General features: G+C 56.3%; 56 protein-coding genes (2 of these 56 cut by a window edge). 39 read left to right on the forward strand and 17 right to left on the reverse strand.

The genetic code is table 11. From position 1 onward, the window contains the following. From CSC3H3_RS04700 to CSC3H3_RS04710, 4 genes are all read left to right on the forward strand, one after another. Positions 1-235, forward strand: partial view of an HNH endonuclease gene (locus CSC3H3_RS04700; protein ID WP_157831828.1) — the 3' portion only. 158 nt of this gene lie to the left of the window's left edge; 235 of the gene's 393 nt are visible here — the last part of the coding sequence; its start codon lies beyond the left edge, outside the window; its stop codon occupies positions 233-235. A 172-nt stretch (positions 236-407) separates the two neighbouring features. Next, the gene (locus tag CSC3H3_RS04705; RefSeq protein WP_101264014.1) at positions 408-2,003 is read left to right on the forward strand and encodes a lysine--tRNA ligase; all 1,596 of its coding nucleotides are present in this window, start codon (positions 408-410) and stop codon (positions 2,001-2,003) included. A 34-nt stretch (positions 2,004-2,037) separates the two neighbouring features. Continuing rightward, positions 2,038-2,202 carry a hypothetical protein gene (locus tag CSC3H3_RS24340; protein WP_157831829.1) on the forward strand — a complete coding sequence of 55 codons (165 nt, stop codon included), beginning with the start codon at positions 2,038-2,040 and terminating at the stop codon, positions 2,200-2,202. Continuing rightward, positions 2,183-2,788: a DUF4136 domain-containing protein gene (locus tag CSC3H3_RS04710; protein WP_157831830.1), complete on the forward strand. Its 606-nt coding sequence runs from the start codon at positions 2,183-2,185 to the stop codon at positions 2,786-2,788. The genes CSC3H3_RS24340 and CSC3H3_RS04710 overlap by 20 nt, the downstream gene beginning before the upstream one ends. Before the next feature lie 100 nt (positions 2,789-2,888). Here the strand turns inward: CSC3H3_RS04710 and CSC3H3_RS04715 are convergent, their stop codons facing one another. Next, on the reverse strand, positions 2,889-3,749 hold the full coding sequence (locus CSC3H3_RS04715) for a branched-chain amino acid aminotransferase (RefSeq protein WP_101284047.1): 861 nt from the start codon (positions 3,747-3,749) through the stop codon (positions 2,889-2,891). 665 nt (positions 3,750-4,414) lie between these two features. On the opposite strand from CSC3H3_RS04715, the gene CSC3H3_RS04725 reads away from it, so the two are divergent. The 5 genes from CSC3H3_RS04725 to CSC3H3_RS04745 all read left to right on the forward strand — a co-directional run bounded on the left by CSC3H3_RS04725 (position 4,415) and on the right by CSC3H3_RS04745 (position 11,172). Next, positions 4,415-5,428 (forward strand): LacI family DNA-binding transcriptional regulator, encoded by a 1,014-nt coding sequence (locus tag CSC3H3_RS04725; RefSeq protein WP_172963392.1) that lies wholly within the window; start codon positions 4,415-4,417, stop codon positions 5,426-5,428. Positions 5,429-5,852: 424 nt separating this feature from the next. Continuing rightward, positions 5,853-6,884, forward strand: a complete 1,032-nt coding sequence (locus CSC3H3_RS04730; protein WP_172963393.1) for an ABC transporter substrate-binding protein — start codon at positions 5,853-5,855, stop codon at positions 6,882-6,884. A 117-nt stretch (positions 6,885-7,001) separates the two neighbouring features. Further along, a complete protein-coding gene (locus CSC3H3_RS04735; protein ID WP_245881272.1) occupies positions 7,002-9,239 on the forward strand; it encodes an ABC transporter permease in 2,238 nt (745 codons plus the stop codon). Then, entirely contained in the window at positions 9,236-10,318 is a 1,083-nt protein-coding gene (locus CSC3H3_RS04740; RefSeq protein ID WP_101284055.1) for an ABC transporter ATP-binding protein, read from the forward strand. Before CSC3H3_RS04735 ends, CSC3H3_RS04740 begins: the two co-directional genes overlap by 4 nt. A 26-nt stretch (positions 10,319-10,344) precedes the next feature. Next, positions 10,345-11,172, forward strand: coding sequence for an inositol monophosphatase family protein (locus tag CSC3H3_RS04745; protein ID WP_101284057.1), 828 nt, complete (start codon positions 10,345-10,347; stop codon positions 11,170-11,172). A 271-nt stretch (positions 11,173-11,443) separates the two neighbouring features. On the opposite strand, the gene CSC3H3_RS04750 is transcribed toward CSC3H3_RS04745, so the two are convergent. Beyond that, positions 11,444-12,064: a S24 family peptidase gene (locus CSC3H3_RS04750; RefSeq protein WP_101284059.1), complete on the reverse strand. Its 621-nt coding sequence runs from the start codon at positions 12,062-12,064 to the stop codon at positions 11,444-11,446. Positions 12,065-12,462: 398 nt separating this feature from the next. Between CSC3H3_RS04750 and CSC3H3_RS04755 the strand changes: the two genes are divergently transcribed. Then, on the forward strand, positions 12,463-12,915 hold the full coding sequence (locus CSC3H3_RS04755; RefSeq protein WP_215907557.1) for a hypothetical protein: 453 nt from the start codon (positions 12,463-12,465) through the stop codon (positions 12,913-12,915). Next, on the forward strand, positions 12,903-13,562 hold the full coding sequence (locus CSC3H3_RS04760; protein ID WP_157831831.1) for a hypothetical protein: 660 nt from the start codon (positions 12,903-12,905) through the stop codon (positions 13,560-13,562). Before CSC3H3_RS04755 ends, CSC3H3_RS04760 begins: the two co-directional genes overlap by 13 nt. Positions 13,563-13,589: 27 nt before the next feature. On the opposite strand, the gene CSC3H3_RS04765 is transcribed toward CSC3H3_RS04760, so the two are convergent. Further along, positions 13,590-13,781, reverse strand: a complete 192-nt coding sequence (locus CSC3H3_RS04765; protein WP_101284063.1) for a hypothetical protein — start codon at positions 13,779-13,781, stop codon at positions 13,590-13,592. 204 nt (positions 13,782-13,985) lie between these two features. On the opposite strand from CSC3H3_RS04765, the gene CSC3H3_RS04770 reads away from it, so the two are divergent. The 3 genes from CSC3H3_RS04770 (at position 13,986) to CSC3H3_RS04780 (ending at position 17,091) form a co-directional block, all read left to right on the forward strand. Continuing rightward, positions 13,986-15,650, forward strand: coding sequence for a portal protein (locus tag CSC3H3_RS04770; protein ID WP_101284065.1), 1,665 nt, complete (start codon positions 13,986-13,988; stop codon positions 15,648-15,650). 72 nt (positions 15,651-15,722) lie between these two features. After that, on the forward strand, positions 15,723-16,115 hold the full coding sequence (locus tag CSC3H3_RS04775; protein ID WP_101284067.1) for a Bbp19 family protein: 393 nt from the start codon (positions 15,723-15,725) through the stop codon (positions 16,113-16,115). A gap of 49 nt (positions 16,116-16,164) precedes the next feature. Further along, entirely contained in the window at positions 16,165-17,091 is a 927-nt protein-coding gene (locus tag CSC3H3_RS04780; protein ID WP_101284069.1) for a capsid assembly protein, read from the forward strand. A 79-nt stretch (positions 17,092-17,170) separates the two neighbouring features. Here the strand turns inward: CSC3H3_RS04780 and CSC3H3_RS04785 are convergent, their stop codons facing one another. Continuing rightward, entirely contained in the window at positions 17,171-17,938 is a 768-nt protein-coding gene (locus CSC3H3_RS04785) for a hypothetical protein (protein WP_157831832.1), read from the reverse strand. A 216-nt stretch (positions 17,939-18,154) separates the two neighbouring features. Here CSC3H3_RS04785 and CSC3H3_RS04790 point away from each other — a divergent pair, with 216 nt between their 5' ends. The 14 genes from CSC3H3_RS04790 (at position 18,155) to CSC3H3_RS04855 (ending at position 29,929) form a co-directional block, all read left to right on the forward strand. Next, positions 18,155-18,970 carry a phage capsid protein gene (locus CSC3H3_RS04790; RefSeq protein ID WP_101264026.1) on the forward strand — a complete coding sequence of 272 codons (816 nt, stop codon included), beginning with the start codon at positions 18,155-18,157 and terminating at the stop codon, positions 18,968-18,970. 163 nt (positions 18,971-19,133) lie between these two features. Continuing rightward, positions 19,134-19,409 carry a hypothetical protein gene (locus CSC3H3_RS04795; RefSeq protein WP_101264027.1) on the forward strand — a complete coding sequence of 92 codons (276 nt, stop codon included), beginning with the start codon at positions 19,134-19,136 and terminating at the stop codon, positions 19,407-19,409. A gap of 104 nt (positions 19,410-19,513) precedes the next feature. Next, positions 19,514-20,095 (forward strand): phage connector family protein, encoded by a 582-nt coding sequence (locus CSC3H3_RS04800; RefSeq protein ID WP_101284073.1) that lies wholly within the window; start codon positions 19,514-19,516, stop codon positions 20,093-20,095. Next, positions 20,095-22,008, forward strand: coding sequence for a phage tail protein (locus tag CSC3H3_RS04805; RefSeq protein WP_101284075.1), 1,914 nt, complete (start codon positions 20,095-20,097; stop codon positions 22,006-22,008). The genes CSC3H3_RS04800 and CSC3H3_RS04805 overlap by 1 nt, the downstream gene beginning before the upstream one ends. Further along, positions 22,008-22,457, forward strand: coding sequence for a hypothetical protein (locus CSC3H3_RS04810; protein WP_101284077.1), 450 nt, complete (start codon positions 22,008-22,010; stop codon positions 22,455-22,457). Before CSC3H3_RS04805 ends, CSC3H3_RS04810 begins: the two co-directional genes overlap by 1 nt. Before the next feature lies 1 nt (position 22,458). Continuing rightward, entirely contained in the window at positions 22,459-23,910 is a 1,452-nt protein-coding gene (locus tag CSC3H3_RS04815; RefSeq protein WP_101284079.1) for a hypothetical protein, read from the forward strand. Positions 23,911-24,030: 120 nt separating this feature from the next. Then, a complete protein-coding gene (locus CSC3H3_RS04820) occupies positions 24,031-25,140 on the forward strand; it encodes a phage head spike fiber domain-containing protein (protein WP_101284081.1) in 1,110 nt (369 codons plus the stop codon). Beyond that, positions 25,137-25,589 (forward strand): hypothetical protein, encoded by a 453-nt coding sequence (locus CSC3H3_RS04825; RefSeq protein ID WP_101284083.1) that lies wholly within the window; start codon positions 25,137-25,139, stop codon positions 25,587-25,589. The genes CSC3H3_RS04820 and CSC3H3_RS04825 overlap by 4 nt, the downstream gene beginning before the upstream one ends. Positions 25,590-25,620: 31 nt before the next feature. Next, positions 25,621-27,108 (forward strand): phage terminase large subunit, encoded by a 1,488-nt coding sequence (terL, locus tag CSC3H3_RS04830; RefSeq protein WP_101284085.1) that lies wholly within the window; start codon positions 25,621-25,623, stop codon positions 27,106-27,108. Between the two features lie 202 nt (positions 27,109-27,310). Next, entirely contained in the window at positions 27,311-27,622 is a 312-nt protein-coding gene (locus tag CSC3H3_RS04835; RefSeq protein WP_245881273.1) for a hypothetical protein, read from the forward strand. 182 nt (positions 27,623-27,804) lie between these two features. Next, positions 27,805-28,113, forward strand: coding sequence for a hypothetical protein (locus tag CSC3H3_RS04840; RefSeq protein WP_245881274.1), 309 nt, complete (start codon positions 27,805-27,807; stop codon positions 28,111-28,113). 39 nt (positions 28,114-28,152) lie between these two features. Then, on the forward strand, positions 28,153-28,650 hold the full coding sequence (locus CSC3H3_RS04845; protein WP_245881275.1) for a cell wall hydrolase: 498 nt from the start codon (positions 28,153-28,155) through the stop codon (positions 28,648-28,650). A gap of 109 nt (positions 28,651-28,759) precedes the next feature. Further along, positions 28,760-29,251, forward strand: coding sequence for a 3TM-type holin (locus tag CSC3H3_RS04850; RefSeq protein ID WP_101284088.1), 492 nt, complete (start codon positions 28,760-28,762; stop codon positions 29,249-29,251). A gap of 42 nt (positions 29,252-29,293) precedes the next feature. Next, positions 29,294-29,929 carry an exopolysaccharide biosynthesis protein gene (locus tag CSC3H3_RS04855; protein WP_101284090.1) on the forward strand — a complete coding sequence of 212 codons (636 nt, stop codon included), beginning with the start codon at positions 29,294-29,296 and terminating at the stop codon, positions 29,927-29,929. A gap of 65 nt (positions 29,930-29,994) precedes the next feature. Here CSC3H3_RS04855 and CSC3H3_RS04860 read toward each other — a convergent pair whose 3' ends face one another. After that, entirely contained in the window at positions 29,995-30,699 is a 705-nt protein-coding gene (locus CSC3H3_RS04860) for a glutathione binding-like protein (protein ID WP_101264039.1), read from the reverse strand. Positions 30,700-30,879: 180 nt separating this feature from the next. Here CSC3H3_RS04860 and CSC3H3_RS04865 point away from each other — a divergent pair, with 180 nt between their 5' ends. The 4 genes from CSC3H3_RS04865 to CSC3H3_RS04880 all read left to right on the forward strand — a co-directional run bounded on the left by CSC3H3_RS04865 (position 30,880) and on the right by CSC3H3_RS04880 (position 32,837). Beyond that, on the forward strand, positions 30,880-31,578 hold the full coding sequence (locus tag CSC3H3_RS04865; protein ID WP_101284092.1) for a glutathione S-transferase family protein: 699 nt from the start codon (positions 30,880-30,882) through the stop codon (positions 31,576-31,578). A 152-nt stretch (positions 31,579-31,730) separates the two neighbouring features. Next, complete coding sequence (locus CSC3H3_RS04870; protein ID WP_101284093.1) at positions 31,731-32,033, forward strand: type II toxin-antitoxin system HigB family toxin; 303 nt, start codon at positions 31,731-31,733, stop codon at positions 32,031-32,033. Between the two features lie 27 nt (positions 32,034-32,060). After that, a complete protein-coding gene (locus tag CSC3H3_RS04875) occupies positions 32,061-32,432 on the forward strand; it encodes a helix-turn-helix domain-containing protein (RefSeq protein ID WP_101284095.1) in 372 nt (123 codons plus the stop codon). Between the two features lie 54 nt (positions 32,433-32,486). Continuing rightward, on the forward strand, positions 32,487-32,837 hold the full coding sequence (locus tag CSC3H3_RS04880) for a DUF952 domain-containing protein (protein WP_101284097.1): 351 nt from the start codon (positions 32,487-32,489) through the stop codon (positions 32,835-32,837). A 3-nt stretch (positions 32,838-32,840) separates the two neighbouring features. Here the strand turns inward: CSC3H3_RS04880 and CSC3H3_RS04885 are convergent, their stop codons facing one another. Together CSC3H3_RS04885 and CSC3H3_RS04890 are read right to left on the reverse strand one after the other, a co-directional pair. Then, the gene (locus CSC3H3_RS04885; protein ID WP_101284098.1) at positions 32,841-33,098 is read right to left on the reverse strand and encodes a DUF1413 domain-containing protein; all 258 of its coding nucleotides are present in this window, start codon (positions 33,096-33,098) and stop codon (positions 32,841-32,843) included. Positions 33,099-33,268: 170 nt separating this feature from the next. Next, positions 33,269-34,384, reverse strand: coding sequence for an NADH:flavin oxidoreductase (locus CSC3H3_RS04890; protein WP_215907558.1), 1,116 nt, complete (start codon positions 34,382-34,384; stop codon positions 33,269-33,271). Between the two features lie 101 nt (positions 34,385-34,485). Between CSC3H3_RS04890 and CSC3H3_RS04895 the strand changes: the two genes are divergently transcribed. From CSC3H3_RS04895 to CSC3H3_RS04905, 3 genes are all read left to right on the forward strand, one after another. Next, positions 34,486-34,890, forward strand: a complete 405-nt coding sequence (locus tag CSC3H3_RS04895) for a winged helix-turn-helix transcriptional regulator (RefSeq protein ID WP_245881276.1) — start codon at positions 34,486-34,488, stop codon at positions 34,888-34,890. 133 nt (positions 34,891-35,023) lie between these two features. Next, positions 35,024-36,340 carry a quinone-dependent dihydroorotate dehydrogenase gene (locus tag CSC3H3_RS04900; RefSeq protein ID WP_245881277.1) on the forward strand — a complete coding sequence of 439 codons (1,317 nt, stop codon included), beginning with the start codon at positions 35,024-35,026 and terminating at the stop codon, positions 36,338-36,340. 73 nt (positions 36,341-36,413) lie between these two features. Next, the gene (locus CSC3H3_RS04905; RefSeq protein ID WP_101284100.1) at positions 36,414-37,295 is read left to right on the forward strand and encodes a TIGR01459 family HAD-type hydrolase; all 882 of its coding nucleotides are present in this window, start codon (positions 36,414-36,416) and stop codon (positions 37,293-37,295) included. 78 nt (positions 37,296-37,373) lie between these two features. On the opposite strand, the gene CSC3H3_RS04910 is transcribed toward CSC3H3_RS04905, so the two are convergent. The 10 genes from CSC3H3_RS04910 to CSC3H3_RS04960 form a co-directional block, all read right to left on the reverse strand. Further along, positions 37,374-38,231 carry a D-amino-acid transaminase gene (locus CSC3H3_RS04910; RefSeq protein WP_101284102.1) on the reverse strand — a complete coding sequence of 286 codons (858 nt, stop codon included), beginning with the start codon at positions 38,229-38,231 and terminating at the stop codon, positions 37,374-37,376. Positions 38,232-38,594: 363 nt separating this feature from the next. Further along, the gene (locus tag CSC3H3_RS04915; RefSeq protein WP_101284104.1) at positions 38,595-39,362 is read right to left on the reverse strand and encodes a substrate-binding periplasmic protein; all 768 of its coding nucleotides are present in this window, start codon (positions 39,360-39,362) and stop codon (positions 38,595-38,597) included. Between the two features lie 156 nt (positions 39,363-39,518). Then, positions 39,519-40,631: an ABC transporter ATP-binding protein gene (locus CSC3H3_RS04920; RefSeq protein ID WP_101284106.1), complete on the reverse strand. Its 1,113-nt coding sequence runs from the start codon at positions 40,629-40,631 to the stop codon at positions 39,519-39,521. A gap of 11 nt (positions 40,632-40,642) precedes the next feature. Then, entirely contained in the window at positions 40,643-41,494 is an 852-nt protein-coding gene (locus tag CSC3H3_RS04925) for a carbohydrate ABC transporter permease (protein ID WP_101284108.1), read from the reverse strand. An 18-nt stretch (positions 41,495-41,512) separates the two neighbouring features. After that, positions 41,513-42,445 (reverse strand): carbohydrate ABC transporter permease, encoded by a 933-nt coding sequence (locus tag CSC3H3_RS04930; RefSeq protein ID WP_101264225.1) that lies wholly within the window; start codon positions 42,443-42,445, stop codon positions 41,513-41,515. Positions 42,446-42,450: 5 nt separating this feature from the next. Further along, positions 42,451-43,719, reverse strand: coding sequence for an ABC transporter substrate-binding protein (locus CSC3H3_RS04935; RefSeq protein ID WP_101284110.1), 1,269 nt, complete (start codon positions 43,717-43,719; stop codon positions 42,451-42,453). Positions 43,720-43,747: 28 nt separating this feature from the next. Next, on the reverse strand, positions 43,748-44,923 hold the full coding sequence (locus CSC3H3_RS04940) for a PLP-dependent transferase (protein ID WP_101264051.1): 1,176 nt from the start codon (positions 44,921-44,923) through the stop codon (positions 43,748-43,750). Continuing rightward, on the reverse strand, positions 44,910-45,629 hold the full coding sequence (locus CSC3H3_RS04945; protein WP_215907559.1) for a FadR/GntR family transcriptional regulator: 720 nt from the start codon (positions 45,627-45,629) through the stop codon (positions 44,910-44,912). The genes CSC3H3_RS04940 and CSC3H3_RS04945 overlap by 14 nt, the downstream gene beginning before the upstream one ends. A gap of 428 nt (positions 45,630-46,057) precedes the next feature. After that, complete coding sequence (locus tag CSC3H3_RS04950; protein WP_101284112.1) at positions 46,058-47,248, reverse strand: hypothetical protein; 1,191 nt, start codon at positions 47,246-47,248, stop codon at positions 46,058-46,060. 567 nt (positions 47,249-47,815) lie between these two features. Then, positions 47,816-48,460 (reverse strand): TetR/AcrR family transcriptional regulator, encoded by a 645-nt coding sequence (locus CSC3H3_RS04960; RefSeq protein ID WP_101264054.1) that lies wholly within the window; start codon positions 48,458-48,460, stop codon positions 47,816-47,818. 135 nt (positions 48,461-48,595) lie between these two features. On the opposite strand from CSC3H3_RS04960, the gene CSC3H3_RS04965 reads away from it, so the two are divergent. The 4 genes from CSC3H3_RS04965 to CSC3H3_RS04980 all read left to right on the forward strand — a co-directional run. After that, positions 48,596-49,783, forward strand: a complete 1,188-nt coding sequence (locus CSC3H3_RS04965) for an efflux RND transporter periplasmic adaptor subunit (protein WP_101284115.1) — start codon at positions 48,596-48,598, stop codon at positions 49,781-49,783. 12 nt (positions 49,784-49,795) lie between these two features. Continuing rightward, positions 49,796-52,942: an efflux RND transporter permease subunit gene (locus CSC3H3_RS04970; protein ID WP_101284117.1), complete on the forward strand. Its 3,147-nt coding sequence runs from the start codon at positions 49,796-49,798 to the stop codon at positions 52,940-52,942. 470 nt (positions 52,943-53,412) lie between these two features. After that, complete coding sequence (locus CSC3H3_RS04975; protein WP_101284118.1) at positions 53,413-55,143, forward strand: thiamine pyrophosphate-dependent enzyme; 1,731 nt, start codon at positions 53,413-53,415, stop codon at positions 55,141-55,143. Positions 55,144-55,394: 251 nt separating this feature from the next. Further along, positions 55,395-56,624, forward strand: the 5' portion of a protein-coding gene (locus CSC3H3_RS04980) for an FMN-binding glutamate synthase family protein (RefSeq protein WP_215907560.1). The gene runs 447 nt beyond the window's last position; only the first 1,230 of its 1,677 coding nucleotides appear in the window; the start codon lies at positions 55,395-55,397; its stop codon lies off the right edge, out of view.

Below are 56,624 nucleotides of genomic sequence, written 5' to 3' on the forward strand. Positions count from 1 at the left end.
GACGCATCATCGAATGTTTGATTGCGGATTATATCCCGTTGGTGGCATCAAAATGCTGCAGGAGCACTGGCAGCAATGGCACGCGAAGGGAGCGGTCGCAGATCATTCGATCTATATGAAAGATGCCGGGATCAAGGCCGCGCGGACGCGTAAGCGCAAGATAGCGGCAAAAAAAGCTGTGGCGACAAGAATGGCAGCGACAAAGACGACGCTCGAAAAGGATGACGAAATCTAGCGTTTTTGTGGGTTTGCAGCGCAATTTGAGCCATGTTTGGGCGAGCATGGGGCTATGTGCGCTCTATGCTTGATCTTGGGCGCAAGCGGGGCTAGCTTCTGGCGGCGCCGAATCATTATAATTCGCGCCAAAATCCGCTTTTTATGTAAAACACTTGTTCAAGGTTTCAAAAATGACAGCCGATCTTCGTGATGCCGCGTTAAACAGCAATGTCTGGGCTTTTGCCGAAGCCCAAAAGCTGGTGCAGCGTTACAAAGACAAAAAACCGGAAAAAGGCTATGTCCTGTTTGAAACCGGTTATGGCCCGTCGGGTTTGCCGCATATCGGCACCTTTGGCGAAGTTGCGCGCACGACCTATGTCCGCCGCGCCTTTGAAACCATGTCCGATATTCCGACCAAGCTGTTTTGCTTTTCCGATGATATGGACGGCCTGCGCAAGGTGCCTGATAATATTCCCAACCGGGAAATGGTGGCACAGCATCTGGGCAAGGCCCTGACCAGCGTGCCGGACCCGTTTGGCAAGTTTGAAAGCTTTGCCCATCATAACAATGCCCGTCTGCGCGAGTTTCTTGACAGCTTTGGCTTTGAATATGAATTCAAGTCATCGACCGAATGCTACCGTTCGGGCATGTTTGATGCGGCTTTGCTGCGGGTTCTGGAAGTTTACGACAATATCCAGAAAATCATGCTGCCGACCCTGGGCGAAGAACGCCGTGCGACCTATAGCCCGTTCATGCCGGTTGAGCAGGATACCCAGAAAGTTCTGATGGCCAAGATTGTGGAAATCAAGGCTTCCGAAGGCATCATTGTTTATGAACACCCCGAAACCGGCAAGCTGGTGGAAACCCCGGTAACGGGCGGGCATTGCAAATTGCAGTGGAAGCCGGACTGGGCGATGCGCTGGTATGCGCTCGGTGTTGATTATGAAATGGCCGGCAAGGACCTTATTCCGTCGGTTGATCTTGGCAACAAGATTGTCAAGGCAATGGGCGGCACCCCGCCGGAAGGCTTTAACTACGAACTGTTTTTGGATGAAAACGGGCAGAAGATTTCCAAATCCAAGGGCAATGGCCTGTCGGTTGAGGAATGGCTGACCTATGCGCCGGAAGACAGCCTGTCGCTGTTCATGTTCCAGAAGCCGAAGGCGGCAAAGCGTTTGTATTTTGATGTCATTCCGAAAACGGTGGATGAATATCTGACCTTTGCCGACAAGCTGAAAACCGAAACCGACCCGGTGAAGCTGTTGCAGAACCCGGCCTGGCATATTCATGCCGGTAGCGCGCCGGACCGTAACATTCCGATTTCGTTTGGCATTTTGCTGAACCTGGTTTCGGTCTGCAATACCGATGACAAGGGCGTTCTGTGGGGCTTTATTTCGCGTTATGCCGAAGGTGCAACGCCGGAAAATGCGCCTTATCTTGATAAGCTGGTTGGCTATGCCATCAATTATTATCGCGACTTTGTCAAACCGACGAAGAAATACCGCGAAGCCAGCGAAGCAGAACGGGCCGCCCTTGTGGAACTGCGTGAGGTGCTGGTCGGGCTTGATAAATCGACCAATGGCAGCGACATCCAGAATGCCGTTTATGAAATTGGCAAAAACCACGAATGCTTTGCCGATCTGCGGGCATGGTTCAAGGCGCTTTATGAAATTCTGCTGGGTCAGGAACAGGGCCCGCGCATGGGATCCTTCATTGCGCTTTATGGCATTGACGAAAGTGTCGCTTTGATCGACCGCGCCCTTGCTGGTGAAGATCTGGGGGCCTGATTACGGCTTTTGCCCGCGATCACAGGCAAATCTGATGAAAGGCCCGCCGGAACATGGCGGGTCTTTTTTTGTTTCAAATATAGCGGCAAATCTGGCGGGCAAAAAAATGCCGCAGTTTCATGGTGATGTCAGGATGCGCTGGCAAAGTTGGCGCAGAACAACAGAACGGAAGTATCAAGATGGCAGTGAAACGCCCTAAATGGTTGGTGGTTTTGGCTGGTTTGCTGGTGGCAGGCTGTGCCAGCGGGCCGCTTGTGCATACGGACCAGAACCCGGCGACGGATTTTGGGGCCTATCATAGCTATGCGTTTGTTGAAGCGGCAGGCAAAGACCGCGAAGCACAATACACCACCCTGACCGGGCAGCGCATGGAAGACCGCATTGCCGCCCAGATGCAGGGCCATGGCTACAGCCTTGATATTCATCACCCGGACCTTCTGGTGGATTACCACATTGCCATGCGTGACCAGCAGGTGGTGCGCCCCGGCCCGTCCTATGGTGGATATTACGGGTCGCACGGGCGCGGTGGCATTGGTGTTGGCGTGCCGTTATTTGGCGATAGCGGGCAGGTGGAAACCTATGTCCGGGGCGAGGTGGTGATTGACCTGATTGATCGCCGCACCAACAAAACCGTGTGGGAAGGCAAAACCGGCCACTGGCTGGGATCGGACGGAGAATATTACCCGGATTCCGCCATTGCCGAGGCGATTGCGGCAATTTTTGCCAAATACCCCTATGTCGCCGGGCAGTCTGCGCCGGTGATGCCGGTAAATGATGCGCAATAGAATGCCGAAAGGCAGGCAAAACAGCAAAGGCGGGCCATTCATCGATGGGACCCGCCTTTTTCTTTGCGCCGCAACGCTTCAATGATGTGAAGCGGCTTGATCAGCCAGCTTCGCTAAAGGCCCAATAAAGTTCCTGGGTGCGTTTGGTGATTGGGCCGGGCTGGAGGTTGCGGTCGTCGAGTTTGACGCAGGGGGCGACCTTGTAGAAATTGCCGGTGCCAAAAATTTCGTCGGCATTTTCTAGTTCGCTGTATTTCACGGCTTTTTCGACAACAGTGACGCCATCATCCTTGAGCAACTGGATCACGCGCTGGCGGGTCAGGCCATTAAGGAAGGTGCCATTGATTGCCGGGGTGTAAACCGTGCCGTCCTTGGCAAAAAACAGGTTGGCATAGGAAAACTCGGCAACGTGGCCCATCGGGTCCAGCATGACGCCGGTGTCAAAGCCGCTATCAAGGGCTTCGGTGACTGCGCGGCCAACATTGGGGTACAGGCAGGATGCCTTGGCCTCGGTCGGGGCGCTTTCGGGCGATGGGCGGCGGAAGCTGGATTTGCGGGCGGTAAAGCCGGTTTTGATCGCTTCGGGCAGGGCGCTTTCATTGATGCAGAGAACAAACTGCGCGCTGTCCGGATTAGGGGCGAGAAAGCCGGTTTCGCCATAAATGATCGGTTTGATGTAAAGGGCAACATCGGGATCAAACTTGGTCAGGCCTTCGGCAACAAGGGCCAGGATTTCATCGACCGTGATGGTCGGCGCCAGGCCCATGAGGCGGGCGGACTGAATGACGCGGGCACAATGGGGTTTGAGGTCCGGCGTTTTGCCATTGATGCGACGCGCACCGTCAAACACGGTGGAAGACATCCACATGCCATGCGTTGCCGGGCCGATAATGGCAGGGTTGCCTTCATGCCAGGTACCCTGATGCCAGGTCCAGGTTTTGGAAGGGGTGGCGTGACCCATCGTGATACTCCTGATTTCTTTTATTGGCGCAGGCAGGGCTGCGCGCCGGTGGGGCTTCATATGAGAAAGTCAGAATAGATTTTTTAATCACCTGTGGTCAAAGAAAACTGTTGGGGAGCAGGGGTATGCCGGTGCAACCCGCAAAGATTGTGCGCGCACACGTGTGCGCTTGTGCGGGGCGCGATAAAGTCATACAAATAGGCGTCGGCAGGATTGGCGGGCTTGGCAGCGTTGGCGTTGGTCTTGGTCTTGGTGCTGCTGCTGGTGTTGGATAATTCCCGGTGTCGTTTTGCTGTTATATCGCGTTGGTTTGGCTTGACGGCGGGCGGGGGTGGAATATGGCTTGCTGAGGCTGAGGCTGAGGCTGAGGCTGAGGCTGAGGCTGAGGCTGAGGCTGAGGCTGAGGCTGAGGCTGAGGCTGAGGCTGAGGCTGAGGCTGAGGCGATGGGCGTGGTTGCTGGCGGTTGTACGAGTGCAGGCGCGGTTGGTTAGATTTGTTGGGTTCGGTTCGTTCGGTTTGATTTGGTGCGGGGCGGCGGCCTTGTTGGGGCTGGTGGCCAGGTTTTGGCCGGGAATGCAGCCTGAATGCGGGTTGGGCGGTGATTGGGTAATGGTGCTGGAGTTTGGGTGTGGGTGGAAAGCAGCAGGTAAATAAGGATGCGACCGTGCCTGATAACCGGGTGATCACGTCTGCCGATGTGGCGCGTGAGGCGGGGGTGGCACGATCGACGGTGTCGCGGTGCCTGTCGGGGGATGGGCGCATTTCCGAGGAAACCCGCCAGCGGGTTTTGGAAACGGCCGAGCGGCTGGGATACCAGATTAACCAGATTGCGCGGTCGATGAACCGGCGCAAAAGCGACCTTGTCGGGCTGGTGACATCGGGCCTGGAAGACCCGTTTCGGGTGCAGTTTTTGCACCATCTGATTAGTGCCATTCAGAAAATAGGGTATCGGCCCCTGGTGATTGACGTGTCCGAGCCTGAGCATATGTCGCGATCCATGCTGCATTTATTGCAGTATCAGGTGGCCGGGGTTGTGGTGACATCGGGAAGCCCGTCGCCGGAGATTGGGCAGCATTTTATTCGCCGCAATGTGCCCGTTGTGCTGGTGAACCGGGCCGGGTTGCTGGAAGGTGCGGATGTGGTGAATTGCGATAATGAAGCCGGTGGTCGCCTGGCCGCCGAAGCATTGCTGGCGGCAGGCAAACGCCATTTGGGTTTTTTGAATATGAGCGGCGGCACCTATAGCGGCAATGCGCGCGGGGAGGCCTTTGTTGCCGCCATTGCGCCGCGCCTTGCCAGTGGCGAGGTCCGTTTTACGCCGCTGGGCTGCAGGAGTGCGGATTATGACGGCGGATTTCAGGCCGGGGTGGAGATTTTGGGCCGCCCGGACGCACCAGACGGCATTTTTTGCGGCAAGGACCATATCGCGCTGGGCCTGATGGATGCGGCGCGGTTTGAACTGGGCCTGAAGATTCCGCAGGATCTGGCGGTGGTGGGGTTTGACGACATTACCGCGAGCAGCCAGCGGGCCTATGGTTTAACGACCATCCGCCAATGTGCGGAAGATTTGGCCGAATTAACCGTTTCGCGGCTGGCCCGGCATATTTCAGGCCCGGAAGGCGGGGCAATGGCCCGTGCGGTTTTGCCTGTGGAACTGATCCGCCGAACTAGTGCCTGAGAAGTGCCTGACAGGTGCCTGTCAGGTGCCGGTTGATTGTGCGCCCGGCTGATGGGGGGCATATGGCAGGGCAGGCCGGGATTTTCCTGGTATTGATATTGCGCCATTTGCGATGAAACTGGCGCAAAGGCAGTGACTCGTTGGTTTGTGGTGGTCTTTGCGGTGTGTGAGCACACGTGTGCGCGAATGGTGCTGCCATAGAACGCGATTTTGGTGCCAAAGGCTGGTTTTGGCCTGTAAATTCAGAAATGAATTGATAATGAAAAACAATGGCTTATCATTTTTGTTACATTTTTATGACAGATAAATAGAATTTTTCTGTCAATGAGTGATCAAATTGGGTTATTTATTCCAATGTGGAAGCGCAAACGAGTAGCGCACACGTGTGCATTCAACGAAATGCGACTGAATCGGGAGGATTCTAATGAAACTGAAGACAATTTTGCTGGGTAGCGCCTTTGCTGCCGGTGCCCTGACTTTCAGCCTGTCAGCCGAAGCTGCGGGCCGTTTGAATGTTGTTTGCTCGGCCGATAATGCCTGGTGCGAATTGATGGAAGCCGAGTTCGAGAAAAAATACGATATCGATGTATCGATGGTGCGTAAAAGCTCTGGCGAGGCCTATGCCCAGGTGCGTGCCGAAGCCAGCAACCCGAAGCTTGATATCTGGTGGGCAGGCACGGGCGACCCGCATTTGCAGGCAGCGGCCGAAGGCCTGACGATGGAATATAAATCGCCGTCGCTGGATAATTTGCAGGATTGGGCGAAACGCCAGGCCGAGAATGCCAATTTCCGCACCGTTGGCGTTTATGCCGGTGCCCTTGGTATTGGCTATAATTCCGACCTTTTGAAAAGCAAGGGCCTGCCGGCACCGAAATGCTGGAAGGACCTGGCGAACCCGGCCTATAAGGGCGAAATCCAGGTGGCAAACCCGAATTCATCGGGCACGTCCTATACCGCGCTGGCAACACTGGTGCAGCTGTTTGGCGAGGAAGAGGCCTTTAAATTCCTGAAAGACATGCACAGGAATGTGAACCAGTATACCAAATCCGGCTCCGCCCCGATCAAGGCGGCTGCGATTGGGGAAACCACCATCGCCATTACCTTCATGCATGACATGGTGACCCAGAAGGAACAGGGTGCGCCGATTGAAATTGTCTCGCCCTGTGAAGGGACGGGGTATGAAGTGGGGTCGATGAGCATCATCAAGGGGGCGCGCAACCTTGAAAATGCCAAGACCTGGTATGAATTTGCCCTGAGTGCCGAAGCACAATCCATGGCGGAAAAGGCCGGGTCCTATCAGGTGCCGTCCAACAAAAATGCCACGGTGCCGGAAAATGCACCGCGCCTGACCGATATCAAGCTGATCGATTATGATTTTGCCAAATATGGGTCGGCTGATACCCGCCGCCATTTGCTGTCGCGCTGGGATGAAGAAGTGAAAACAGCGCCGCAATAAGGGCTGTTGCGCCTTCTGTTTCGGGAAGGGAAAGGCCGGTTTGTGCGGCCTTTCCCTATCTTTCCCGTTATGTGCCCTTTTTCCCCAAAATACTGTTTTCAGACAGGAGACTGCCCCGTGCGCCGACTGTTGTGGTTCTGGCTGGCGATCGGCTGGATCGGATTTGTCATATTGCCGTGGTACCAGCAGGAATATGGTTTCTGGACGCTGGAATGGCTGACGGATGGGTATCCGTTTTATGGCGATTATGCCCCGGCGATTTTGCAGGGTTTTATGTATGACAGGCCGTGGCTGTTGCCACTGGCGGCATGTTTGATTGCCCCGCTGGCCGTAATCGGCCGGCCGCGCCAGGACCCGGTTTTTGGCAGGGTGCTGATTGCATCGGGCGTACTTGGTCTTGGCTATATGCTGGCACAGGGATTTGCCATTGGTGTTTTTGGGTTCAATTACGCCTGGCTGACCAGCCTGTTTGGGGAAACGGATATTCGCCAATATGGCCTGGGATATGGCGCGCTGTTTTGTGCGGCCAGTTTTGTGGTGCTGTTTTGTGCCGGGCTGGCGGCGCGCGGCACCATGCGCGGGGATGTGTTTGTGACAACCGCGATTGGCACCATCATTGTGTTGGTGGCGACATTTGTGTTTTTCCCGGTTTCACGCATTCTGATGAGCGCCTTTGTCGATATGGACGGGGCACTTTCGGGGGCGGCCTTTATGCGCAATTTTGTCTCGCCCACGGTGTGGGGCCTGGGATGTTTTGCCGGGGGTGTTTGCGGGGTGGCCTGGAATACGGCCATTCTGGCGATATTGACGGCAAGTTCGACAACGTTATTGGGGCTGGCCTTTGCGCTGGTGGTGACACGGACGGGGTTTCGCTGGAAAAAATCGCTGCGCGTTTTAACCGTGTTGCCGATTATTACCCCGCCTTTCGTGATCGGTTTGGCCCTTATCCTTCTTTTTGGCAGATCGGGAACTGTAACGCAGTTTATTGCTGATCTCCTCGGGGTGGAGGCAGGTCGGTGGCTGTATGGCCTCCCTGGAATATGGCTTGCCCAGACTTTGTCCTTCACCCCGATTTCTTTTCTGGTTTTGATTGGCGTTGTCGAGGGTGTCAGCCCGTCGATGGAGGAAGCATCGCAAACCCTGCGGGCGGACCGGTGGCAGACATTTGTCAATGTATCGCTGCCCTTGATGCGGCCGGGCCTTGCCAATGCGTTTTTGCTGGCCTTTATCGAAAGCATGGCCGATTTCGGCAACCCGATGGTTTTGGGCGGCAATTACGAGGTCTTATCGACCGATATTTTCTTTGCCATTGTTGGCGCACAAAATGACCAGGGCCGGGCGGCGGTGCTGGCGATTATTCTGCTGGTCTTTACGCTTTCGGCCTTTGCCGCACAGCGTTTCTGGCTGGGTAAAAAATCCTATGCCACGGTTTCGGGCAAGGCTGATAATGGCGCGCATGTGGGCTTAAGCACCGGTTTGCGCCGGGTCTGTTATGGCACGGCCATTCCCTGGGCGCTGTTTACCATTGTCATTTACGGCATGATTTTCTTTGGTGCCTTCGTCAAACGCTGGGGTTTTGATAACAGCCTGACGCTGGATAACTATGTCGAGGCCTTTGGCATTGGCTGGAGCGATCACGGCATCGTTTGGGCCGGGGCGGCGTGGGATTCATTCTGGACGACGTTGAATATTTCGATCCTGGCGGCCCCCTTGACGGCGGCAGTTGGTTTGACGACGGCCTATTTGCTGGTGCGGCAAAATTTCAGGGGCAAAAATGCCTTTGAATTTGGCACGATGCTGAGCTTTGCCATCCCCGGCACGGTGATTGGGGTTAGCTATATTCTGGCCTTTAACGTGCCGCCGCTGGAATTGACCGGCACGGGTGTGATTCTGGTGATCTGCTTTGTTTTTCGCAATATGCCCGTCGGTGTACGTGGCGGGATTGCAGCGATGAGCCAGCTTGACAAAAGCCTGGATGAAGCCTCCCTCACATTGGGGGCCAACAGCTTTACGACCTTTCGCAAGGTGATTTTGCCGCTGTTGCGCCCGGCCATTGTTGCCGCACTAGTTTACAGCTTTGTGCGTGCGATTACGTCGGTCAGCGCGGTGATCTTTCTGGTCAGTGCGGACCATAACATGGCGACATCCTACATTATCGGGCTGGTGGAAAACGGGCGTTATGGCGTGGCGATTGCCTATTGCAGCGTGCTGATTCTGGTGATGCTGACGGTGATTGTTGTGGTGCAGGGTTTGATTGGCAAACGCAAGCTGCGCCGCGAAGACCGGGTTGCCAGCGATACAACGACAACAGGCGGGAAAACTGCCCTGAATGCCTTACGGGAGAAACATTCATGACATTGAAAACACGGGCCGGGTCGGTCGTATTTGAAAATGTGACCAAGACCTATGGCAAGGGGGCGGTTACAGCGATTGATGATGTGTCGTTTGATATTCAGCCTGGCGAGCTTGTGACCCTGTTGGGGCCAAGCGGATGTGGCAAGACAACGACATTGCGCATGATTGCCGGGCTGGAACACCCGACCAGCGGGCGGATCATGATTGGGGGCAAGGATGTGACGCATCTGCCTGCCACTGATCGCGATGTCAGCATGGTGTTTCAGTCCTATGCGCTGTTTCCCCATATGAGCGTGGTGGAAAACGTGGCCTATGGCCTGACGGTGAGCGGGCAGAAAAAGGCCGAAGCCTATGACCGGGCGCGCGAGGGGCTGGGCCTTGTGGGACTGGCGGATTATGGCGACCGGTTGCCATCCGAGCTTTCGGGTGGGCAGCAGCAGCGTGTGGCGGTGGCACGTGCGCTGGTGCTGGAGCCAGAGGTTTTGTTGCTTGATGAGCCTTTGTCAAACCTGGATGCAAAACTGCGCCGCCATGTGCGCACCGAAATTCGTGATTTGCAGCAAAAGCTGGGCTTAACCGCGGTTTATGTGACCCATGACCAGGAAGAGGCCCTGGCGGTTTCGGACCGGATTATCGTGATGAACCGGTCCGTGATTGCCCAGCAGGGCACCCCGCGCCAGCTTTACGAAGAACCGGCATCGGCCTTTATTGCCGATTTTATTGGCGATGCGAACCTTGTGACGGGCGAGGTTTATGCCCTGAATGGGGATATGGCGGATGTGGATATTGGCGGGGAGCGGGTGACCCTGCGCCAGCGTGGACATGGCCTTGGCAGTGTTGAGGTGGCAGTTCGGCCCGATGCGGTGCGCCTGCGTGATGGGGCAGAAGGGGCGCAGATGTCGCTAAAGGGTAACGTGACGCATGCGACATATCTTGGTAGCGCCATGCATTACACCGTGCAGTGCGATGTGGGTGAACTGTTTGTGATTGATGGACGGATCGATGCGCCGATCCGGGCGGGCAGCGAGGTTGGTATCGGCTTTGCTGCACGTGGTCTTGCGCTTGTGTCGGGTCAGTGACCCGCAAATAGAAAAGGAAAAAGGACATGGCAGAAGCGAAAGATGCGGTAACGGCGGCGATTGGCAGTGGTGACATTGCGGCGCGATTTGAACATGCCATTGCGGTGGTACGCGAAGCAGGCCGGGTGGCGATGGATTATTATCGCCGGGTGGATGAACTGGTTGTTGAAAGCAAGGCCAACCCGCTTGATGTGGTCAGCATTGCCGATAAAGAGGTTGAAGCGGTTATCCGTCGCGAGATTGCGGCGAAATTTCCCGACGATGGGTATCTCGGCGAGGAAATGGGCATTGATCGCGGCAAAAATGACTGCCTGTGGGTGATTGACCCGATTGATGGCACGGCGTGTTTTGTCAATAAAATGCCGACCTGGGTGATTTCGGTGGCCCTTATGGTGGGGAACGAGGCGGTTATTGGCCTGATTTACGAACCCAATGGCGACGAGCTGTTTGCCGCCTGCATCGGCAAGGGGGCCACGGTTAATGGCAAGCCGATTGCCGCCAGCCAGGTTGATAATGTCAATGCCGGGGTGATGGGTGTTGGCATGTCGCACCGGGTGGAAAGTGCCGCGCTGGTGCCGTTTATCGCCGACCTTCTGGACCGCGAGGGGATGTTTATTCGCAATGGTTCCTGTGCGCTGATGATGGCCTATGCAGCGTCAGGCAGGCTGATTGGCTATTTTGAGCCGCATATCAACCCGTGGGACTGCATGGCGGGCATTGTTTTGATGCGCGAAGCGGGGGGCTGGTGCAATGGCTTTCTCGATGCCCCCAATGTGCTGGAAGACGGCGCTCCTATTCTGGTCGCAGGGCCAAAGGTGGCGGATGTGCTTTCGGAGATGACCGGGGTGAAGTAACGGCTTTCGCCATTCTGCTTTGTTGAAAACCGGCATGAAAATTGCCGGTTTTTGCCGTTTAAAAATGCGTTATTTTTGCAGAAATCCGGCTGTTTCTGACGCGAAAATGCCGGTTTTTAACCCGGAAAAATCCCGCAACATATTGAATGTGCTGCGGGAGTTGGTGTTCCTATTGTAGCAGGTTCGATTTTAGAGGGTAGCTACAACGCTTTCGATCAGTTCAACCAGCAGCTTGTTATTGTAGCAGGTTCGATTTTAGAGGTGCAGGATTTTACTGACTGCACCACAGAATTCTGGCGATCCAGTCGAGGTTTTGGGCGTCGATATAGCGGTCTTCGTAATCCGGGTTCAGGGATTTGAGTTCCAGGCCCATTGCGCCGCGGCGCACCAGTTCCTTGGCCATTACCTCGCCCTCGCGGGTTTTGACGACAACGCGGTCGCGTGGGCGGATGTTGGATGCCGGGGAAACGATGATGAGATCGCCATCACGAAAGACGGGGGACATCGAGTCCCCGGAAATGCGCAGCCCATAGGCGGTGGGGTCGTGCAGGGCGGGGAAGGTGATGTCTTCCCAGGCGCCGCCAACGGGGTAGCCTGCATCATCAAAAAAGCCGCGATTGCCAGCCTGGGCAAAGCCGATGACCGGCACACGCCCGGCGGCATTGCCGTCCATTAATTCGGAAAATTCCCGGAAGGTGACATTTGCCGCCGAAAGGACCTTGGCGATGCTTTCGGTTGAGGGCCAGCGGGGCTTGCCCGTGGCGGTATTGCGTTTTGACCTGTTGAATGTGGTGGGGTCGAGCTGTGCCAGCCGGGCAAGGCCGGAGGGCGACAGGCCCTTTTCCTCGGCAATTTTGTCGAGGGCGGCCCAGATTAGGTCATGTCTGATCATGGTTTCAGTCTAGCAGGGTTGATAACGGACAGGACAGGGAATTTATTCCTTTCCTGCCAGTGAGAACAAAATAGGAAAATAGTCCTTTACAATGAGAACAAAAAAGGACTAAAAGCTGAGTGTCAGCGGGAGATTTGCATCCGGGGGTAAGTGCCCGGCGGTGCAAAATGGTGGTCCGTGATGACTGGCTCCTTTCAATAATTGTCATGCCCGATTTTTACAGACGCGGCACCGGGTGGTGCGGTGACGCCCGAATTGCGTCTGGCCGGTGGTTTTGGCTTTGGTGCGTGATGACATCATGCCGGGTTTCGGCGGCATGACAGTGGCAGCAAAGGGGCGAAGGGTTGGCAGGGCAGAACCCCTGCCAGATGCAGCAAAAATGTGATCAGGAGGGCGAAATGACACAGCAAAGACTTTTCCCCAAACCGTTGCGCGACGGGGAGGTGACCCTGTTTGCCAGTGCAGAACAGGCGTGGTTCTGGTTTGTGCGCTGCGAGGTCGCACGGATTGAGGGCGCGCGCGTGGTGGCGGATGCGGGCGAGGTAACACGGCCCTGTGACCCCGACGATATTTATAATGCCGTCATGCGGTTACGGCGTGGCGGGATGATTGGCCAGGCGCATTTGCAGGTGCTGGAATATTACGGCCTGCTGGAACGATTGCCCGACCGGCGGGTGAGTGAGGAAATCCGAAAGGCCGATTTGTGGGGGGAAGCAATGCAGGCCTTAACGCAGGTTTTGATCCAGCGCGGGATTGTAGACCCGGACAGCCCCGAAAACCCGCTGGAAATGGCTGACGAGGGGGATTGCGATTATGAAATGCAGGGGGATTTGTCGCCATGCGGGCTTTAGGGGAGATGTGGGGCTATGCAGGGATAGCGGCCGCACTGCGCCTTAACTGGCTGGGGGCAGCAGGTGCTGGTTCCGGGCGGGCCGAGCCGAGGCAAGTGCAGGCGGATATTGCGCCTTTTATGCGGTATGGCGAGGGTGAAGATATGGTTTCAGAATATCGGTCTCCGGCAATTGGGGCGATTGGGGCGATTGCGGTGAATGATGCGACGTTTGGCACGGTTCGCCGGGCGGAAGATATATATGCGGATCAGCAAGGCGGGCGGCGTGCCCTGATTGTGTTTAGTGATGCGCCCGATAAATGGCTGTTGCGGGTTTTGCCATCGTCATTCCGGCATTGTTTTGCAGTGCTGGAAACCGGGCGGGAAGGAAGCTGGATTTATCTGAACCCGGCAAGCCATCAACTGGAATGCACGCTTTGGCAGTTTTCGGCATTGTTTGACCCGGCGGCATATTATCGGTCCCGCGGGCATCGCTGCCTGTGGGTGACTTTGCCCAAGGTGCGCGAGATGCGGCTTGGGATTGGCATGGCGAGCTGTGTTGGGGTGATCAAGCATTTGCTGGGGATATCGGCCTGGTGGGTGGTGACCCCGCTAGGGCTGTATCGCTATCTTGAGAGCAGATCAAAAATTTATCAAAAAAGTTCTTGATTTGTTCTTTTTTCTAGGCTATAAAACCTAAATCAACACCAGAAATGCGCCCGCTGCCGGAAACGGCGGCGGGTTTTTTGTTTTCCGGTTTTGACGGGGATTTGGTGGGGTGGGCGCACGGGCTTCGGCCTCGGCCTTGACCCTGACTTCGGCTTCGAATTGTGGTTCGGACTTGGGCTTCAACTTCTGAGAAGAGGTATCCATGGTCGGGTCGATCATTGGTTCTTTGGCGCGGTCGTAAAGTAACCCGGGAGGGGCGGCAGGGGTGGCAGGGCGCGGCGTGCCGGGATGGGGTGAGCGGGGCTGAGAGCCTTGGCGTGATGGGGACGAGGCATTCGGCAATGTGAATTGGTGGGGGTGCCGGGTTTGGGGCTTGGCCTGACGGTAAAGCGATGGGCAGACATTTGGGCAAAAGAGGTGGGCATGAGCGAACGGGTGGAAATGATGCCTGATATGTTGCGCAAGCGGTTTCGCGCGGCGTTGCAACGGCGTGAACACTGGCACCGGCACTGGCAGGAATGTTACGAATTTGCCCTGCCGCAGCGCCAGGAAAACGGCGTGGGGGCGGCCGGAGGAGGTGGGTTTTCTTATGGTGCTGGTGCTGGCGGTGGTTCGGGGGGAGCGGCCAATATTGGCAAAAAGCAGTTTGACCGGGTGTTTGATGCAACAGCGCCTGACGCGGTGGAGCAGCTTGCCGCAAGTTTGCTGGGGGAAGTGACCCCGCCATCGGGCGGGTGGTTTCAGATGGCGCCGGGCGATGCCGTGCCTGATGGGGCACAGGGTGAGCTTGCCGAAAAACTGGCGCGGGCTGTGCGGATTGTGCAGGGGCATTTTGAGCGGTCGAATTTTGCGGTGGAAATTCACCAGGCCTATCTGGACCTTGTTACGGTGGGAACGGCATGTTTGCGCCTGGAAGAAGCCGGGGGGGATGCGCCATCGCGGTTTCGGTTTTGTGCGGTGCCGGTGCGGGAACTGGCATTTGAAGAACGGGTTGATGGCAGGCTGGATGCGGTTTTTCGCCAGCTTTGGCTGACGATTGAAGATGTTGCGGAAAAATGGCCGGAAGCAAAACTGCCCGCCCATATGACGGAACGCGATAAGGCCGTGCTGGAAAAACATGCCGTGATCGAGGCGGTATTGCCGGACCGCAGCGGGCAGGGCGGATATGATTATGTGGTGTTTTTTGCCAGCGACCCGGCAGGGGCGGACCAAAGCGGCGATACAGACAGCATCATTGCCAGCGGGCGGTTTGATGTTTCGCCCTATATCGCCTTTCGCTGGTTAAAGGCGCCGGGCGAGATTTATGGCCGGTCACCGGTGATGAAGGCCCTGCCGGATATTAAAACCGCCAACAAGGTGGTTGAGCTGGTGTTGAAAAATGCATCCATCGCGGTAACGGGGATTTGGCAGGCCGATGATGATGGCATTTTAAACCCGGCAACGGTGCGGCTGGTGCCGGGAAGCATTATTCCCAAGGCGGTGGGATCGGCGGGGTTAACGCCGCTGGATGCGCCGGGCCGGTTTGATGTTTCAGACGTGGTGCTGGCCGATTTGCGCGAACGTATTCGCCGCTGTTTGTTAACCGACCGTTTGGGCCAGGTTGACGCCCCGCGCATGACGGCAACCGAAGTGCTGGAACGTGCCGCCGAAAATTCGCGCCTGCTGGCTGCGACCTATAGCCGGTTGCAGGCGGAGCTGATTTTTCCGCTGATGCGCCGGGCTTTGCATGTGCTGGCGCGCAGTGGCGAGCTTCCCGATATTCCGATTGATGGCAATGTGGTGTGCCTGCGCCATAGCGCCCCCATGGCGCAGCTTGGCCGCAAGGCAGAGGCAGGCCAGGTGCTGGATTGGCTGGAGAGGCTGACAAAACTGGGCCCGGAGGCCACAGGCAGCGTTGATATTGATCGCACCGTGCGCTGGCTGGCGGACCGGTTTGGCGTGCCGCAGGATTTGCTGCAACCATCCTTGAACCCGAATGAACTGGCCGGGTTGATGATGGATTTGGCCAGTGCCACGCCTGCAAAAGGGGATGAGACGATGCCTGTTGATCCACCCGTTGATCGATCCGTTGAAACTGTGCCGGGGTGAGAAGGCGTGTGTTGTTAATGATGACGCGCGACGGGATGGCGAGTGCAGGCAATGGTGAGATCCGGGGGATCTATGGTGGAAAGCGGGAGCATTGAACGGGCGGCTGGCCCGGAGGACGCAGGCGTGGTTGCGGGGGATGATGCGGGCTGGGCATGGTTTGCGGCGGGGCAGGTTGGCGAGCATATGAATGGAGGCGATGGGATGGAAGCGGGCGGTAGCGCCGTGCAGGACAATTTGCCCCGCAATGGTGAGGGCTTGATCGCAACGCGCGATATCGTGTGGCAGCGGGTTTTGGGACTGGCAGGCGGGGCAGATGGTGCGGCGATTTGCGCGCAATTACGGGCGATGACGCTGGAACGCGCGCTTGGCCCGGCGGCCAGCCCACAGGCGATTTGGATGCTGGAAGGGCAGCGTGCGCTGGTATTGCAGATTTTGCGCCGCGCTGGTGTGTCTGCGCACGGCTGAGGAGCCGGGTGCGGTGGCCTGACAGCAGAACAATAGGGGAGCAGTAAGCATGACGGTGGCAGGCGAAGATTTTACGGGCGTGGTTGCAGGGGCATCTTTGGCCGGTGGCACAGGGCAAGGGGCTGGGCAAGCGCATGGGCATGGGGGAGGCCGTGATGATGGTGCGCCGGGGCGCGCGCAGGGTGTAATGCCAGGTGGGGAGCCTGCCGGTGTGGCTGCTGGTGCGGGGAATGGTGGTGGCGTGGCGCGGGGGCCGGGCAAGGGAGATGGATTGGGACAGGGGGCAGGTTTGCTGGCCCCTGTTGGGCGCGGTGTTGAGGGGCGTGGGGGCAGCCCGGATGGTTTGCTTGAACCCGGTGTCCCTGATGTTCCCGGTGTCGCTGGGGATGGCAAAGCGCAATGGGTGGTGCCGGGGGAGGATGGCAGTGCCGAAGACTGGCAGGGGTTTTACCGGCTGCTGGGGGTGCCCGAGAATGCCGAAGATTACGTGATTGAAGGGGCCGATGACCTGGGCGGTATGAATGCAACGGTCAATGCCCGGCTGCATGAGGCGGGGTTTACACCGCGCCAGGCACAACTGGTTTATGACCTGGCCGGGGAAATTTTGCGCCCGATGGCAGCCGAGCTGGAAACAGGGGCGAAAACCGCAGCATTACAGGCCAGGCTGGCAGCGGAATTTGGCGGGGAAGCACAATGGGCCAAGCTGGCACCGAGTTTGGCAAGCTGGGGGCAGAAAAACCTGCCTGATGCCTATGAGGCGATGGCGCAAAGCCCGGAAGGGGTGCGCGCACTTTACCGGTTAATGAGCGAGGCGGGAGAACCGGGGCTGGCGGCAACAGGGGCCGGGCAGATGCGTGAAGCGCCGGAAGTGGAAATTGACCGGTTGATGAATGACCCGCGTTACTGGCGGGATCGCAACCCGGTGATTATTGCGCAGGTGCAGGCAGCTTTTGACCGCCTGCACCGCAATGAGTGAGCCTGCATTGGTCAGATGCAGGCCCGGCCGTGATGGAGACGGCCTGAAAAACAGCAAAGCTGATGAAGGGTAAAGGGCGTTAATTTACCACTTCGGCATGATAGCGGCCGTCGGTTTTGCGAACGTCGGGCGGAATGCGGGTGCGTTCAAAGGCGGCATAAACATCATAAAGGCCCGGTGCCGGTGTGTTGCCGGTTGCATCCTCGGTCAGGGCGAGGCTGTCATCCATTGCGCGGGGTTTTTCAAAGATGTGAACCGGCACCGATTGCTGACCGGCGCGAAGGGCGGCATCAACCAGCAGATAGATTTGTTCGATATCCTCGTTTTTCAGCGAGATGCCCGCAATGTCGGAGCAATTGCCATGCAGGCTGTAGGCGGCATCATCAACAGGTGTATTGGCCGCCGGTGCATCATCGTCGGGCAATGGGTCCAGCGTCAGTTCGACATGGTTGGGGCTGTTGGGGGACAGATCATCGCGCGAGATGGTGTAAACGCCGGGAGGGGGCGTTTGGAAGGCAGCGTTGCCCTGGTTTTCATCGGCACAGAAGGCGGCATCCTGAATTTCAACATAACGATGGTCGCCGCGCAGCCAGACCTGGAGGGTTTTATCGGCGGTAAATGCGCGCAGATAAACCGGGGCGCCAACGGCAATGCCTGCCTCGTTAAGGCGTTTTTCCATATCGGGCAGAACGCGGCTGCGGATGCGGTCGGCACCAAAGCCGGTTAGGGCGGAAACACGTGCAGTGAAGGCGTGGACATAATCGGGGATCGGGGTATAGGGCAGGGCGAAATAACCTGCCGCCCCCAAAGCGACAACAGTGAGAATTGCGTAAGTACGTGCGCGCACCTGGAAGGCTCCGACTGGGTTGACGTTAGTGTAAATCGGGGTCGTCCGGCGACCATGAAATAGCCGATCAGCCTGGCCCGGAAGCCAGAATCCGGAACAGGAAAACAACCATCAAAGCGTGACCAGAAAATGACACTTAACGCAGGAAACAAGGCAAAAACGCCTTAATTCCTGCGGCTAAGCCGGTGTGAGTATTGCCAGTGAAAAGGGGAAGTGATGAGTATTTCGATTGATAAAAGCTTTATCGAGCATTTTCAGGCCGATGTGCACCAGGCCTATCAGCGGATGGGATCGAAGCTGCGCAATACGGTGCGGGTGAAAAACGGGATCAAGGGGGCAACAACGGTTTTCCAGAAGGTGGGCAAGGGCGTTGCCACCACCAAGGCCCGCCATGGCAAGGTGCCGGTGATGAATGTGGATCATGAACCGGTGCGCTGTGACCTTTTGGATTATTATGCGGGTGACTGGATTGACGCGCTGGATGAGCTGAAGGTCAATCATGATGAAAAAATGGTGCTGGCCAATGCCGGGGCCTATGCGCTGGGCCGTAAGACCGACGAGCTGATTATCAATGCACTGTCGCAAACCACGGACGTTATCGCGCATCAGGATACCGGCCTGGTGGTGGACAAGGTGCTGGCGGCATTTGAAGATATGGGCGGGCGCGACGTGCCCGATGACGGGCAGCGTTACGCCATTATCGGCTGGAAGCAATGGTCCGACCTGCTGTCGGTAAAGGAATTTGCATCGTCGGATTATGTTGGCGATGACGATTTGCCGTGGAAGGGAACCCAGGCAAAACGCTGGCTGGGGACATTGTGGATGCCGCATTCGGGCTTGCCGCTGGCCGATGGGGTGCGCAGCTGTTTTTGGTATCATCGCACGGCGATTGGCCATGCGGTGGGGGCTGATGTGCAGTCCGACATTACCTGGCATGGCGACCATGCATCGCATTTTGTCAGCAATTCCATGAGCCAGGGTGCCGCCCTGATTGATGGCAAGGGTGTAACCTGCCTGCAGGCCAAGGAATAACCGGCAGGGCCGAACAAGGCCGAATTTTAAAACGCGATACGTACTGGATGGCCGCCCGGATACCGGGGCGGCCATTGTTTTGTGCCCTTTATGCGCGGGGCGGTGTGCCGGAAATGAACCGGGACATTTCCCTGCATATTCACGATTATTTTGGAGCAGCAAGATGGCAGAAGGTTTTAAGGCCCGGAACCTGAGTGTTCTGGCATATGCCAATGGTTTTACCCTGTGGCATTACATTACCCCCGATGTGGCGACCGATGTGGACACCACCAATTATTTTGCCAATGCGCGCGATATGCTGCGCCCCGGTGACATCATGTTTGCCAATACCAACCGCGATGGTGGCGTTTCGGGCGGAATGTTTCTGGTAACCCAGGCCGATGCCAACGGGGTGGATGTGCGCGACATGACCGCGATTGGCACCAGCAATACCGATTGATGTGCTGTTTGACAGTGCGTGCCTGATGCGGGGCACGCAACAGCGATGCGGCCCGGTTCAGAAGTGAGCCGGGCCTTTTCTTTGGGCGAAGGGAGAGCAGAAACATGGCCCTGAGCGATGTGGCACTGTGCGCGCGGGCGCTGGTGATGATTGGCGTGAACCCGATTGCATCCTTTGCCGAGGAAACGGTAGAGGCGGAGGTGGCCGGAATGCTGTACCCGGCCTTGCGCGACGGGATGCTGGCGGCCTATCCGTGGCGGTTTGCCGCACGGGGCAAGTGGCTGTCGCGCCGGGTTTCGCAAGATAGCGAAGATGAAACAGCCCCCGATGGCATGCATGAATTTGCCCTGCCCGGTGATTTCATAAGGCTGCTGGCGCTGGAAAGTGAAGCAAGTGCCTTGCCGGAATTTGAACTGCGCAAAGGCATCGTCGCCTGCGATAGTAACCGGGCCTATTTGCGCTATGTCGGGCGGATGGCCGAGGCGTCGTTTCCGGTGTGGTTTGACATGGCATTGATCGCCCGGCTGGCAGCGGAATTTTGCCTGCCCCTGACGGAAAGTACGAGCCGGGCGGAATATTTGCACAAGCGGGCGGATGATTTGTTTCATCAGGCGCGCCTGGCCGATGCCCAGCAATCCACCCCACGGCGGATAGAGGATTTTCCCCTGTTGGAGGCACGGGGATAATGGCGCGCAGCATTTTGGAAAAAACGACATTCAGCGCGGGCGAACTGGCACCGGAATTGTGGGGGCGCGGTGATATTGCCGCCTATCGCAATGGGGCGGCAAAATTGCGCAATGTGTTTGTGCAGCCATCGGGCGGGGTATGCCGGCGGCCCGGCGTGCGGTTGATTGATGCGGTTTCGGGGCCGGTAAGGCTGGTGCCGTTTGAATTTAACGTTGATCAGCCGTTTCTGGTGGTGTTCTGGCATTTGCGGGCCACGGTTTATGCCGGTGATGTGGTGGTGCAGGAACTGACCACACCGTTTGAGGGCAAGCATTTAGCGTTGCTGAGCTGGACGCAAAGTGCGGATACGTTGCTGGTGGTGCACCCGGATGTAACGCCGATCCGTATTGTGCCGAAAACAGATGATGACTGGCTGGTGACAAGCTGGGTTTGGGGGGAAACCAATGTCAGCCGCCAGCAACCCTATTACAAATTTGCCGAACCTTATGTGTCGATAAAACCATCGGGCAGCAGTGGCACCATTTCATTGGTGGCAAGTGAAGATGTGTTTGTGGCAGGGCATGTTGGCCTGCAATGGCGCCTGCGCGGGGTGGAGGGGCAAATTGCAAGTGTTAGCGATGCCAGACATGCCACCCTGACCCTGCGCGCAGCCCTGCCCGATGCCACCGAAACACAGGATTTTGCCGAACCGGCATTTTCGGCGGTGCGGGGATGGCCGCGCAGCGTGACATTCCATCAGGACCGGATGGTGATTGGCGGATCACGCGATTTGCCCAACCGTTTGTGGATGTCGCATTCGGGGGACCTGTTCAATTTTGAGCTGGGCGAAGGGCTGGATGACGAGGCAATTGAATTTGCCCTGCTGGCGGATCAGGTCAGTGCGATTTCAGCGGTGTTTTCGGGCCGTGATTTGCAGGTTTTTACCAGTGGGGCGGAATGGATGGTGAGCGGCACGCCATTAACGCCGCAAAACATTCAGGTCACACGGCAAACGCGCATTGGCAGTGCGGCAGACCGCAATGTGCCGCCAGTCAATATTGATGGGGCAACGGTTTTTGCCGCGCGCAATGGCCGCGAAATGCGGGAATTTTTATTTACCGATCTGGAGCAGGCCTATGGCGCGGCGGACCTGGCGTTGCTGTCGGGACATTTGATCAAATCGCCTGTTGATCAGGCCTATGATGCCAATCGCAGGCTGTTGCATGTGGTAATGGGCGATGGCAGCCTTGCCACCCTGACCCTTTATCGAAGCGAGGGGGTTACTGCCTGGAGCGCACAGGAAACAGATGGGTATTTCCGTAATGTCGCGGTTAGTGGCGGTGATGTTTACCTGGCGATTGAGCGTGACGGACAGTTTTTTCTGGGCCGGTTTGACGATGATATTGGTTTTGATCTGGCGATTGCCAGCAAGGGCGGGGAAAGCAGCCTGCCGCAGGAACGCTGGGGGCAGTTTGGCTTGCTGGATGGCATAAGCCTTGCCGTTTGGGCCGATGGGCAGCTTTACCGTGATGTGGTTGTCGAGGGCGGGAATATTGCCCTTGCCAGCCCGGCAAATGCCATTGTGGCCGGTTTGCCCTTTACCCACGAAATTGCCGCCCTGCCGCCGGTTGGCGGGGATGGATCGCGCCCCTATGGCGGGGCGTGTTTGCGGCTGGTTTGTGCGACCTTTCGTTTGCATGACAGTGCCGGTCTGGCGGTGGATGTGGGGCGGGGCATGCGCGATATTCCCCTGCGTAAGCCCGGTTCTGGTCGGGTGCTGGATGCGGCGGGGGGGCTTTTTCGGGGGGATGTTACGGTGCGTGCCATGGGGTGGAAACGTGGGGGGCAGGATGGGCTTTGGCGTATTGCAGGCGATGTGCCGGGGCCGTTTTTGTTGCTGGGGGTTAGCAGTGAAGTGGGGGTGAATGACTGATGGGTGGATTTTCCAATTGGGCGCCGGTGATTGCAGGGGCGGTGCAGACCGGGGCCGAAATTGCCAATAACCGCGAGCAAACCCGCCGGACCGCCAGCCAGATTGATGCACAGCGCGATAGCCAGCAACAGGCACTGGCGGCCGAAAAGGCCGCCGACGACGAAAGGCGCGCCCGGCAGTTACGCGCCCAGCAGGCCAGTTTGCGCGCCCGACAGGGGGCATCGGGGCTGGCGGCGGGGGCGGCAGGATCGGCCGGGGCGGTGTTGAGCGGGGCGGCGCAAAGTTTGCTGGATGTGCAGGATGCGGCAAATGGCGCCTATGCACGGCAAAGCAGCAGCATTGACCAGAACGCGCAATACCGGCGGCAAAGCCTGCTTGATACGTCGCGCTATAATACGCTGTCGCAGATTTCATCGTGGTTTGCACGCCGCGATAATTGGGGGAATTAGGATGGGGGCAATTTTTGCAGATGGTGCCGTTGCCAGTGTGCGCTTTGCCGGGGATGGGCAAAGCCGCGAATTTCCATTTGAATTTGGGGTATTTGCGCCAGGTGACGTGACGGTCAGTGTGAATGGCGAAGTGATTGCCGAAAATATCGACATTACGTTGCGCAAGGCCCAGGGGCAAAGCAGTGGCGATGCCGGAACAATCAGTGCGGCCGCCAGTGGCGGGGCGGTGCAGTTTGCCATTGCCCCGGCGGATGGGGCGGATATTTTGATTTCGCGGCGGTTGGGCCTGCGGCGATTAAGCCATTATGACAGCGGCAGCAGCCTGCGTGCCGATGTGTTAAACGCCGATTTTGATTATGTTTTGGCAGCCCTGGGTGATGTTGAAGCCGGTTTTGCCAGCACATTGCGCCTGCCTGAAAGCGGCCTGAACGGGGCCGGGCAGGAAGTAACCGCACAGTTGCCCCAACCCCAGGCCAACCGCGCCATTATGTGGGATGCGACCGCACGCCAATTGATTAACGGCCCTGATAGTGCGGCAATTAATGGGGCGGCGGCCGCCAGCCAAAGCGCACAAATTGCCGCAAATGAAGCCGATAGCGCGGCCGAGCTGGCGCGCCAGTCCCTTGCCGGGTTTGTCAGCCAGAATGCAACGGCGTTATTGCAGCTTGATTGCCGGGGGCAGAAGGCGCTGGCCTTTCAGGATGAAAGACGCAGCCCGATGGTTGATGCACCGGGCAACCGGGTGCTTGATGTGATGCAAAGCGGGGCGGTGGTGCGGGTTTCCAATGGCGGGCGCATTACCCTGCCGCCGTGTGGGGCCGCGCGAAATGGCGTGATGTTTCGCATTTTTAATGGCGATGGCACGGCAACCGATATCGCGGCAGCCGAAGGCGATGTTTTGCACCCGGTTGACGGGGGCGTTGATGCAGGTGTTTTTACCCTGCCGCTGCGTGGGGATGCGGTGGATGTTTTTTGCGATGGCACCCGCTGGCAGGTGCTGAGCGTTCGCAGTGGCGGGCCGTTGGTAAAAATGTTGCGCACCCAGAAACAGGCGATCCCGGCAGGGGGCGAGTTTGTGGTGGAATGGGACAGCATCATTGAAGACAGCCACGGGCTTTATGACGCGGGAACGGATGGCATCCATGATGTGCCGCCGGGATTTTACCATTTTGATATCGGTATTTGCTTGGAACTGGCGGATCAGTCCGTACAGGGTATGGTGTTTGTGGAGCGGCTGGGGGCAGGCGGGTGGAATATGCATTTGCAAGGGGTTGATACCCTGCCCAATGGCGCGGATGGCCGCAAAATTTTGCGCTGTAGCGGCATCGCACGGGCGGGTATTGGCACTGATAATGCCTTTCGGGTGCGGGTGGCACATGGGGCCAGTGATACACGCAATATCGTTGCGACCAGCCTGGCAAGCTGGTTTCATGCCGTGCGGCTAAGCGCATAGGCTGGCGGGCCTGCGGACCTTGACGCCGCGAGATTTCCCCAGAATCAGAGTTCCAAGTACCCCGTCTGTTAATGCAGGCGGGGTTTTGTTTATGGCCATTTTGAAAATGGAGCCTGTGACATGGCGATGCGGTTTTTGCCGTTGACGGATTATTTGCAGGTAACGCGCGCCAGCACCACAAATGCGCGTACGGAAACTGGCGTTATTGCCAATATTGATGCCAACCAGCCGGTATTTGAATTTGATGGCGAAGGCCGGGCGCTGGGCCTGCGGATTGAGGGGCCATCGGCCAATTTGTTGCGCCATTCCAGCGATTTCACCAATGCGATTTGGGAAAAAAGCAGTGGTGTTACGGTACAGGCCGCTGCCGGACAGGCACCGGATGGCAGCAATAGTGCCACGAAAATTGATTTCGCCGATGGCGCGGCCAACCTTTATCAGCGGGTGGATAACCTTGCCAGTGGGGCAAACCATGCCTTTGCCATGTGGATGCGCGCGGTTTCGGGCACGGCGGATATCACGCTGGGCGGGGTGAATGGGCCGTCGCAACATGCTGTAACACTGGGTGAAAAATGGCAACGGGTTGGCTTTGCCGAGGTGGCATCGGCCACCAGCCGTTACCCCAAAATCAGCACGGCATTAAGCGGGGCTGGTGCATCCATTCTGGTGTGGAATGCGCAATTGGAGGCCGCACCCGTTGCCAGTAGCGATATGATCAGCAATGGCATCCCGGCGGCACGCAATGGCGATGATGTGATGCTGGATTTAACCACGGGCTGGTTTGCACCGGGGGCGGGAACGCTGTTTTTTGACCTGGCCCTGCCTGCGGCGTGGCAGGGGATTTGGCGGGTGATGCAGCTTTATTCCACCAGCCTGAATGATGACCATCTTGACCTGGGATATGACAGCGTAGCCAACCAGTTGCGCATCAGCCTGCGCAAGGCCGGGCAGCAGGTGATAACGCAATCGCTTTATGGCGTGCTGGTGCCCGGCGCGCGCAACAGGGTGGCGATTGCCTTTGACGATGATGAAATTGCGGTTGCCACCGTTAATGGTGTGCTGAAATCGCCCGGCGGGTTTGCCCTGCCGCGCAATTTTGCGCATTTGCGTATCGGGTCGTATGGCGGGGCATCGGGGTTTTTGAACGGTTATGTGCGCGCGCTTTCCTATTGGCCGGGGCGGCTTGGCGATGCGCGGTTGATGGAACTGTGTTCCGGTAATGCTGCATGATCAAACGTGAAACGGCACTGCCGGCAATTTATGGCAGGTGTAGGGACCTGAACCATAACCAGAGCCATAACGAGGACCAGGACCGGGTTGGCACGGCGGAGAATGAAAATGCCGATAACACCCGGCTGGTGGGGCTGCGTGATGAATTGTTGCGCACCCTGCCTGCCGATATCCGCCGGGCCAGAGAGGCCTATCACCGGGTGGCAGAAGAAGCCGCCGGTGTCATGGATGCCAAGGGATTTGTTAATTATCAGGCCGCCTGCAAGGCCGCCCTTGCCCATGTTGAAAGCCTGATCAAGCTGTTGCGCTGGGTCCGGGAGGCGGACATTGCGGGCACAAAGGAGGCGGGTCAGACAGAAACGACAGATCGCGGTGATGATAACAGCGATGACATTTCCCGCCTGATTGCCGATGCGCGCAAGGCATTGCATCAAGCCGGAAGCACATAAAACCACGATAGACGGGAAGGGGCACAATAACGTGAGCGCAGAGCGGGCCAGCCTTGCCGAATTTGTCTGGATATGGAACCGGGCGCTGGGGCTTGAAACACCGGCGCATCATCAGAAAATGGCGCAATGGCTTGAACACCATCATGATAACGGACCCAAAGAGCTGCTGTTAATGGCGTTTCGCAACAGTGGCAAATCGACCATGGTGGGGCTGTTTTGTGCCTGGCTGCTTTATGGCAATCCGGATTTGCGCATTCTGGTGTTGGCGGCGGATCTGGATTTGGCCAAAAAGATGGTGCGCAATGTTAAACGCATTGTCGAGCGCCACCCCCTGTTAAAAACGGCCATCCCCGCGCGGTTAAGCGACTGGGGGGCGGAACGTTTTACCATTAACCGGCCGGGCGAATTGCGCGATCCATCGATGCAGGCGGCGGGCATTGGCGGCAATATTACCGGGTCGCGCGCCGATGTGGTCATTTGCGACGATGTCGAGGTACCCAAAACCTGCGATACCGCGCATAAACGGTCTGAACTGCGTGAAAAGCTGGGTGAAATTTCCTATGTGCTCAGCCCCGGCGGGATGCAGGTTTTTATTGGTACACCGCACAGTTATTATTCCATCTATGCTGATGAAACCCGCCCTGAAACCGGCGAGGATGCGCCATTTTTGGCCGGGTTTTCGCGGTTTTGCCTGCCGATTTTGGATGCCGATGGGCAATCGGCCTGGCCGGAGCGTTTTTCGCGGGCAAAAATTGCCCAAATTCAGGCCCGCACCGCAACCGGCAAATTTGCCAGCCAGATGATGCTGGATATGGTGCCGCCTGATCAGGGGACGCTGGACCCGGCGCGCCTGCATCCCTATGACGATGATGCCGTATTTGAAAGTGCCAATGGTGAATGGCGGCTAAGGATTGGAGCGCGGCGGATGGTGGCGGCAAGCTGCCATTTTGACCCGTCCTTTGGCGGCAAGGTGCAGGATGGGGCGGTGATTGCGGCGGTTTATATCTGCGATCAGGGGGAATACTGGCTGCATGATGTGGCCTATCTTAAAACCAGCGCCGCCCTTTTGGACTGTGAGGATGAAGCAAGCCAGCTTTGCCGGCAGGTGGCCGAATTTGTAAAGCGTCACCAGTTGCCGGTGGTGCGGGTGGAAACCAATGGCATTGGCCGGTTTTTGCCCAATATTTTGCGCCGCTGCCTGAAACAGGCGGGCTGTGTTAGCGCGGTGGTCGAATTTCACGAAACACGCAACAAGGAAGCCCGCATCACGGATGCGTTCGGTGCGGTGCTGGCTGCGGGGCTTTTGCATGCGCAGCGCGGCATCTGGCAGGGGCCGTTTATTCGTGAAATGCGCGAATGGCGGCCCGGTGGGGGTAACCGTGATGACGGGCTTGATGCTGTTGCAGGTTGCATCCTGGCTGAACCGGTGCGCCTGCCCAGGGTCACCCGCCCGGCTTTGGGGCGCGATTGGCGGCCTGCGGGCAATATCATCCATGCCGATCAGGAATTTTCCCCCTGAATATGGCCTGTATTCAAGGTGTTGCGAAAATTATCAAAAAACATCGCCTAAAAGTTGCGATGGCTATTGTTTTCGCCTGTAGCAATTCTAATCTATATTAAAGGATAGGTTGTTGTGGGGCTTTAACTATCCAAAGGAAGTGGTTTGATGTGATGGTAGCCGGGACGAAACATTCCCTGATGCTGCCCGGAGAAGGGAGGTCATGAAGATGTTACGTGTCGGTGTGTTGCTTGCCCTGTTGCTGGGCGCTGTGATGTTGACAACCCCGGCGGGCGCGGCCCCGCCCGTTTGTGGCGACCGCAGCACGGTGCTGAAAAGCCTGAGCACCAAATATTCAGAACAGCCCGTTGCCGCCGGGGTGGCGTCCAACGGGGGTGTTATCGAAATTTTGAAGGGACCGGACGGGAAAACATGGTCGATCCTGTTTACCTATCCTGACGGGCCAAGCTGCCTGATTGCGACAGGCGAGGCATGGCAGGAAATTGCCTATACCCTGAATGGACCGAAGGCCTGACAAAACACCCGTCGCACCCGACAGAGCGGCACAGTATCCAAAGTGCCAAAACAGGCTGAAAAGCGACATAAAGCGGGTGTTTGACAAGCGAGCTTACGATTAGGGGGACGTTTCTTAATGATGAGAAACTCCTGAACTGGCCCGCCGGATTTTTCCGGCGGGTCTTTTTTATGGGGAAAATCATGATCACGGAACCGGTGGATCTGGGCTGGTGGCTGACAGTGGTGGAGGTTCCCGCCCTGGCGGGGCTGTTTTGGCTGATCTGGCGCAGCCGGGCGGAATTTCAGCGCAATCTGGACCAGCATTCGCGCATCAGCCAGCGGGATGCCCAGGAAAACCGCGATGCGCTGGCGGCCTTCAAGCTTGATGTCGCGCGAAATTACGTTTCCATCCCCTATCTGAAGGATGTCGAACGCCGGTTAACCGGCCATTTGCTGCGCATCGAGGCAAAGCTGGAAAGCCGCGATATCGAACCCGCCCGCAAGCCCTGATTGTTCATCATGACCCCGAAACCATAAAGGCAAAGCAGCATGACGATAACGAATAGAAAACCGCCACATATCGCGACGGCAAAAGCGATGGGCGAACGAAAAGGCACGATTGATGCCCTGGCTTCGTTAACCCCCATGGATATTCTGGCGCGTACCATTTATGGCGAAGCCCGCGGCGAAGACCTTGCCGGTATGGAAGCGATTGCCGCTGTGGTTTTAAACCGTGTTGCGTTTTCAAAGGCGCGGGGCGGGTATTGGTGGGGCAATGACATTGTGGCTGTTTGCCTGAAAAAGGGGCAGTTTTCGTGCTGGAATGAAGGGGACCCCAACCGCGAAAAACTGTTGCGGGTCAATGATCGCGACCCGGCCTTTCGCCTGTGTCGGCGTGTTGCCAAACGCGCGATCGATGGCCTGTTGCCAGACCCGGTGCAGGGCGCAACCCATTATCATGTTGTGCAAATTGACCCGTGGTGGGCGCGGGGGCATGTGCCGCTTTGTGAAATTGGCAATCATGTTTTTTATGCGGGTATTGGTTAGGGCGGTAAGCAGGAGCAATTGGAGCAATTGGAGCAATTGGAGCAGTTACCGGGGGCAGGGCGGTATCGGTGATGCGATAGCGCCTTTTTTCGCTTTAGGGGGATGATGGATGATACCGGCAATTCTGGCGCAAATTGGTTTGCCTTTATTGATCAAGGCGGTTGGGGCAGGGTTGGATGCCCTGGATAACCCGGTTGCCAAAACGGCAGCAAAGGGCCTGCGTGATATGGAAAATCTGGTTGGGCAGGGGGCGGTGGATGCAACGGCCCTGGCCGAGGCCAACCGCCATGCCGAAGCCCTGATGCGCGCCGAATTGAAACATGACAGTGCCGTGATCAGGGCCGTGAACAAAACCATTCGCGCCGAAATATCATCGGGGGATGCGTATGTCCGGCGCTGGCGGCCCAGTTTTGGATATGCCGTGGCGCTGACCTGGATCATGATGATGGGCGCAATTGCGGCCGCCATTGTGCTGACCCCGGCAGAGGCCCCGGCGATTATTGCCGCATTGGTCAATACCAGCCCGATCTGGGGTGTGGCGCTGGCGGTATTGGGGATTTCGGTGGTGAAACGCAGCAGCGACAAACGGTTTGAGGGCTAGGCCAGCGTTGGAACCATACATGGTTTTTGGCGTTGGCAGGATATGCGTGATCAAACGACAAAACCTGAAAATACCCCAACGGATACATCGAATTACAGTCGCAATTCCCGTCCTTTGACCGGTATTATCGACCGGCTGCGGGGTATTGGCCGCCAAAAGGGCAAGGTAACATTGGGTGAAATTACCCATGCGCTGCGTTATCGCAGTTATGGCCCGTTTTTGTTGGTGCCTGGCCTGGCGGGGATATCGCCGTTGGGGGCTATTCCCGGTATGCCAACATTACTGGCGCTGATTGTGGTGCTGTTTGCCGGGCAGATTGTTTTGGGGCGGCGCCATATTTGGTTACCCGATTTTCTTGAAAACATTGCTGTTTCGGGGGCCCGGCTTGAAACGGCGATGAAAAAAATCTATCCCGTTGCAAGGTGGCTGGACCGGCATTTCCATGAACGGTTGCAAGGGCTGTTTACGCCACGAACCATGCAGATTGCGGCCATCATATGCCTGCTTTTGGTGCTGCCTATGCCATTGCTGGAGGTTATCCCCCTTGCCGCTGGAATGCCAATGATAGCGGTGAGCGGTTTCGGGCTGGCAATGATTTTACGTGATGGCGTGGTCATGATTGCGGCAGGTATATTGGTGATTGCAGCCCTGATTGCCTGTTTGGTTTTGATGGTCTGATTGCCTGATTTTGAAAGCCGCCCTGCCGATTTGGCAGGGCGGCTTGTTTTTGCGTTTGGGCAGGATTAATCCTGCTTGCCTGATTTGGCGGTCTGGCCAAACAGGATTTTCTTGCTTTCTTCGGTCACGGTCGGCGTGAAATGCTCGGCCTTGCCTTTGGCATAGGCATCAATCGTGCCTTTGCGTTCGCCAATGGCGGTAAACCAGCGCTTTAGGTTGGGGAAATCATCCAGGTTCTGCTGCTGGCGTTCATGGGGAACGATCCAGGGATAGCAGGCCATATCGGCAATCGAATAGCCGGTATCGGCAATGAAATCGCGGCCTTCAAGGCGCTTGTTCAGCACGCCGTAAAGACGGTTGGTTTCATTGACATAGCGATTGATGGCATAGGGGATTTTTTCGGGCGCATAGGTGCCAAAATGGTGATTTTGGCCCAGCATCGGCCCAAGACCACCCATCTGCCAGAACAGCCATTCCATTACGGTTTTGCGACCGCGCACATCGGTTGGCAGGAATTTGCCGGTTTTTTCGGCCAGATATTGCAAAATCGCACCGGATTCAAAAACCGTAATGGCATCGCCGCCATCGGCCGGGGCGCGGTCAATGATCGCGGGCATACGGTTATTGGGCGAGAAGGCGAGGAAGTCGGGTTGGAACTGGTCACCGGCGCTGATATTCACCGGGTGGATTTCGTAATCCAGTCCTGCCTCTTCAAGAAACAGCGTGATCTTGTGGCCATTTGGTGTGGGCCAGTAATAAAGTTCAATCATCGGACATCCTTTTGAATTGCCATGCCGACGCCTGCGTGAAACAGGCACTGTCATTTCCCTGACAGATTTATAATTTATCGGCAAGGCTTGCGTTTGATCATCAATGACGCCATTGTAGAACGATCGTTTTAAAACTCAAGCTATTCGCCAGCGCCCTGCTGGTGAAAGGAGACTTCTTCGATGATCCGTTTCTATTTTCACCCTACGCCGAACCCGGCCAAAGTCGCACTTTTCCTTGAAGAAGCAGGCATTGAATATGAAGCCCTGCCGGTTGATACAAAAAAAGGTGAACAGTACAGCGACGCCTTTTTAAAGATTAACCCCAATGGCAAAGTACCAGCCATTGTTGACACCGACGGTGCCGGTGGCAAAGAGGTGCGCGTTTTCGACAGTTCGGCGATTTTGCTGTATCTGGCGGAAAAAACCGGGCAGTTCCTGGGCGATGATGCCGACCGGGGTGAATTGCTGTCCTGGCTGTTTTTCATTGCCAGTGGCGTTGGGCCGTTTTCCGGACAGGCGGTGCATTTCCAGCATGCCGCCCCCCAGCCGCTTGACTATGCCGTCAATCGTTATCGCCGTGAAATTGAACGCCATTATGGCGTGCTTAACACGCATCTTGCCGGGCGCGACCATGTCGTTGGCGATAGCTACACCATTGCCGATATATCGCTTTGGGGCTGGATCGACCGCGCACCGGTGGTGATGAAGGGCGAAAGCATCCCGCTTGAAAGCTTCCCGCATCTGGCGCGCTGGTTTGATTTCGTCAATTCCCGCCAGGCTGTGGAACGTGCGCGCAAACTGCTGGCATCACACGCGTTCAAGACCGAAATGGACGATGTCGCCAAACGCGCGCTGTTTCCGTCAAACTTCCCGAAATAGTTCGGCGCAGGCGTAATCCGCGTTTTATGCTATAAACAAGGCTGTGTTCCAAAAAATGGAACACAGCCTTGTTGTTTGGTGTTCGAGGTGATATCTTTTACTGATGATCAAGCGAGACATGACGTAAGCAGGTTGTTTGCCGGGGAAACGGATTGCGCATCATCAAGCGAAGCAGCCTGATTGCTTTTTGGGAGAAACACCCTGAAACGGAACAATCCCTTCGGGCGTGGTTTGACCGCACAAAGAAAGCGAACTGGTTAACGACCCAGGATGTGCTGAACGATTTTTCAACCGCGAAAGTGATTAAAGGCGAACGGGTTCGTTTTAAAATTCACGGCAATGACTATCGCCTGATTGTCAGTTTCAAGATGAGTGCCGGAATTGCCTGGATCAAATTTATCGGCACGCACGAAGACTACGACAAGATTGACGCCACCACGATTGACCAGTTCTAGTTGGGTACATGGTTGCAGGAGCAACAGATGCCAAATATCAAGCCGATCCATACCGAAGCCGATTATGAAGATGCCCTGGAATTGATGGGCGAATTGTGGGACGCCAAAGAAGGTACGGAAGCCCATGATCAATTGGAATTGCTGGGTATTCTTGTTGATAAATATGAAGAACAGCGTTTCCCGATAGCAGCACCGGACCCGGTGGCGGCTGTATTGTTTTATATGGAGCAGAACGGTCTTGAACGGGCAGAGTTGGGGAGGGTTCTGGGCAGTCGTTCCCGCGCGTCAGAATTTATCAATCGCAAGGCCGGGCTATCGCTTAAGCAAATTCGCATTTTGCATGCCAACTGGAATATTCCCGCCGATATCCTGATTCAGCCGGTGGAACAAACGGCGTGATGAATTGTGTGTGGGGTGCTTGCGGTGGTGCGGGTGATACCCTAAATTCCGGGCATGAACGAACAAACCATATATCGTGTACTTGGCAGTGATGAATGGGCGAAAGCCGTTGCGCTGGGTGAGTATCAGGGCGCACCGCATGACATTGCGGATGGCTTCATTCATTTTTCAACCGGTGAAACCCTGGCTGCGACGCTGGCCTTGCATTATGCCGGGCGCGATCATTTGAAGCTGCTGCATGTGCCTGTCGCCCCGATTGAAGCCTATATTAAATGGGAGCCTGCACGAGGTGGCACGCTGTTTCCGCATCTATATGCCAAGCTGAAAGTGGCAGATGTGTTTCGGGTGGATGATGTGAACCTTGATGAAAACGGTGTTCACATTCTGCCCGAAGATTTGCGTTAATCCTTAACGCCCGGGTTCATCACCCGTATCTGAAGTGCCGGATTTTATGTAAATCCGGCCGCCTTTCTTTTTCATGCCGCTATCGCTAACGCCGGGGAAATGCCCGGCGCGCACGGCGTTTAAAAAGGCATGCCCCAGCTTTACCCGGTCCCCGATATAAAGATCATCCCAGCCCGCGCCATAAATTTCGGGAAAGTGAAACGTGCCGTCAGGGTGGCGGGCGATGTTTTGCCTGAGCCTGCGAATATCATCTTCTGTCATGGCCGTTCCTTGTGCGCGAGGGCCGGGCATCAAGTGTGGCAAATTACAGGGTGGGTTAGCAAGCAGGTTTGCCGGACGGGAACAGCCCGCAAAAAAAGCGGTAACAGAACCAAAAGCCCTGTTACCGCATATATCATGCAAACGGCGATTGCTGTGGGATTACCACCAGCTTAGACGAGTTCGCCCAGGGATGCCGGGGTGAAGGTTTCAACCTTGTCGCCATTGCCGTTCTGGACTTTTGCGACCCAGTTCGGATCGCTCAGCAGGGCGCGGCCCACAGCCACCAGGTCAAATTCATCACGTTCCATGCGGGTCAAAAGTTTGTCGATGCCAGCATTGCTGACTTCTTCGCCCGAGAATGAACCGATAAAGTCGCCCGAAAGGCCAACCGAACCAACGCTGATGGTGGCCGCACCGGTAATTTTCTTGGCCCATCCCGCAAAGTTAAGGCCGTCTTCGCCGTCAATTTCGGGGAATTCCGGTTCCCAGAAACGGCGCTGCGAGCAATGGAAAATATCCACGCCAGCATCGGCCATCGGTGCCAGCCAGCTTTCCATTTCGGCGGGGCTGGTGGCAAGGCGGGCGGCGTAATCCTGCTGTTTCCACTGCGACAGACGAATGATGATCGGGAAATCGGGGCCAACGGCCTTGCGCACGGCGGCAATGATTTCAACAGCAAAACGCGAGCGTTCGGCAATGGTTTTGCCGCCGTAATTATCATCACGGTGGTTGGTGCCATCCCAGAAGAACTGGTCAATCAGATAGCCGTGCGCGCCATGGATTTCGGCAACGTCAAAGCCCAGGCGTTTGGCATCGGCAGCGGCCTTGGCAAAGGCGGCAATGGTATCGGCGATGTCTTCGTCGCTCATGGCTTTGCCACGCGGTTTGTCCGGGCCTTCAAGGGCTGAGGGGCTTTCAACGGCAACATCGGGCACCCAGTCGGTCATGAAGCTGGTGACCGAGCCGGTATGCCAGATTTGCGGGCCCATTTTGCCACCGGCTTCATGCACGGCATCAATCACGCCTTTCCAGCCGGCAAGGGCTTCTTCGCCATGGAATAAGGGAATGTTGAAATCATTGCGTGATGCCGGGCGGTCAATCACGGTGCCTTCGGACAGGATCAGGCCAACCTGGCCTTCAGCGCGGCGTTTGTAATAGGCGGCATTGGCCGCACCGGGAATACCCGCCGGTGCCATGGAACGGGTCATTGGTGCCATCACGATGCGGTTGGCAAGTTCCAGCGATTTGATTTTGAAGGGTTTGAACAGAATATCGGTCGAGCTCATGCGGATTTCCTTTGGAAAAGTGATTTGCTGTTTAGATATAAAAAATATACTTACTGTCAATCAGGCACCCGAAACCAACCAGGTATATTTAAGGAAACCTTATGGACGACTATAACGGGATGTGTAATCCGCAGCGGTTCCATGTTGATTGCCCCAGCCGGAAGCTGTTTGACCAGATAGCCGATAAATGGTCGATGATGATTCTGACGGTTCTTGATAGCGGACCGATGCGCTTTAACGCCATTCGCCGCCAGCTTGAAGGCATCACCCAAAAGGCCCTGACCCAGACGCTGCGCCGCCTGGAACGTAATGGCCTGGTCGAGCGCGAAGTGATCGCGACATCCCCTGTTGCCGTGCAATACAGCGTGACGGAACTGGGGTGCCAGTTAAAAGGGCCGTTCAAGGCGCTTTATAAATGGACTGTTGATAACCTTGACGAGGTTGAAAGGGCGCGTGCCGCCTTTGACCAGCGTATCGAGGAAGAAGAAGAACGCCTGCGCGCCTGATGGGCTGGTGGGCTGTCAAAACGGCCATTGATCGTGAAAATGGGTGGCAAAACGTGCGGGCAGGGCAGTTTGTATCAGACATGTCTTGCCCCGGCCTGTTCGCACGGCTAAGAACAGGGACAGGAACCAACAGATGAACGGAGCATATCGGGTGGGGTGGTATAAAACTTTTGTTTTGCCGGTAGTTCGCTGGATTGACCCGGAATGTTCACACGGGCTGGCCCTGTGGGCGTTAAAGCATAATCTGGTGCCAAAACCCGAAGGCGCACTTGATCGCAGCCCGCTTCTGGAATGCGAGGTTTTTGGCCGCAAATTTGCCAATCCGGTTGGCCTTGCTGCCGGGTTTGACAAAAATGCCGAAGTTCCCAACCGTATGCTTGATCAGGGTTTTGGTTTTGTCGAAATCGGGTCGGTAACGCCGGAACCGCAACCGGGCAACCGCAAACCACGCCTGTTTCGCCTGTATTCCGACCGTGCGGTGATCAACCGCATGGGATTTAACAATGATGGTTCGGCCATTGTTGCCACCCGTTTGCGCAAACGCGCGCGCCGGGGCATTCTGGGTGCCAATCTTGGTAAAAACAAATATGCCGCCGATGCCGCCGACGATTACGCAAAAGGTGTTCGCGCCCTTGGCCCCTTTGCCGATTATCTGGTGGTAAATGTTTCATCGCCCAATACCCCGGGCCTGCGCGCGCTTCAGGGCCGCGAACCGCTGGCGCAGCTTTTATCGGCTGTTCTGGCCGCGCGCGATGATGCCGCACCGGGTGTGCCGGTATTGTTGAAGGTTGCGCCGGACCTGACGGAAGATGACAAGGCCGATATTGCAAGCGTTGTGCTGGATCTGAAAATTGATGGCATGATCGTTTCCAACACCACAATCGACCGCCCGGTTGGCCTGAACAGCTATGACCAGTCGGAAACCGGTGGTCTTTCCGGGCCGCCTTTGATGGCACCTTCTACCAAGGTTCTGGCCGATTTTTACCGCCTGACCAAAGGCCAGGTGCCGCTGATTGGTGTTGGCGGGATTGCATCGGGCAAAGATGCCTATGAAAAGATTTTGAATGGCGCCTCACTGGTGCAGCTTTATTCAGCACTGGTTTATCACGGGCCGGGCATGGCACAGGAAATCAAGGAGGACCTTGAAAAACGCCTGCGTCAGGATGGTTTTGCATCGGTGGCCGATGCCGTTGGCGCGGCATTCCCGGAAATCAGTGGCAAACATGCCGCGATTGACGAAGTTGCCCGTGCGACGCAAGCAGCACCTGCGAATGATGCCGTGATTGCGGATGCCCCTGCGGCCGAAGTTGCAAGCGCAACCGCCGCCGCAGCAACGGCCGATGCCAAGGTTGATGCACCAGAGCCAGCCACTGATGCGGCAGAGAAAGCCGACACGGATGGTTCAGCCAAAGCCGAAACCGTAAAACCGGAAGCACCGAAGCAGGATTGATCTGCCGGTAATGAAGTGAAATTACTGCGCAGGTGATGCCTGTGCGGTGCGTGATCCTCGCAGGAGAAACCCGATGCCGCAAACGCCCTATCAGATGATTAACGGCCTGTCCGAAGTGATCGGAAATTATGATGCCGTGATCCTGGATTTGTGGGGTGTGGTGCATGACGGGGTAACGCCCTATCCCAATTCGATCACGGCGATGAAGGCCCTGAAGGATGCGAGCATCCCGGTTGCGCTTTTATCCAACGCGCCGCGCCGTTCCAGCGTGGTGATTGCCCGCATGGAAGATATGGGCATTGACCGTGCCCTTTATGGCCCGGCGGTGGCATCGGGTGAAATTGCCTATCACCAGCTGCGTGACCGGGTGGATGCCTGGTACGGCAAACTGGGGCGCAAGGTGTTTCGTGTTGGCCCGGTACGTGACCATTCCATGTTTGAAGAACAGGATGTCGAGGTTGTCGATACCCTTGAAGATGCTGACTGGATGCTGGTAACCGGCCCGGATGACGACCATGACCCGGTATCGCATTATGAAGATATGTTGCATCTGGCATTGTCGCATAACCTGCCCATGCTGTGCCCGAACCCGGACCGCGAAGTGATCCGGGGTGGTGAACGCATTATCTGTGCCGGTGCCATTGCTGGCCGCTATGAAGAACTGGGTGGGAATGTGCGCTGGGAAGGCAAGCCGCTTGCCAGTGCCTATGATTTCTGCCTGCAGGCCTTTGATATGGGGCCTGATGCGCGCCTGCTGGTGGTTGGGGATTCGCTTTCAACCGATGTGGCCGGTTCCAATGCAGCCGGGCTTGATATTGCCTTTGTCACCGGCGGTATCCATGCCGAGGAACTGGATGCCCCGCGCGGCACCCTGCCGGAAAAGGCAAAGTTGGACCAGCTTTTGGAAGTAACCGGGCGCCATGTGACCTATGCGATGGGCGATTTTTGCTGGTAACAGCAAGAAAACATTGAACAGAATTAAAAAACGCCGCCCGAACATGCATCGGGCGGCGTTTTTTGTCGTAAGGCCAGGTTAGATCGCGGCAGCCAGGTTTGCCTCGATATAGATTTCGCGCAGGCGTTTGGCGATCGGGCCCGGTGTGCCTTCGCCGATTTTAACATCGTCAATTTCGACAACCGGATAGACAAAGGAAGAAGCCGAGGTAATGAAGGCTTCTTTGGCCTTTTGGGCTTCGGCGATGGTAAAGGCGCGTTCTTCGACCTTCAGGTCCAGTTCTGCCGCACATTGCAAAATTGCCTTGCGGGTAATGCCGTGCAGAATGTCGTTGGACAGTTCGCGGGTGATGATGGTGTTGTTTTCATCAACGATATAGGCGTTGTTTGATGACCCTTCGGTCACTTTGCCATCCAGCACCAGCCAGGCATCATCCGCGCCTTTTTTTGCCGCTTCGTTTTTAACCAGCGACGAATAGAGCAACTGCACGGTTTTGATATCACAACGACGCCAGCGCTGATCCGGGAAGCTTGCGACTTTCAAGCCACGGTCCGCAGCAGCGCTTTTGATCAGCGATTTGGCCTGGGTAAACAGGACAAGGCCCGGTTCCACATCACTTGCGGGGAACATGAAATCGCGGTCAGACGCGGCACCGCGTGAAACCTGCAGATAAACCAGGCCTTCGGTGATGTTGTTTTTGCTGATCAGTTCGCGGTGAATTGCCAGCAGGGCATCGCTATCGACGGTGAAGTTGATGCCAAGTTCGCGGATCGAACGTTCAAGGCGGGTCATGTGACCGTGAAAGTCGATCAGCTTGCCTTCAAGAACGGAGGTCACTTCATAGACGGCGTCGGCAAACAGAAAGGCGCGGTCAAAGATAGAAACGGATGCTTCGTTTTCCGGCACATATTTGCCGTTCACATACACAGTACGCATTTGAATTTCCTGTCGGTTCAGATCGGCTGCCGATCCCGTAAAGCAATAGGGGCGTTTCCCGCAATTTGTGCCTGGCAATTCTGTTTTTATGCAGGCATTGCAACGTTGATTATCAGATAGCACACCGCTGGCACTGTTGTCGCGGAACGCCGTGATTGTTGCGTTAAAAAGGTGGATTGTTGTTTGGGTGGGCCGCGCTTGCCCGCATGTGCGATATAAAGGCAGGTGATTGAGCAATATTATCGCAGAAAATTCCAAGCTTTCGGGTGGGGCATTTGGATTGGTATGGCGGAATGCGGAGGGGGGATGATGAAGGGGGATGATATTGCACATATCAAACGGCGGAGTCAGCGCCGGGGCCGGTTAAAAGGTCAGCACCAGACCATGTTTGTGAACCAGCCTGGCATAGGTGCCATCGGCCTTGATGGTTGCGAGGGCTTTGTTGAATTTTTCAAGCAGGATATGGGTTTGCGGATAATCCTTTGAGGTCATCAAAAACAGCCCATCGCCCTGCACCAGCGGTTTTTTCAGGGTATAGAATTTGGCGACTTCTTCGGGCGGGAAAAGCTTTTCGATCATGTACCAGCCAAGGGTGGTGGCGGTTGAAAACAGATCGATGCGGCCCAGTTGCAAGCGGCGGAAATTCTGTTCTTCCGAATGGGCATATTCCACATCCAGCCCGGCATCCTTGAACCAGGGTTCGTAATAATAACCCTGAATGCCGCCAATGCGATAGGGGCGCAAATCAGCCAGGCTATCAAACGTGATGTCGGGTTTTTGCCCATCGGCGCGATAGGCAAAAAAATGGGAATCAGCCAGATACAGCGCATCGGAAAACAGAAAGGCCTTTTGGCGTTCCGGCGTTTTGCGATACGGGATTGCCCCCCACGCGGTGGTATTGCTGACTTCCTGTTCGCAGCGTTTCCACGGATAAAACCGGAATTCAAACCGAACATCCATTTTTGGGCCGATTTCATCAAACAGATCGATCAGAAAGCTGTTTTCATCATTGGCGGTGACATAGGGCGGGTAATGGTTGGTGGCAATGACCAGGGTTTGTTGCGCCCGGGCGGGGGCCGCAAACAGCGCGCAGAAAACGGCATATAACAGGATTTTGCCCAGAAGCTTCATCGCGTTATCCCGGCAATGCAAAGAACCAGCCGGAACGGGTTTGTCCCGGTGGAGTTACCGGTTTGCATATGGGGTTGCAGTGATGGACTTTTTAGGGGGACGCAACACAAAGGGCCGCAACATTGTGGCTGCGGCCCTTTGAAAACGATGTGGTAATTATGCCTTTTGCACTGAAACCGGTTCACTGGCCGGGGGCAGGCGCAATTCGCTTTCGCGATCAAAAATATGGGCTTTATCCATATTAAAGGCGATCTGCACCGTGCCGCCAATCGCAAGGTCCGGCCGGGCCAGGGTAAATATTTTCACCGGTTTTCCCGCCAGTGTGACATGCACCAGCGTTGAAAGGCCCATCGGTTCAATCAGTTCCACCGTGGCTGTAACGGACGGGCTGGAACCATCTTCGACAATGTCGATATGTTCGGGCCGTGCGCCAAGGGTGATTTTTTGGCCTGACATTGCCTGAGCGGACGGCAGAACCGGAATGATTGTGCCGTCTTCAAGGGTTATGGCCGCATTTGTTGCATCGGTTTGATAGATGCCTTCGAGGAAATTCATCGCGGGTGAGCCAATGAAGGATGCGACAAAAATGTTGGCCGGCCGGTCATAAATTTCAAGCGGGCTGCCAACCTGCTGCACGATGCCGTCATACATGGCAACAATGCGATCTGCCATGGTCATGGCTTCGATCTGGTCGTGGGTGACATAAACCGATGTCGCGCCAAGGCGGCGGTGAAGTTTGCGAATTTCGGTGCGCATCTGTTCGCGCAGGCGGGCATCCAGGTTTGATAATGGTTCATCAAACAGAAATGCCTGTGGCTGGCGCACAATGGCACGCCCCATGGCAACGCGCTGGCGCTGCCCGCCCGAAAGGGCCTTGGGCCGGCGTTCGAGCAGGGCATTAAGGCCGAGAATGCCGGCAACGTTTTCAATGGCGCTGGCGACTTTTTCCTTGGCGGTTTTGCGCAGATTAAGCGCGTAGCTCATATTTTCGGCAACCGACATATGCGGGTAAAGCGCATAGGACTGGAACACCATTGCAATGTCGCGGTCCTTGGGTTGCAGGTCGTTTACAACCGTGCCGCCAATGCTGATATCGCCCGATGTGATTTCCTCAAGCCCGGCAATCATGCGCAGAAGCGTTGATTTGCCACAGCCCGACGGCCCGACCAGCACGATAAATTCGCCATCCCGGATATCGAGATTGATGCCGTGAAGCACATCAACAGCACCATAGCTTTTGCGGGCGTTGGTAATTTCGATAGAAGCCATTTTATCCTCGTTTATCCTTTGACGGCACCGGCCGTAAGCCCCTGTACCAGATAGCGCTGGATCAACAGGAAGAACACACAGGCAGGGATCAGGGCCAGCACGCCAGCGGCCATCATCTGCCCGAAATCGACACCGAATTTGGAAACAAAGCTGAGCAATCCGACCGGGAAGGTCGATGCGGATTCACTGCTGACCAGCATCAGCGCAAACAGCAGTTCCGACCAGGCTGCGGTAAAGACAAAGCCAAGGGTTGCGGCAATGCCCGGCAGGGTCAGGGGCAGGATGATGCTGCGAAATGCCTGGAAACGTGTGTTGCCATCAATCATGGCGGCTTCTTCCAGGTCCTTGGGGATCCCGTCAAAGAAGGACTGCATCAGGAAGGTGGCGAAGGGCACGTTAAAGGCGGTGTAAACAACAATCAGGCCTGTCAGGCTGTCGGTCAGGCCGAGCGGGGCCAGGATGCGGAAAATGGGCGCAATCAGCATGACCAGCGGGAACATTTGCGTAATCAGCATCAATGCGACAATCACGATTTTGCCCCGAAAGCGAAACCGCGAAAACGCATAGCCCGTTACCGCCGCAACAATGCAGGTAAAGAACGCCGTGCTGCCCGAAACAATTACCGAATTCATGAAGTAATGCGGGAAATTGCTTTGGGTCATGACGAAGGTGTAATTGTCCCACGTCGTGCGGGACGGCCACATCCGGACACCTTCGGTGTAAAGAATGTCATTGGGCGTTACCGAAACTTTCAAAAGCCAGTAAAGCGGAAACAGCGCAAAAACGACAAAGGCAGCAATCAGCAGGTAATGGGTGCCCCAGTAAACCGTTTTGCGAAGCGGGGAATTTCCCGGCGTTGACATGTCCGAATTCCTTTGGGGTTAACTATCGGCGTGGGTCATGGCACGGCGCAGCGCAATAACGCCCAGCGCATAGGCCAGCAACAGCACAAGCAACACAGCCGCAATGGCCGATGCATAACCAAAATCAAGCCGGCGGAAGGCCTGGGTGAAAATATAGCTGGCAACGATTTGCGTTGAATCAGCCGGGCCACCCTTGGTCATGACCACAATCAGATCGGCGAAATTGGCAATCCAGATGGTTCGAAGCATCAGCGTGATCGCGATGGTGGGCGCGAGGAAGGGAATGGTGATGCTTAAAAACTGCTGGCGGGTATTGGCCCCGTCAATCGATGCGGCTTCGTAAAGTTCGCCGGGGATGGATTGCAGGGCAGCAAGCAGGGTGATGGCAAAAAACGGAATGCCAAACCAGATATTGGCAATGATCGGCCCCCACATGGCAAGGTCGGGGTCCGACAGGATGTTAAAGGGCGTATCCATGATACCAAGGCTGACCATCCAGTGCGGAAGGGGGCCTACCACCGGGTTGAACATCCAGGCCCAGTTCAGACCCGACAGAAATGTGGGCACCGCCCAGGGCAAAAATACCAGCGCCTGCACAAGCCTGCGACCCAGGAATTGCCGGTTTAACAACAGGGCCAGGACCAGCCCCAGCGTGAACTGGAAAAACAGCGAGCCAAAAGTCCACCAGGCAGTATTGACCAGCGCACCCAAAAAGGCACCATCGGTCATCAGTGTCTGGAAATGGGCCATGCCGACAAACCCGCCGCTAAACGGGTTAAGGATGCGGATATCGCGAAACGCATAGCTAAGGCCCAGAATAAGCGGCATCAGCATAACGGCAATAATCAGCACCAGCGCCGGTGAGACATAATAATAGGGTTCGAGAATGCCGGAAAGCTTGTGGGAAAATACGCCCCGCCTTGCGGCGGGACGATTTCCGACATCAGTCATGCTGGTCACGGCTTGCTTGCCATCCATTTCTGCTGGGCCGGGGTCAGGTAATCTGCCCACTGTTTGCCCAGCTCTTCGGGGGTGATGCGGCCCAGAAGGGCTTCCTGGCTGGTGCGGATAACCAGGGAATCCTTGAAGAAGGCGAATTCTTCAAGATGGCTGGGCATCACGGTCGGCGATACATCCGGGTCGGACAGTTCGGCAAACCAGCCTTTGAACTGGTCCGATGCAAAGAACGGATCGGATTCAGCGCCCTTGTAAATCGGCAATGCGCCGATGCGCTTGTTCCAGGCCAGGTTGGAATCCTTGCTTTCGAGATGCGAAATCAGTTTCCAGGCTTCGTCTTTGTGCTCGCTGGATTTGAACATCGACCAACCGGCATAGCCAATGGTCGGGAATGCCTTGCCAGACGGGCCTTTGGGCATGGTGGTGATGCCGAAATCTTCGGCATTCATGCGGCTGGAAATGGCGATCAGGGCGTCGGGGTCCTGGTCAAGCATCGCACAGGTGCCCGAATAGAAACCGGCAACAATTTCGTTAAAGCCCCAGTTCAGGCTGTCCTTGGGTGCCAGGCCATCCTTGTAAAGGTCGGTCAGGTATTTAAGGCCCTTGACCCAGCCTTCGGAATCAAACGTGCTTTTGCCGTCTTCGGTGAAAAATTCGTTGGAACCGGCGGCAGCCGCCCCAAACATCACCCAGCCATTCAGGCCGCCCGGGCCACCGCGCAGGCAATAACCATATTTGCCCGGCAGTGCCGAAACCTTTTTGGCGGCATTGCGGAAATCATCAAGCGTTTTCGGAACTTCGGTAACACCGGCTTCCTTGAACAGCTTTTTGTTATAGAACATCGCGCGCAGGTAAAAACCATAGGGCAGCATATAGGCTTCGTCACCGGCCGAACGGGCAAATTCCAGGGCGCGCGAATTCAGGTTTGCGGTGGCATCCCAGTCCTTCAGATACGGTTCCAGGCTTTCAAGCGCGCCGTTATTGGCATAGAGCGTCAGCCAGGTATCGGGCATTTCAACCACATCGGGGGTCTGACCGGCCGAAACCATGGTGGCGAATTTTTCAAATGCCTGGCCCCAGGGCAGCGATGTGATTTCCACATTCACGCCGGGATTGGCATCTTCATATTCCTTGACCAGGGTCTTAAGCGTTTCAGTGCGTTCCGGGCTGGTAATAACTTCAACCAGCTTCAGGGTCGTGTCGGCATAGGCATGGCTGGCCAGTGCCAGCGACGCTGCACCTGCCAGAATTGTGGTCTTCCAGTTCATTTGAAGTCCCCTGTTAATGGACGTTTTGTTATTGAAGTGCGGCATCGATGGCAGCAGACAGATCCGACCAAAGGTCTTCTGCATCCTCGAGGCCGACATGCAGGCGAACCAGATTTTCCGGCACGCCAAAGCGCAGTGCCGAATTGGGTCCGCCAACCTGGGCCCGCGAAACCAGTGCGGGCACAACCAGACTTTCGTGTCCGCCCCAGCTCACGCCGATTTTGAAAATGCTTAGCGCATCACAAAACAGCGGAATCTTGACGCGGGATGAAAACTGCAGGGAAAACAGGCCGGATGCCCCGGTAAGTCCGTCAGGCAGGTTGCGGCCCAGTGTCGGGTGAAGTACGGCTTCTACTTCGGGATGTTCGGCAAGTTTTTGCGCAATGAACAGGCCTGAACGCTGATGTTCGCGCATGCGTGCGGGCAGGGTGCGCAGGCCGCGCAGCAAAAGCCAGGCATCAAACGCCGAAAGCTTGCTGCCCAGATAGGGCAAAATCTGGCCGCGCAAACGGCCGATAAATTCGCTGCTGCCCGCAACAACCCCGGCAACCACATCGCTATGTCCGCCCAGATATTTGGAGGCGGAATGAATGACAACATCGCAGCCCAGTGTTGCGGGTTGCTGGAAAATCGGTGATGCCCAGCTATTGTCGATCATGGAAACCGCGCCATGCTGGCGGGCAATGTCACACAGCTTGGCAATGTCATGGACCTGGAATGTCCAGGATGTCGGGCTTTCGAGATACAGCAGCTTTGCGCCCGGCATGGCCTTTGCCACGGCATCGGTATCGCGGCCATCAACGTAATCCACGCTGACATTCAGGTCTTTTAACATCATTTCGAAAAACCGGTAGGCATCGGGGTAAAGATGCTCGACCGCGACAATGCGATCACCGGGTTTGACCACCGATAAAACCGATGACGAAATTGCTGCCATGCCGCTGGCAAAGCCAAGGGCATCGTCGGTTTTTTCCAGCTTGGCGATCTTTTCTTCAAAGGCGCGCACGGTGGGGTTCAGGCCACGGCTGTAAACCGGGCGCACCTTTTTGCCAGCATAGGTTTCTTCCATGTCGGCAAAGGATTCAAAGGTGAACAACGAGTTCTGAAAGATCGGCGGCACCACGGCATTGGCGAAATGGCGTTCGTCATAGGCAACGGTGGTGGATGGCGATGCGGGGGTAACGCGGGGCTTATTGGTGTTCATTGGACATTCTCACGATGTCGTTCTCGACGACTTCAAGGATGGCGAGGGTATGCTTGCGCGCGCTTTCTTGGTCGCGCCGTTCGATGGCTTCAAACAGCATGCGGTGAAATTCAAAGGAATCTTTTGCAAAATCGGGGCGGTTAAACGGGATGGAGAAGAAGGATTCAAAGGCTTCGCGCATCTGGCTGAGCAATTGCTCGAACAGGGGGTTTCCTGCGGCCTTATAGATCGACAGGTGGAAAACAAGGTCGGCCTGGCCGGCTGTTCCCTCGCGCAGATGTTCGGCTTCCATGATCTCAAGGGCGGTGCGCATTTCCTCGATATCTTCGGGGGTGGCGCGTTTGGCGGCCAGAACACTGGCTTCGCATTCCAGCCCGCGGCGTACTTCCAGGGTTTGCAACAGCCCGTCGCGCTGGGTGGCAATGGCCAGGGGCATGTAAACGGTTTTTTCCGTTACCGATCGTTTCAGATAGGTGCCCGACCCACGGCGAATTTCGACAATACCCAGCGCCTGCATATGGCCAATGGCCTCGCGGATGCTGGACCGGCCAACCTGTAAGCCTGCCATCAATTCGCGTTCCGGCGGCAGGCGGTCGCCGGGTTTTAAGCCCGCTTCGACAATAAAACTGGTCAATGCTTCCAAAATGGCATCGCGGCGTCCCGATGATGCAATTGGCGTGAAGCCGGTCCCCGTTGTGTTTGCCACACTTCGATCCCTGATTTGTGTTTGCGTGTGCTTGTCAGGCACATTCTGGTATGCCGTCTGACATCAGACGTCAGACCAATTTCCAAATGGAAGGCTGCCTTGTCAAGTTTTATGCAATGGAACGACTGTTTTTGGTGGTTTTGCGAAATAAAATTACAAAGCAGCCGCCTGCCTGCCGGGCGCGTTAATCAGCCGGTATCTTTTGCAACCTGCTGGCTGGCGCAGTGTTTTGCTTAAAATTCGTGGTAACGAAGGTTATAAGGTGATCAGCGCGAATGTGCTGGCATTCACGGGTGAAATTGCGAATCCGCTGGTCATTGCGCCGGGTGCAAGTTGTGTGACGCGGGCCGAAAAATGAAAAACCGCAAACCGGCGGGGCCAGCTTGCGGTTTGTATATTCATGTTGCTGCGCGGGGCAGGGTGGGGAATTAGCTGCCCGGGCCTGACATAACGGTGCGGCCATTTACCGTGATGCGGCCATCGGCCAGCAATTGCACCTTGTATTTATTAATGCCCTGCTTGCCGGGTTTACCGGCAGCCAGGCCATCAACCGCAGGCGGAAACAGCGCGCCCAGGATTGTGGGGTTTTTCGGCGTACCCAACAGATATTCAAGCTGGTCGCGGCCAACAAGGTCAAGATCAAGCAGCCCCTGGAAGCCATAGGCAGCCTTTTCCTGCGGGACGAATTCGCCAGTGCCAGCTGCTTCAAGGTTGCGGCTTTCCACATACAGGTCTTCGATATCAATTGGTTTGCCGGTTTTAAGGGCCTCGTGCCACAGGTCATTGCCGATATTGTTGCGCACCTGCGCCGGGTTTTCACCAGCCAGAAGGTCGGTCAGGCCGCGTTGCAGGATCGGCCGGGTGCGTGACCATTGTACGCCGGTGGCATGGCCCTTCAGGCGCACGGTACGGGGCTGAAACAGGCCGGGCATCCACATGCCATCATGGGAATAATCCATGCGTGTGGTGCCGTCACTATCGGGATAAAGCGACAGGTCCGCCGCCTTCATCGCGCCCATTTTTTCGCGATTGGGGCCGGTCCATTCGGCATCGCGCCAGGCAAGGTCGATTTTTTGCTTCAGCCAGGAAATTTGCAGGTCGCTAAGCAACCAGTGCTGGCGCGAAACCGGTTCATCCGCCCCCAGAAAATCGGCAAGGCCGGTAAAGCCTTCGGGGCTGGATGTTTTGGTGTTCCAGTTGATGGTGCCACGCGCGTCATGCAGGGTCAGGTTACGCTGATTGATGGTTTCGTCGGCCTCGATCCGGCCCTGTTCAGGCAGGGCAAAGCCGATGGTGGCCAGTTGCGGGTTTTTGCCATCTTCCTTTACGTCAATCTGCACATTGCTCATGACGAGGTCGCGGTTGCCCTCATATCCGCCAAGCGGCAGGTGCACGTCATCAAACCGGAAACTGGCGGTGCCATCGTGGGTGGTGGCCGTTTTTTCCGTTGCGGTGATGTCGTGTTGCGCCATGATTTTTTGCACAATCGCGCGCGCCTGCGCCACATCCATCGCCGATGCAGCACCGGGCAGGGCAACAAGGCCCGCACCCAGCCATGCAAACAGGCCCAAACGGGTTTTTGTGGCACCAAAACGGGGGAAAAGGGCGGCCAAGCTCATTTAATCGGTCTCGCTGGTCGTGAATTCAGGCTGCCAATCTGGCGCATGATTTTGGTGAAGATGGGGCAAATTTTTTGGCCCGGTCGGGCTTTGCCTATCACGATGCCGTGAGGATGCAAGGCACGAAAACCCGAAAACATAACCGGGTATAGGGTGATGGATAGGGCGATATTGTGCCGGTCAGGCGCGGCGATGCTGGTGCGGGCATGTATGAATGCGCATTCAAACCCTTCTGGAAGGCCGGATTTACCCGATTGGACGCCACAGACTGCCCGGTTGGTTACCTTGTCGTCACTTCGTGAAAACGATAATGGCCTTTGCGCGGTAGATTTTGTCGTGCTGGCGAAAGCAGCTGCGGCACGGTTGTTATAGTTTGGCGCGATGATGCCTGCTGGCATTGAAGGATGGGCTTTGCGCTGCAATCTATTGCAGGTGAGGCGCGAAATGGGTGAATTGAATGGATACGGGATGGGTTGTTACGAATAAATGTAATTTAATTTTGCGTTGCAAAACGCGGCGGGGTGGTAGACCCTTTCGTCCGAATGACATGATTGTTGCGTAAGACGATCAGGATTTCCGGTTTGAAATGCCATTAAACAGCAAATCAATCAGCTGGTGTGCCTTGGCGATCATTTCTTCCTTTGATGGAATACGTGGCGGTGCGGTTTCAATAACAATGTCGCGCCACTGGCCCTGGATCATGGTTAAAAACATGCGGGCGGTAAATTCCGGATCGGGAACATTCATGGTGCCCATATCGTGCTGATGCTGGAAAAAGGCGGTGATACGGGCCGTGACTGGTTCGGGGCCATTTTTCATAAAGGTTTCGCGGATGCCGGGGAACTGGTCCATTTCAAGCTGCAGGAAGCTCATGATCCGAATGGATTCTTCATCCATGCATTTTTCTGTCATGATGATGGTGAAATTCAGCAGGGCTTCGCGCGGGGGCAGATCAGAGCCAAGCGAGGTTTGCAGAATTTCTGAAAACTCCTGACACTTTTCTGTCAGGACGGATGCGATAAGACCATCCTTGCCGCCAAAGGCTTCGTACAGGGTCGTGCGCGACCCGCCGGACCGGGAGATAACATCGTTAAGCGTTACAGCCGCAAAACCCTTTTCCGACAGGATCTGCCAGGTGGCATCGAGCATTGCCCGACGACGGGCCTCGCCACGGGAATTCTGTTTTAAGACAGGCTGTAAAGTGTCGTTCATGTTTTTCCAAGGCCTTGTGTTTTTGGGTCTTGCTTCTGCGCTGCACAAAATGTACTGTACAGTACAGTATTATTAAAAGCAATGGCAAGGCTGATGTGATGGCCTTGCTTTTTCGGGACTGGAAGGAAGAAAACTTTGTCCGTTCGTTCTTGTCTAAAAGCTGCCAGTCTGGCGGCATTGGTGATTTTTGTTGCCGGTTGCGACGAGCAGAAAGGGGGCGGTGAAGCCGCTGCCCAGCAACAGCAGGCACCAGCAACCCAGGTAACCTTTGTCGAGGTTCAGCCGCAAACGGTTGGCCTTGTCGCAGAGCTGCCGGGCCGTACTGTTGCATCGCGCAAAGCTGATGTCCGTCCGCAGGTGGATGGTATTATCAAGGAACGCAACTTCACCGAAGGCGCGACGGTCAAGGCTGGTCAGCAGCTTTATCAGATCGACCAGAGCGTCTATCTGGCGAACCTGGATGCCGCAAAGGCCGAACTGGCCCGTTCGCAGGCAACGCTGGACCAGGCAACCAAAACCCGTACCCGTTATGACAAACTGATCAAAACCCAGGCTGTCAGCGAACAGGCGCGTGATGACGCGGTTGCCGCCGAAGCCCAGGGCAAAGCCAGTGTTGCTGCCGCCCGCGCCCAGATCGACCAGGCGCGCATCAATCTGGAATACACCACCGTTACCGCGCCGATCCCCGGTAAAATCGGGGCGTCCTCGGTTACCGAAGGTGCGCTTGTTACTGCCAACCAGGAAATGGCACTGGCGACCATCACCCAGCTTGACCCGATCTATGTTGACGTGACCCAGGCCGGTGGCCGCCTGATGCGCATTCAGCAGGGCATTGATTCCGGCCGTATCAAGGGTGCTGCCAATGGCGATGGCGTTGATGTCCGCCTGATTCTGGATTCAACGGGTGATGAATATGCCCATGTCGGCAAGTTGCAGTTTTCGGACGTGACCGTGAACGAAACCACCGGCACCGTTCGCCTGCGTGCTGTGTTTGACAACCCCGACCAGGTGTTGCTGCCCGGTATGTTCGTGCGTGCCTTTGTTGACCAGGGCGAAGTTGAAAACGCCTATCTGGTGCCGCAGCGCGCCGTGATGCGCCGCCCGGATGGATCGGCCTATGTTTTCACCATCAAGTCCGACAATACCGTCGAGGCAAAGGCACTGACGATTGAACAGTCAAAAGGGAATGACTGGGTCGTGACCAAGGGCCTTAATCCTGGCGACCATATCATTGTCGACGGCCTGCAGCGTGTCGGCCCTGGCGCACCGGTTTCCCCGGTTGCCGCAAAGGACGACGAAAACGCACAGCCGGCATCCCGATAAGGATAGTATCTGATGGCAAAGTTTTTCATTGATCGCCCGGTATTTGCCTGGGTGATTGCCCTTGTGATCATGTTGGCGGGGGGGCTGTCGATTCTGCAATTGCCGATCGAACAGTACCCGTCCATTGCGCCGCCATCGGTCCAGGTGACGGCGACCTATCCGGGGGCGTCGGCCCAAACCGTGGAAAACACGGTTACCCAGGTCATCGAACAGCAGATGAACGGGCTTGATAACCTGCGTTATATGTCCTCGACCAGTGATTCCACCGGCCGCGCGCAAATCACGCTGACCTTCAATTCCGAAGCCGATCCTGACATTGCCCAGGTCCAGGTGCAGAACAAATTGCAGGCTGCAATGTCTGTTCTGCCAAGCCAGGTGCAGCAGCAGGGCATTAACGTTACCAAATCCAGCGGGTCGTTCCTGATGGTGGTTGGTTTCGTGTCTTCCGATGGCAATATCGGTTCGCACGACCTGGCCGACTTCGTTGCCAATACCATCAAGGACCCGGTTTCGCGTGTGAACGGCGTTGGCAGTGTGCAGGTTTTTGGTGCGCAGCACGCCATGCGCGTCTGGCTGGACCCGTACAAGCTGATCAGCTATGGCCTGTCGGTTTCCGATGTGCGCACAGCGATTGAGGACCAGAATACCGAAGTTTCCGCCGGTCAGATCGGCGGTGCCCCGTCGGTTGAAGGCCAGCAGATCAACGCCACCATCACCGCACAAAGCCGCCTGCAAACGCCGGAAGAATTTTCCAACATTCTTTTGCGCGTGAATACCGATGGTTCGCAGGTGCGCCTGGGTGATGTTGCCCGCGTTGAAATTGGTGCTGAAAGCTACAACATCGTTGCCCGTTATAACGGCAAGGATGCGGTGGGTATTGGTATCAACCTGGCAACCGGGGCAAACGCCCTTGATACCGCCGAGGCCGTCAAAAGCCGCGTTGCGGAACTCCAAGCCTATATGCCTGCCGGTGTCGAAATTGTTTATCCTTATGACACCACGCCTTTCGTGAAGATCTCGATCGAGGAAGTGGTCCACACCCTTGTTGAAGCGGTGGTTCTCGTTTTCCTTGTGATGTTCCTGTTCCTGCAAAACTGGCGCGCCACCCTTATCCCGACCATCGCCGTTCCGGTGGTGTTGCTTGGTACATTTGGTGTGCTGGCAGCGTTTGGCTATTCCATCAACACGCTGACCATGTTTGGTCTGGTGCTTGCCATCGGTCTTCTGGTGGACGATGCCATCGTTGTTGTGGAAAACGTCGAACGTGTGATGTTTGAAGATGGTCTGTCCCCGCGTGATGCAACACGCAAATCAATGGAACAGATCACGGGGGCTTTGATCGGTATCGCCCTTGTGCTGTCGGCTGTGTTTATTCCGATGGCCTTTTTCTCCGGTTCGACCGGGGCGATTTACCGCCAGTTCTCGATCACCATTGTTTCGGCGATGGTTCTTTCGGTGGTCGTTGCAATCGTGTTGACACCGGCATTGTGCGCAACGCTGCTTAAAAATGCCCATCACGATCCCTATTCGCGCAAGGGCTTCTTTGGCCTGTTTAACCGCGGATTTGACAAAACCAATACCTTCTATCAGGGCAGTGTCGGCCATGTGGTGCAGCGCAAATGGCGTTACCTCACGGTTTATGTCCTGCTTGTTGGAGCTCTTGGCTATCTCTTTACCCAGCTTCCGACCTCGTTCCTGCCTGATGAAGACCAGGGCATCATGTTCTCGATGGTGCAGTTGCCTGCCGGTGCTTCGCAGGAACGGACCCTTGGCGTTCTGAAAAAGGTCGAAGGCCATTTCATGAATGACGAAAAGGACAATGTGAACGGCATCTTTACCGTGGCGGGCTTCAGCTTCGCCGGTAGCGGTCAGAATGCCGGTATTGCCTTCGTCAGCCTCAAGGACTGGTCGCAGCGTACCGAACCGCAACAGGCGGTCAAGGCGATCATCGGGCGTGCCTATGGTTTCTTTGCCCAGATCAAGGAAGGCATGGTCTTTGCCTTTACCCCGCCGGCAATTGTCGAACTGGGGACGGCAAACGGCTTTGACATGCAGCTTGTTGACCGTGGTGCCGTGGGCCACGATGCCCTGATTGCAGCACGTAACCAGTTGCTGGGCATGGCCGCACAAAACCCGGCAGTGCAGGGTGTGCGCCCGAACGGCCTGAATGACATGCCCGAATTCCAGGTCAATATCGACCAGGAAAAGGCAAAGGCACTGGGTGTATCGATTGGCGATATCAACGATACGCTGTCGGCTGCCTGGGGGTCGAGCTATGTCAACGACTTCATGGAAAAAGGCCGCGTTAAAAAGGTCTATATCCAGGCTGATGCGAAATTCCGCATGATGCCCAAGGACATGGACAACTGGTATGTGCGTAACAACCAGGACGAAATGGTGCCGATTTCGGCATTTGCCTCCACCTCCTGGGGGTATGGTTCGCCGCGTCTTGAACGTTTCAGCGGTTTGCCCTCTGTCAATATTCAGGGGCAGGCGGCACCGGGTGTCAGCTCGGGTGATGCGATGAATGCCATGGCCGATATGGTGTCCAAGCTGCCCGATGGTATCGGGCTGGAATGGACGGGCCTTTCCTACGAAGAACGTGCCGCGGGTGACCAGGCACCGGCCCTTTATGCCCTGTCGGTCATTGTCGTGTTCCTGTGTCTTGCTGCCCTTTACGAAAGCTGGTCAATCCCGGTTTCCGTGATGCTGGTGGTGCCGCTGGGTGTTTTGGGTGCCGTGGGTGCCGCCATGCTGCGTGGCCTGCCGGACGACGTTTACTTCCAGGTGGCCCTGCTTACGACCATTGGTTTGTCGGCGAAAAACGCCATTCTGATTGTCGAGTTCGCCCGCGATCTTTACGAAGACGGGATGGGGCTGCTTGAGGCAACCGTCGAAGCTGCCCGTCAGCGTCTGCGTCCGATCATCATGACCTCGATGGCCTTTACCCTTGGCGTTCTGCCCCTTGCGATCAGCACGGGTGCAGGGGCGGCGGCCCGTGTGGCCGTGGGTACTGGCGTGATGGGCGGTATGATCGCGGCAACGGTTCTGGCGATCTTTTTCGTGCCGCTGTTCTTTATGGTGATTGTCGGCACCTTCAGCCGCAAGGATCGCCAGAAAAAGGACAAACCGGTCGCTGATGACAGCCCGGCCCTGTAACTGACTTTGCGGGACTGGCGGTTTTTCCTGCCAGTCCCCGACATACAAAAGCCGGTCCGTTGATACCGGACCGGCTTTGTTCCCGCGCTCTCGACGGTCTGCAGAATAATCTGCTAGTCCCCCGACCCCGCCGTCGGATGCGCGTGGCAAGGAGCCGGTGCAAACGCACCGGCTCTTTTGTTTTGGCCAAATGTGCGGGGGTCGTCAAGGTCCGATATAACCTGAACGACTGTATAGAAACGTTTTAGTGCCATCGGATAGGTGGAACCACCGGCCTTTTCCCGCGTTGTTAAAGGACATACCCGGTTTCGGGTTGCGCACGCAAATTTGTGCGATTGCAGGCCACTTTCTTCCTTTTATTGTGCTTTGCCGTCCTGGCGGGGTGACAATTTCCGACAGATTCTGTTCTTTGGCGACCTGTGCCGAAACCGCGATCCTGACTGTTCATTTCCTGTTTCAAAGGAGACATCATGTCGCGCACCATTGCTGAAACCATCGTTGACATGCTGGCCGATGCCGGGGTGAAACGCCTTTATGCGGTCACCGGCGACAGCCTTAATCTGTTAAATGATGCCGTGCGCCGTGATGGCCGGATCGACTGGATCCATGTTCGCCACGAAGAAGCCGGTGCCTATGCCGCCATGGCCGAGGGCGTTTTGGGTGGGCTTGGCTGTTGTGCGGGCAGTTCCGGCCCCGGTCATGTCCATCTGATCAATGGTCTTTACGATGCGCATCGTTGGGGTGCGCCGGTTATTGCCCTGCCATCCACCATTGATCGTGCCGATTACGGCATGGAATCGTTTCAGGAAACCGACCTTGCCATGTTTGATGGCTGCAGCTGGTATAACGAGCTTGCCCAAATCCCCGAACAGGCCCCCCGCATGCTCCAGCAGGCGCTGCAAAATGCCATCACCCGCAAGGGCGTTGGTGTTTTTGGCTATAGCGGCGATATTTTGCCGCTGGATCTGCCTGAAACCGCTATTGCGTCGCCGGTTTATCGCCCGCAAACCGTGTTGCGCCCTGATGATGGCGCACTGGATGATCTGGCAAAAATGCTGGCCGGGGCCAAACGCCCGTTAATTTATGGCGGTATGGGCTGTGATGATGCCCGTGCCCAGGTTCGTGAACTTGCCCGCCGCCTCAATGCGCCGGTGGGTTGGACGCTCAAGGGTAAAATGGCGCTGGAACATGACAATCCAAACGGCATTGGCATGACCGGCTTTATCGGGGGCAAGGCCTGTGCCGATGCCATTGCCAAGGCCGATGTCGTCTTGCTGTTGGGAACCGACTTCCCGTGGAAGGATTTCCTGCAAACCGATGCCCGCATTGCCCAGGTTTTAACCCATGGCGAACGGCTGGGGCGGCGCACCCATGTTGAAATGGGGTTGGTGGGCGATGTGCGTGCAACGCTGGATGCCCTGTTGCCCCGCCTTGAAAACCGCGATGATGACAGCTTCCTGCAAGACAGGCTAAAGGCTGCGCAGTCCGATCGCGATAATCTGGTACATCATGCACAAAAACCGGGAAAAACCGGCGAAATCAGTCCGGAATATCTGACAACAGCGATCAGCAACCTTGCCGATGACGATGCCATTTTCACCGCCGATACCGGCATGACCACGGTGTGGGCCGCGCGTTATATCGCCAGCACCGGCAAGCGCAGTTTTATGGGGTCATTCTCGCATGGCTCCATGGCCAATGCGATGCCCCAGGCGATGGGGGCGGCACTGGCCGGTAATGGCCGCCAAACCATTGCGTTGTGCGGCGATGGTGGTTTGTCGATGCTGATGGGTGATCTTGCCACCATCGGGCAATATCAGTTGCCGGTTAAAATGGTGGTCTATAACAATTCCAGCCTTGGCATGGTTGAAATTGAAATGCAGCTTGCCGGTCTGCCCAATTATCAAACCGAAATGACCAACCCCGACTTCGCCCGCATTGCCGAGGCCTGCGGCATTCGTGGCCTGCGGGTGGAAGACCCGGAAAAACTTGACGATGCCCTGCACATGGCAATGAACCATAACGGCCCGGTATTGCTGGATGTGCAAACAGACCGTTATGCCGTTGCCATGCCGCCCCATACATCCGCCGGGCAATTGGGCAAATACGCGCTTAGCGAAGCCAAAATGGTCTTGAATGGCCGGGGTGCCGAAGTGATCGACCAGATCACCACCAATTTCAAATATCTGCGCGATTTATAAATGTGAAAGCCCGATGAATGGCGGGACCGGGCAGGGACGTGGCGGGGCAGAGCAGTGCAACGCATGTCAGGCCAATGCGATCCGCCCTGTTCTTCAGCACGCGCCGCATATCTTCGTTACGTATCACTGCGTTTTCGCGTCTCGCCTGTCCTCTCTTTTGCGCCATCACACCACCACCTTACCCCGCGCCTTTACCTCAATTCTCCCTGCCGTCCTCCGGCCCCGTTTGATGATCAGGAATGGAACAGCCAATGAAATTCAAAGAAACCCTGTTTGGTGCTTTCATGGGGGGCAATGGCCCCGCGCGGGCCTTTTTGCCGTTTCTGGCTGTGGCGGGCACCATTGCCTGTGTGGTTCTGGCGGGGCGAAATGGGGCGTGGTTATGGGGGCTTGTGGTCTGTGTGCCTGTTTTGCTGCTGGCTTTGCATGATGTTTTTCAGCGCGATTATGCCATTTTGCGCAATTACCCGGTGCTGGGTTGGGCGCGCTATCTGTTTCAGGATTTACGGCCTTATCTGCGATCCTACATCGTTGAAGGCGACCTTGAAGGCCGTCCTTTCAGCCAGGATCAGCGCCGTCTGGTTTATGAACGCGCACGGGACGAGGAAGATAACCACCCCTTTGGCACCGAGCTTGATGTTTACGCCCATGAATATAAATGGATCAGCCATTCCATCGCCGCGACCGAAGTGCCCGATATCGACCCGCGCATCACCATCGGCGGCCCGCAATGCAAACAGCCTTATGAGGCGTCGATCCTCAATATCTCGGCCATGAGCTTCGGCTCCCTGTCCGCCCGCGCGATTGAGGCACTCAATACCGGCGCAAAAATGGGCAATTTCGCCCATGATACCGGCGAAGGCTCCATCAGCCCCTATCACCGCAAGGGGGGTGGTGATTTGATATGGGAGATCGGTTCGGGCTATTTTGGCTGCCGGACGGAAGATGGCAATTTTGATGAAGACCTGTTTGTCAAAGCCGCCTGCACCGATCAGGTTAAAATGATCGAAATAAAACTTAGCCAGGGCGCAAAACCCGGCCATGGCGGGGTGCTGCCTGCGGCCAAGGTATCGCCGGAAATTGCCGAAACCCGCAAGGTGCCGGAAGGCAAAGATTGCATTTCACCCGCCTCGCACCGGGCCTTTTCCACCCCGCGCCAAATGCTGCAATTCGCTGCCCGCCTGCGCGACCTTTCCGGCGGCAAACCTGTTGGCATCAAGCTGTGTGTGGGGCATCCGCACGAACCCTTTGCCATTGCCAAGGCGATGCTGGAAACCGGGATTTATCTTGATTTCATCGTCGTGGATGGGGCTGAGGGCGGCACTGGTGCCGCGCCGATAGAACTTTCAAACCATGTCGGCCTGCCGCTTTATGACGGGCTGGTGATTATGCGCAATGCGCTGGTGGGAACGGGCCTGAAACAGCATGTGCGCCTGGGGGCGAGCGGCAAGGTCCATTCCGGCACCGGCATTGCCCACGCC

Origin of the sequence: Thalassospira marina, assembly GCF_002844375.1 — a bacterium.
In the GTDB taxonomy this organism is placed as follows: Bacteria; Pseudomonadota; Alphaproteobacteria; order Rhodospirillales; family Thalassospiraceae; genus Thalassospira; species Thalassospira marina.

Bases quoted from the DNA above. Each gene is read 5' to 3' on its own strand.
- CSC3H3_RS04705 (WP_101264014.1), top strand. From the start codon at position 408: ATGACAGCCGATCTTCGTGATGCCGCGTTAAACAGCAATGTCTGGGCT.
- CSC3H3_RS24340 (WP_157831829.1), top strand. From the start codon at position 2,038: ATGAAAGGCCCGCCGGAACATGGCGGGTCTTTTTTTGTTTCAAATATA.
- CSC3H3_RS04710 (WP_157831830.1), top strand. From the start codon at position 2,183: ATGGCAGTGAAACGCCCTAAATGGTTGGTGGTTTTGGCTGGTTTGCTG.
- CSC3H3_RS04715 (WP_101284047.1), bottom strand. From the start codon at position 3,749: ATGGGTCACGCCACCCCTTCCAAAACCTGGACCTGGCATCAGGGTACC.
- CSC3H3_RS04730 (WP_172963393.1), top strand. From the start codon at position 5,853: ATGAAACTGAAGACAATTTTGCTGGGTAGCGCCTTTGCTGCCGGTGCC.
- CSC3H3_RS04740 (WP_101284055.1), top strand. From the start codon at position 9,236: ATGACATTGAAAACACGGGCCGGGTCGGTCGTATTTGAAAATGTGACC.
- CSC3H3_RS04745 (WP_101284057.1), top strand. From the start codon at position 10,345: ATGGCAGAAGCGAAAGATGCGGTAACGGCGGCGATTGGCAGTGGTGAC.
- CSC3H3_RS04750 (WP_101284059.1), bottom strand. From the start codon at position 12,064: ATGATCAGACATGACCTAATCTGGGCCGCCCTCGACAAAATTGCCGAG.
- CSC3H3_RS04755 (WP_215907557.1), top strand. From the start codon at position 12,463: ATGACACAGCAAAGACTTTTCCCCAAACCGTTGCGCGACGGGGAGGTG.
- CSC3H3_RS04760 (WP_157831831.1), top strand. From the start codon at position 12,903: ATGCGGGCTTTAGGGGAGATGTGGGGCTATGCAGGGATAGCGGCCGCA.
- CSC3H3_RS04765 (WP_101284063.1), bottom strand. From the start codon at position 13,781: ATGATCGACCCGACCATGGATACCTCTTCTCAGAAGTTGAAGCCCAAG.
- CSC3H3_RS04770 (WP_101284065.1), top strand. From the start codon at position 13,986: ATGAGCGAACGGGTGGAAATGATGCCTGATATGTTGCGCAAGCGGTTT.
- CSC3H3_RS04775 (WP_101284067.1), top strand. From the start codon at position 15,723: ATGGTGGAAAGCGGGAGCATTGAACGGGCGGCTGGCCCGGAGGACGCA.
- CSC3H3_RS04780 (WP_101284069.1), top strand. From the start codon at position 16,165: ATGACGGTGGCAGGCGAAGATTTTACGGGCGTGGTTGCAGGGGCATCT.
- CSC3H3_RS04790 (WP_101264026.1), top strand. From the start codon at position 18,155: ATGAGTATTTCGATTGATAAAAGCTTTATCGAGCATTTTCAGGCCGAT.
- CSC3H3_RS04795 (WP_101264027.1), top strand. From the start codon at position 19,134: ATGGCAGAAGGTTTTAAGGCCCGGAACCTGAGTGTTCTGGCATATGCC.
- CSC3H3_RS04800 (WP_101284073.1), top strand. From the start codon at position 19,514: ATGGCCCTGAGCGATGTGGCACTGTGCGCGCGGGCGCTGGTGATGATT.
- CSC3H3_RS04805 (WP_101284075.1), top strand. From the start codon at position 20,095: ATGGCGCGCAGCATTTTGGAAAAAACGACATTCAGCGCGGGCGAACTG.
- CSC3H3_RS04810 (WP_101284077.1), top strand. From the start codon at position 22,008: ATGGGTGGATTTTCCAATTGGGCGCCGGTGATTGCAGGGGCGGTGCAG.
- CSC3H3_RS04815 (WP_101284079.1), top strand. From the start codon at position 22,459: ATGGGGGCAATTTTTGCAGATGGTGCCGTTGCCAGTGTGCGCTTTGCC.
- CSC3H3_RS04820 (WP_101284081.1), top strand. From the start codon at position 24,031: ATGGCGATGCGGTTTTTGCCGTTGACGGATTATTTGCAGGTAACGCGC.
- CSC3H3_RS04825 (WP_101284083.1), top strand. From the start codon at position 25,137: ATGATCAAACGTGAAACGGCACTGCCGGCAATTTATGGCAGGTGTAGG.
- CSC3H3_RS04835 (WP_245881273.1), top strand. From the start codon at position 27,311: ATGAAGATGTTACGTGTCGGTGTGTTGCTTGCCCTGTTGCTGGGCGCT.
- CSC3H3_RS04840 (WP_245881274.1), top strand. From the start codon at position 27,805: ATGATCACGGAACCGGTGGATCTGGGCTGGTGGCTGACAGTGGTGGAG.
- CSC3H3_RS04845 (WP_245881275.1), top strand. From the start codon at position 28,153: ATGACGATAACGAATAGAAAACCGCCACATATCGCGACGGCAAAAGCG.
- CSC3H3_RS04850 (WP_101284088.1), top strand. From the start codon at position 28,760: ATGATACCGGCAATTCTGGCGCAAATTGGTTTGCCTTTATTGATCAAG.
- CSC3H3_RS04855 (WP_101284090.1), top strand. From the start codon at position 29,294: ATGCGTGATCAAACGACAAAACCTGAAAATACCCCAACGGATACATCG.
- CSC3H3_RS04860 (WP_101264039.1), bottom strand. From the start codon at position 30,699: ATGATTGAACTTTATTACTGGCCCACACCAAATGGCCACAAGATCACG.
- CSC3H3_RS04865 (WP_101284092.1), top strand. From the start codon at position 30,880: ATGATCCGTTTCTATTTTCACCCTACGCCGAACCCGGCCAAAGTCGCA.
- CSC3H3_RS04875 (WP_101284095.1), top strand. From the start codon at position 32,061: ATGCCAAATATCAAGCCGATCCATACCGAAGCCGATTATGAAGATGCC.
- CSC3H3_RS04880 (WP_101284097.1), top strand. From the start codon at position 32,487: ATGAACGAACAAACCATATATCGTGTACTTGGCAGTGATGAATGGGCG.
- CSC3H3_RS04885 (WP_101284098.1), bottom strand. From the start codon at position 33,098: ATGACAGAAGATGATATTCGCAGGCTCAGGCAAAACATCGCCCGCCAC.
- CSC3H3_RS04890 (WP_215907558.1), bottom strand. From the start codon at position 34,384: ATGAGCTCGACCGATATTCTGTTCAAACCCTTCAAAATCAAATCGCTG.
- CSC3H3_RS04895 (WP_245881276.1), top strand. From the start codon at position 34,486: ATGGACGACTATAACGGGATGTGTAATCCGCAGCGGTTCCATGTTGAT.
- CSC3H3_RS04900 (WP_245881277.1), top strand. From the start codon at position 35,024: ATGAACGGAGCATATCGGGTGGGGTGGTATAAAACTTTTGTTTTGCCG.
- CSC3H3_RS04905 (WP_101284100.1), top strand. From the start codon at position 36,414: ATGCCGCAAACGCCCTATCAGATGATTAACGGCCTGTCCGAAGTGATC.
- CSC3H3_RS04910 (WP_101284102.1), bottom strand. From the start codon at position 38,231: ATGCGTACTGTGTATGTGAACGGCAAATATGTGCCGGAAAACGAAGCA.
- CSC3H3_RS04915 (WP_101284104.1), bottom strand. From the start codon at position 39,362: ATGAAGCTTCTGGGCAAAATCCTGTTATATGCCGTTTTCTGCGCGCTG.
- CSC3H3_RS04920 (WP_101284106.1), bottom strand. From the start codon at position 40,631: ATGGCTTCTATCGAAATTACCAACGCCCGCAAAAGCTATGGTGCTGTT.
- CSC3H3_RS04925 (WP_101284108.1), bottom strand. From the start codon at position 41,494: ATGTCAACGCCGGGAAATTCCCCGCTTCGCAAAACGGTTTACTGGGGC.
- CSC3H3_RS04930 (WP_101264225.1), bottom strand. From the start codon at position 42,445: ATGACTGATGTCGGAAATCGTCCCGCCGCAAGGCGGGGCGTATTTTCC.
- CSC3H3_RS04935 (WP_101284110.1), bottom strand. From the start codon at position 43,719: ATGAACTGGAAGACCACAATTCTGGCAGGTGCAGCGTCGCTGGCACTG.
- CSC3H3_RS04940 (WP_101264051.1), bottom strand. From the start codon at position 44,923: ATGAACACCAATAAGCCCCGCGTTACCCCCGCATCGCCATCCACCACC.
- CSC3H3_RS04950 (WP_101284112.1), bottom strand. From the start codon at position 47,248: ATGAGCTTGGCCGCCCTTTTCCCCCGTTTTGGTGCCACAAAAACCCGT.
- CSC3H3_RS04960 (WP_101264054.1), bottom strand. From the start codon at position 48,460: ATGAACGACACTTTACAGCCTGTCTTAAAACAGAATTCCCGTGGCGAG.
- CSC3H3_RS04970 (WP_101284117.1), top strand. From the start codon at position 49,796: ATGGCAAAGTTTTTCATTGATCGCCCGGTATTTGCCTGGGTGATTGCC.
- CSC3H3_RS04975 (WP_101284118.1), top strand. From the start codon at position 53,413: ATGTCGCGCACCATTGCTGAAACCATCGTTGACATGCTGGCCGATGCC.